General features: G+C 39.4%; 64 protein-coding genes, 1 pseudogene and 1 riboswitch (2 of these 66 cut by a window edge). Of the genes and pseudogenes, 60 read left to right on the top strand and 5 right to left on the bottom strand.

The features are described from left to right. The 12 genes from deoB to BMX30_RS10415 form a co-directional block, all read left to right on the top strand. Nucleotides 1-469, top strand: the 3' end of a protein-coding gene (deoB, locus tag BMX30_RS10470) for a phosphopentomutase (protein ID WP_090744751.1). 713 nt of this gene lie to the left of the window's left edge; only the last 469 of its 1182 coding nucleotides appear in the window; its start codon lies beyond the left edge, outside the window; the stop codon is at nt 467-469. A gap of 12 nt (nt 470-481) precedes the next feature. Beyond that, nucleotides 482-1306, top strand: a complete 825-nt coding sequence (locus tag BMX30_RS10465) for a purine-nucleoside phosphorylase (RefSeq protein WP_090744748.1) — start codon at nt 482-484, stop codon at nt 1304-1306. Nucleotides 1307-1340: 34 nt separating this feature from the next. Further along, nucleotides 1341-2645 (top strand): pyrimidine-nucleoside phosphorylase, encoded by a 1305-nt coding sequence (locus tag BMX30_RS10460; protein WP_090744746.1) that lies wholly within the window; start codon nt 1341-1343, stop codon nt 2643-2645. Nucleotides 2646-2990: 345 nt separating this feature from the next. Further along, nucleotides 2991-4163, top strand: a complete 1173-nt coding sequence (locus BMX30_RS10455; RefSeq protein ID WP_090744743.1) for a D-alanyl-D-alanine carboxypeptidase family protein — start codon at nt 2991-2993, stop codon at nt 4161-4163. Nucleotides 4164-4312: 149 nt separating this feature from the next. Continuing rightward, the gene (spoIIAA, locus tag BMX30_RS10450) at nt 4313-4663 is read left to right on the top strand and encodes an anti-sigma F factor antagonist (RefSeq protein ID WP_090744740.1); all 351 of its coding nucleotides are present in this window, start codon (nt 4313-4315) and stop codon (nt 4661-4663) included. 3 nt (nt 4664-4666) lie between these two features. After that, a complete protein-coding gene (gene spoIIAB, locus BMX30_RS10445) occupies nt 4667-5107 on the top strand; it encodes an anti-sigma F factor (RefSeq protein ID WP_090744737.1) in 441 nt (146 codons plus the stop codon). Nucleotides 5108-5119: 12 nt separating this feature from the next. Then, entirely contained in the window at nt 5120-5878 is a 759-nt protein-coding gene (gene sigF, locus BMX30_RS10440) for an RNA polymerase sporulation sigma factor SigF (RefSeq protein ID WP_090744734.1), read from the top strand. A gap of 572 nt (nt 5879-6450) precedes the next feature. Next, nucleotides 6451-7071 carry a stage V sporulation protein AA gene (locus BMX30_RS10435; RefSeq protein WP_090744965.1) on the top strand — a complete coding sequence of 207 codons (621 nt, stop codon included), beginning with the start codon at nt 6451-6453 and terminating at the stop codon, nt 7069-7071. After that, a complete protein-coding gene (locus tag BMX30_RS10430; RefSeq protein ID WP_090744731.1) occupies nt 7061-7480 on the top strand; it encodes a stage V sporulation protein AB in 420 nt (139 codons plus the stop codon). The genes BMX30_RS10435 and BMX30_RS10430 overlap by 11 nt, the downstream gene beginning before the upstream one ends. Before the next feature lie 121 nt (nt 7481-7601). Continuing rightward, nucleotides 7602-9023 (top strand): spore germination protein, encoded by a 1422-nt coding sequence (locus BMX30_RS10425; RefSeq protein WP_090744962.1) that lies wholly within the window; start codon nt 7602-7604, stop codon nt 9021-9023. Between the two features lie 119 nt (nt 9024-9142). Beyond that, nucleotides 9143-10462: a diaminopimelate decarboxylase gene (gene lysA / locus BMX30_RS10420; protein WP_090744729.1), complete on the top strand. Its 1320-nt coding sequence runs from the start codon at nt 9143-9145 to the stop codon at nt 10460-10462. Between the two features lie 399 nt (nt 10463-10861). Further along, on the top strand, nt 10862-11239 hold the full coding sequence (locus BMX30_RS10415) for a GNAT family N-acetyltransferase (protein WP_090744726.1): 378 nt from the start codon (nt 10862-10864) through the stop codon (nt 11237-11239). 160 nt (nt 11240-11399) lie between these two features. Here the strand turns inward: BMX30_RS10415 and BMX30_RS24080 are convergent, their stop codons facing one another. Both BMX30_RS24080 and BMX30_RS23920 read right to left on the bottom strand, forming a co-directional pair. Then, complete coding sequence (locus tag BMX30_RS24080; RefSeq protein ID WP_280139957.1) at nt 11400-11534, bottom strand: hypothetical protein; 135 nt, start codon at nt 11532-11534, stop codon at nt 11400-11402. A 56-nt stretch (nt 11535-11590) separates the two neighbouring features. Beyond that, nucleotides 11591-11773, bottom strand: a pseudogene (locus BMX30_RS23920) (DUF309 domain-containing protein); the annotation flags it as partial. A gap of 159 nt (nt 11774-11932) precedes the next feature. On the opposite strand from BMX30_RS23920, the gene BMX30_RS10405 reads away from it, so the two are divergent. The 17 genes from BMX30_RS10405 (at nt 11933) to BMX30_RS10325 (ending at nt 27845) form a co-directional block, all read left to right on the top strand. Then, nucleotides 11933-12697 carry a segregation/condensation protein A gene (locus BMX30_RS10405; RefSeq protein WP_090744720.1) on the top strand — a complete coding sequence of 255 codons (765 nt, stop codon included), beginning with the start codon at nt 11933-11935 and terminating at the stop codon, nt 12695-12697. Then, entirely contained in the window at nt 12684-13262 is a 579-nt protein-coding gene (gene scpB, locus BMX30_RS10400; RefSeq protein WP_090744717.1) for an SMC-Scp complex subunit ScpB, read from the top strand. The genes BMX30_RS10405 and scpB overlap by 14 nt, the downstream gene beginning before the upstream one ends. Nucleotides 13263-13421: 159 nt before the next feature. Further along, nucleotides 13422-13835 carry a hypothetical protein gene (locus tag BMX30_RS10395; protein WP_090744714.1) on the top strand — a complete coding sequence of 138 codons (414 nt, stop codon included), beginning with the start codon at nt 13422-13424 and terminating at the stop codon, nt 13833-13835. Nucleotides 13836-13871: 36 nt separating this feature from the next. Further along, nucleotides 13872-14360 carry a YpuI family protein gene (locus BMX30_RS10390; protein WP_090744711.1) on the top strand — a complete coding sequence of 163 codons (489 nt, stop codon included), beginning with the start codon at nt 13872-13874 and terminating at the stop codon, nt 14358-14360. A gap of 140 nt (nt 14361-14500) precedes the next feature. Then, nucleotides 14501-15640, top strand: a complete 1140-nt coding sequence (locus BMX30_RS10385) for a D-alanyl-D-alanine carboxypeptidase family protein (protein WP_090744708.1) — start codon at nt 14501-14503, stop codon at nt 15638-15640. Then, complete coding sequence (locus tag BMX30_RS10380; RefSeq protein ID WP_090744705.1) at nt 15633-16220, top strand: nucleoside recognition domain-containing protein; 588 nt, start codon at nt 15633-15635, stop codon at nt 16218-16220. The genes BMX30_RS10385 and BMX30_RS10380 overlap by 8 nt, the downstream gene beginning before the upstream one ends. 6 nt (nt 16221-16226) lie before the next feature. Next, a complete protein-coding gene (locus BMX30_RS10375) occupies nt 16227-16757 on the top strand; it encodes a spore maturation protein (RefSeq protein ID WP_090744702.1) in 531 nt (176 codons plus the stop codon). 171 nt (nt 16758-16928) lie between these two features. Further along, complete coding sequence (rluB, locus tag BMX30_RS10370) at nt 16929-17660, top strand: 23S rRNA pseudouridine(2605) synthase RluB (RefSeq protein ID WP_090744699.1); 732 nt, start codon at nt 16929-16931, stop codon at nt 17658-17660. Between the two features lie 60 nt (nt 17661-17720). Then, a complete protein-coding gene (gene resA / locus BMX30_RS10365; protein WP_090744696.1) occupies nt 17721-18242 on the top strand; it encodes a thiol-disulfide oxidoreductase ResA in 522 nt (173 codons plus the stop codon). Nucleotides 18243-18269: 27 nt separating this feature from the next. Then, nucleotides 18270-19895, top strand: coding sequence for a cytochrome c biogenesis protein ResB (gene resB / locus BMX30_RS10360; protein ID WP_090744693.1), 1626 nt, complete (start codon nt 18270-18272; stop codon nt 19893-19895). An 11-nt stretch (nt 19896-19906) separates the two neighbouring features. Next, the gene (gene ccsB / locus BMX30_RS10355; protein ID WP_090744690.1) at nt 19907-21094 is read left to right on the top strand and encodes a c-type cytochrome biogenesis protein CcsB; all 1188 of its coding nucleotides are present in this window, start codon (nt 19907-19909) and stop codon (nt 21092-21094) included. A gap of 208 nt (nt 21095-21302) precedes the next feature. Further along, nucleotides 21303-22019: a response regulator transcription factor gene (locus BMX30_RS10350; RefSeq protein WP_090744687.1), complete on the top strand. Its 717-nt coding sequence runs from the start codon at nt 21303-21305 to the stop codon at nt 22017-22019. Then, nucleotides 22016-23800 (top strand): ATP-binding protein, encoded by a 1785-nt coding sequence (locus BMX30_RS10345; RefSeq protein WP_090744685.1) that lies wholly within the window; start codon nt 22016-22018, stop codon nt 23798-23800. Before BMX30_RS10350 ends, BMX30_RS10345 begins: the two co-directional genes overlap by 4 nt. A 181-nt stretch (nt 23801-23981) precedes the next feature. Further along, complete coding sequence (gene sigX / locus BMX30_RS10340; RefSeq protein ID WP_090744682.1) at nt 23982-24527, top strand: RNA polymerase sigma factor SigX; 546 nt, start codon at nt 23982-23984, stop codon at nt 24525-24527. Further along, entirely contained in the window at nt 24505-25713 is a 1209-nt protein-coding gene (locus BMX30_RS10335) for a hypothetical protein (protein ID WP_090744678.1), read from the top strand. The genes sigX and BMX30_RS10335 overlap by 23 nt, the downstream gene beginning before the upstream one ends. Nucleotides 25714-25885: 172 nt before the next feature. Then, complete coding sequence (locus BMX30_RS10330; RefSeq protein ID WP_090744676.1) at nt 25886-26827, top strand: peptidoglycan DD-metalloendopeptidase family protein; 942 nt, start codon at nt 25886-25888, stop codon at nt 26825-26827. Nucleotides 26828-26964: 137 nt separating this feature from the next. Next, nucleotides 26965-27094, top strand: a riboswitch (FMN riboswitch). A gap of 166 nt (nt 27095-27260) precedes the next feature. After that, nucleotides 27261-27845 (top strand): ECF transporter S component, encoded by a 585-nt coding sequence (locus BMX30_RS10325; RefSeq protein ID WP_090744673.1) that lies wholly within the window; start codon nt 27261-27263, stop codon nt 27843-27845. A gap of 115 nt (nt 27846-27960) precedes the next feature. Here the strand turns inward: BMX30_RS10325 and BMX30_RS10320 are convergent, their stop codons facing one another. Further along, nucleotides 27961-28209 carry a ferredoxin gene (locus tag BMX30_RS10320; RefSeq protein ID WP_090744672.1) on the bottom strand — a complete coding sequence of 83 codons (249 nt, stop codon included), beginning with the start codon at nt 28207-28209 and terminating at the stop codon, nt 27961-27963. 261 nt (nt 28210-28470) lie between these two features. On the opposite strand from BMX30_RS10320, the gene BMX30_RS10315 reads away from it, so the two are divergent. From BMX30_RS10315 to BMX30_RS10275, 9 genes are all read left to right on the top strand, one after another. Further along, nucleotides 28471-29538, top strand: coding sequence for a YpbB family protein (locus tag BMX30_RS10315; protein WP_090744669.1), 1068 nt, complete (start codon nt 28471-28473; stop codon nt 29536-29538). Beyond that, nucleotides 29529-31037, top strand: coding sequence for a RecQ family ATP-dependent DNA helicase (locus BMX30_RS10310; protein ID WP_090744666.1), 1509 nt, complete (start codon nt 29529-29531; stop codon nt 31035-31037). The genes BMX30_RS10315 and BMX30_RS10310 overlap by 10 nt, the downstream gene beginning before the upstream one ends. Next, nucleotides 31024-31629: a CPBP family intramembrane glutamic endopeptidase gene (locus BMX30_RS10305; protein WP_090744663.1), complete on the top strand. Its 606-nt coding sequence runs from the start codon at nt 31024-31026 to the stop codon at nt 31627-31629. The genes BMX30_RS10310 and BMX30_RS10305 overlap by 14 nt, the downstream gene beginning before the upstream one ends. Further along, nucleotides 31626-32357 (top strand): LysM peptidoglycan-binding domain-containing protein, encoded by a 732-nt coding sequence (locus BMX30_RS10300; RefSeq protein ID WP_090744660.1) that lies wholly within the window; start codon nt 31626-31628, stop codon nt 32355-32357. Before BMX30_RS10305 ends, BMX30_RS10300 begins: the two co-directional genes overlap by 4 nt. Nucleotides 32358-32640: 283 nt before the next feature. Beyond that, nucleotides 32641-33099: a YpbF family protein gene (locus BMX30_RS10295; protein WP_090744658.1), complete on the top strand. Its 459-nt coding sequence runs from the start codon at nt 32641-32643 to the stop codon at nt 33097-33099. Nucleotides 33100-33301: 202 nt separating this feature from the next. After that, nucleotides 33302-34078: a metallophosphoesterase gene (locus tag BMX30_RS10290; RefSeq protein ID WP_244532553.1), complete on the top strand. Its 777-nt coding sequence runs from the start codon at nt 33302-33304 to the stop codon at nt 34076-34078. Between the two features lie 265 nt (nt 34079-34343). After that, the gene (locus tag BMX30_RS10285) at nt 34344-34922 is read left to right on the top strand and encodes a genetic competence negative regulator (RefSeq protein WP_090744657.1); all 579 of its coding nucleotides are present in this window, start codon (nt 34344-34346) and stop codon (nt 34920-34922) included. A 190-nt stretch (nt 34923-35112) separates the two neighbouring features. Then, complete coding sequence (locus BMX30_RS10280) at nt 35113-36390, top strand: Glu/Leu/Phe/Val family dehydrogenase (RefSeq protein WP_090744654.1); 1278 nt, start codon at nt 35113-35115, stop codon at nt 36388-36390. 99 nt (nt 36391-36489) lie between these two features. Continuing rightward, the gene (locus BMX30_RS10275; protein WP_090744651.1) at nt 36490-37464 is read left to right on the top strand and encodes a YpdA family putative bacillithiol disulfide reductase; all 975 of its coding nucleotides are present in this window, start codon (nt 36490-36492) and stop codon (nt 37462-37464) included. Nucleotides 37465-37784: 320 nt separating this feature from the next. Here BMX30_RS10275 and BMX30_RS10270 read toward each other — a convergent pair whose 3' ends face one another. Continuing rightward, the gene (locus tag BMX30_RS10270) at nt 37785-38756 is read right to left on the bottom strand and encodes an asparaginase (RefSeq protein ID WP_090744648.1); all 972 of its coding nucleotides are present in this window, start codon (nt 38754-38756) and stop codon (nt 37785-37787) included. Nucleotides 38757-38851: 95 nt separating this feature from the next. On the opposite strand from BMX30_RS10270, the gene prsW reads away from it, so the two are divergent. From prsW to fni, 8 genes are all read left to right on the top strand, one after another. Further along, on the top strand, nt 38852-39547 hold the full coding sequence (prsW, locus tag BMX30_RS10265) for a glutamic-type intramembrane protease PrsW (protein ID WP_090744645.1): 696 nt from the start codon (nt 38852-38854) through the stop codon (nt 39545-39547). A gap of 117 nt (nt 39548-39664) precedes the next feature. Beyond that, entirely contained in the window at nt 39665-40555 is an 891-nt protein-coding gene (sleB, locus tag BMX30_RS10260; protein WP_170843849.1) for a spore cortex-lytic enzyme, read from the top strand. A gap of 12 nt (nt 40556-40567) precedes the next feature. Then, on the top strand, nt 40568-41917 hold the full coding sequence (gene ypeB, locus BMX30_RS10255) for a germination protein YpeB (protein ID WP_090744639.1): 1350 nt from the start codon (nt 40568-40570) through the stop codon (nt 41915-41917). A gap of 97 nt (nt 41918-42014) precedes the next feature. Then, on the top strand, nt 42015-42209 hold the full coding sequence (locus BMX30_RS10250; protein ID WP_090744636.1) for a YpfB family protein: 195 nt from the start codon (nt 42015-42017) through the stop codon (nt 42207-42209). A gap of 89 nt (nt 42210-42298) precedes the next feature. Beyond that, nucleotides 42299-42973: a (d)CMP kinase gene (gene cmk / locus BMX30_RS10245; RefSeq protein WP_090744633.1), complete on the top strand. Its 675-nt coding sequence runs from the start codon at nt 42299-42301 to the stop codon at nt 42971-42973. A gap of 1 nt (nt 42974) precedes the next feature. After that, the gene (locus tag BMX30_RS10240) at nt 42975-43556 is read left to right on the top strand and encodes a lysophospholipid acyltransferase family protein (RefSeq protein WP_090744630.1); all 582 of its coding nucleotides are present in this window, start codon (nt 42975-42977) and stop codon (nt 43554-43556) included. A gap of 195 nt (nt 43557-43751) precedes the next feature. After that, nucleotides 43752-44891 (top strand): 30S ribosomal protein S1, encoded by a 1140-nt coding sequence (rpsA, locus tag BMX30_RS10235; RefSeq protein ID WP_090744627.1) that lies wholly within the window; start codon nt 43752-43754, stop codon nt 44889-44891. Between the two features lie 12 nt (nt 44892-44903). Then, on the top strand, nt 44904-45959 hold the full coding sequence (gene fni / locus BMX30_RS10230) for a type 2 isopentenyl-diphosphate Delta-isomerase (RefSeq protein WP_090744624.1): 1056 nt from the start codon (nt 44904-44906) through the stop codon (nt 45957-45959). Nucleotides 45960-45997: 38 nt separating this feature from the next. Here fni and BMX30_RS10225 read toward each other — a convergent pair whose 3' ends face one another. Beyond that, nucleotides 45998-46144 carry a YpzI family protein gene (locus BMX30_RS10225; RefSeq protein WP_090744621.1) on the bottom strand — a complete coding sequence of 49 codons (147 nt, stop codon included), beginning with the start codon at nt 46142-46144 and terminating at the stop codon, nt 45998-46000. 108 nt (nt 46145-46252) lie between these two features. On the opposite strand from BMX30_RS10225, the gene BMX30_RS10220 reads away from it, so the two are divergent. From BMX30_RS10220 to hepT, 14 genes are all read left to right on the top strand, one after another. After that, nucleotides 46253-46858 carry a YphA family membrane protein gene (locus tag BMX30_RS10220; protein ID WP_090744618.1) on the top strand — a complete coding sequence of 202 codons (606 nt, stop codon included), beginning with the start codon at nt 46253-46255 and terminating at the stop codon, nt 46856-46858. Further along, nucleotides 46855-47742, top strand: coding sequence for a YIEGIA family protein (locus tag BMX30_RS10215; RefSeq protein ID WP_090744616.1), 888 nt, complete (start codon nt 46855-46857; stop codon nt 47740-47742). Before BMX30_RS10220 ends, BMX30_RS10215 begins: the two co-directional genes overlap by 4 nt. Further along, nucleotides 47732-47917: a capping complex subunit for YIEGIA gene (locus BMX30_RS10210; protein ID WP_090744613.1), complete on the top strand. Its 186-nt coding sequence runs from the start codon at nt 47732-47734 to the stop codon at nt 47915-47917. Before BMX30_RS10215 ends, BMX30_RS10210 begins: the two co-directional genes overlap by 11 nt. Nucleotides 47918-48081: 164 nt before the next feature. Next, complete coding sequence (der, locus tag BMX30_RS10205; RefSeq protein ID WP_090744956.1) at nt 48082-49392, top strand: ribosome biogenesis GTPase Der; 1311 nt, start codon at nt 48082-48084, stop codon at nt 49390-49392. Nucleotides 49393-49422: 30 nt separating this feature from the next. After that, complete coding sequence (locus tag BMX30_RS10200) at nt 49423-50475, top strand: NAD(P)H-dependent glycerol-3-phosphate dehydrogenase (protein WP_090744610.1); 1053 nt, start codon at nt 49423-49425, stop codon at nt 50473-50475. 494 nt (nt 50476-50969) lie between these two features. Then, nucleotides 50970-51170 (top strand): DUF2768 domain-containing protein, encoded by a 201-nt coding sequence (locus BMX30_RS10195; RefSeq protein ID WP_090744608.1) that lies wholly within the window; start codon nt 50970-50972, stop codon nt 51168-51170. Nucleotides 51171-51203: 33 nt separating this feature from the next. Beyond that, nucleotides 51204-51914: a hypothetical protein gene (locus BMX30_RS10190; RefSeq protein ID WP_090744605.1), complete on the top strand. Its 711-nt coding sequence runs from the start codon at nt 51204-51206 to the stop codon at nt 51912-51914. Nucleotides 51915-52137: 223 nt separating this feature from the next. Beyond that, nucleotides 52138-53616, top strand: a complete 1479-nt coding sequence (gene spoIVA, locus BMX30_RS10185) for a stage IV sporulation protein A (protein ID WP_090744601.1) — start codon at nt 52138-52140, stop codon at nt 53614-53616. Nucleotides 53617-53981: 365 nt separating this feature from the next. Continuing rightward, nucleotides 53982-54254: an HU family DNA-binding protein gene (locus BMX30_RS10180; RefSeq protein ID WP_139195392.1), complete on the top strand. Its 273-nt coding sequence runs from the start codon at nt 53982-53984 to the stop codon at nt 54252-54254. Between the two features lie 190 nt (nt 54255-54444). Beyond that, nucleotides 54445-55011 carry a GTP cyclohydrolase I FolE gene (gene folE / locus BMX30_RS10175; RefSeq protein ID WP_090744595.1) on the top strand — a complete coding sequence of 189 codons (567 nt, stop codon included), beginning with the start codon at nt 54445-54447 and terminating at the stop codon, nt 55009-55011. A 12-nt stretch (nt 55012-55023) separates the two neighbouring features. Further along, nucleotides 55024-55260, top strand: a complete 237-nt coding sequence (gene mtrB, locus BMX30_RS10170) for a trp RNA-binding attenuation protein MtrB (RefSeq protein ID WP_090744591.1) — start codon at nt 55024-55026, stop codon at nt 55258-55260. Nucleotides 55261-55475: 215 nt separating this feature from the next. Further along, a complete protein-coding gene (locus tag BMX30_RS10165) occupies nt 55476-56309 on the top strand; it encodes a heptaprenyl diphosphate synthase component 1 (protein WP_244532559.1) in 834 nt (277 codons plus the stop codon). A gap of 2 nt (nt 56310-56311) precedes the next feature. Beyond that, a complete protein-coding gene (locus tag BMX30_RS10160) occupies nt 56312-57016 on the top strand; it encodes a demethylmenaquinone methyltransferase (protein WP_090744585.1) in 705 nt (234 codons plus the stop codon). A gap of 16 nt (nt 57017-57032) precedes the next feature. After that, nucleotides 57033-57671, top strand: the 5' portion of a protein-coding gene (gene hepT / locus BMX30_RS10155) for a heptaprenyl diphosphate synthase component II (protein ID WP_090744583.1). The gene runs 324 nt beyond the window's last position; only the first 639 of its 963 coding nucleotides appear in the window; its start codon is at nt 57033-57035; its stop codon lies off the right edge, out of view.

The raw sequence follows: 57671 nt of genomic DNA, 5'->3' as shown, positions 1-57671 counted from the left end.
AATCGGGAAAATTTCAGATATTTATGATGGAGAAGGCGTAACTCAATCCTTACGGACGGTTTCCAATATGGATGGTATGGACAAGTTGGTAGAAACTTTAAATATGGACTTTACCGGTCTCAGCTTTTTAAATCTTGTCGACTTTGATGCCTTGTTCGGACATCGCCGGGACCCAATTGGTTATGGAAAGGCTTTAGAGGAGTACGATGCTAGATTGACCGAGGTTTTAGAAAAATTAAAAGAAGACGACTTACTAATTATTACAGCTGATCACGGGAATGACCCTGTACATCCTGGAACAGACCATACTAGAGAATATGTACCATTACTCGTTTATTCAAAAGGAATGACAGAAGGAAAGGAATTGCCGCTGCGTAAGACGTTTGCTGATATTGGCGCTTCGGTGGCAGAGAATTTCCAAGTCGAAATGCCAAAATACGGTAAAAGCTTCATAAATGAATTAAAGTAAGAGGTGGAGACAATGGAGAAAAGTAAAATTCAAAATGCAGCAGAGTTTCTAAAAAATAAGTTTGGTCAACAGCCGAAAATCGGTTTAATTCTAGGGTCAGGGTTAGGGATTCTTGCTGACGAAATCGAAGATGCCGTTAAAATTCCTTACAGTGAGATCCCTGACTTTCCCGTTTCAACTGTTGAAGGTCACGCAGGCCAACTAGTAGTTGGAACATTAAGTGGGGTTACTGTTGCAGCAATGCAAGGACGGTTTCATTTTTATGAAGGGTACAGCATGGATAAAGTGACATTCCCAGTGCGGGTAATGAAAGAGCTTGGCATCGACCATTTGATTGTTACAAATGCAGCAGGTGGAGTGAATGAAAGCTTTTCACCAGGAGACTTGATGCTTATTTCAGATCATATTAACAATATGGGAACAAATCCGTTAGTAGGACCAAATGATTCAGAGTTAGGACCGCGTTTCCCAGATTTAAGCGAAGCGTATTCAAAGGAATTACGGAAAATGGCAAGAGGTACAGCTGAACGATTAGACATAAAGGTGCAAGAGGGAGTCTACGTAGGTAACTCAGGCCCGGTTTATGAAACACCTGCCGAGGTTCGCATGCTTCGTACCCTTGGAGGGGATGCAGTAGGGATGTCGACCGTCCCTGAAGTCATTGTAGCCAGACATTCAGGAATGAAAGTATTAGGGATTTCTTGTATATCGAATATGGCAGCAGGGATTCTTGATCAGCCACTATCACATGATGAAGTGATTGAGACAACGGAAAAGGTTAAGGCAACGTTCTTGCTTTATGTAAAAGACCTTGTAAATGAAATAGGTAAAGCCTAACTCAAGACAAAATACTTAGTAAGTGGTGATATGAATGAGAATGGTTGATTTAATAGAGAAAAAGCGCGATGGTCAAGAGCTTTCTACGGAAGAAATACAGTTTATCATTAACGGATATACCGATGGATCAATTCCCGATTATCAAGTAAGCGCGCTAACAATGGCAATTTTCTTTAAAGGGATGACCGAAAAAGAACGAGCTGATTTAACCATGGCAATGGTGAAATCGGGAGACCAAATTGATCTTTCCAAAATTGAAGGCATTAAAGTGGATAAGCATTCAACAGGTGGAGTGGGAGATACTACTACATTGGTTTTAGGACCGCTCGTTGCCGCTGTTGGAGTACCAGTTGCGAAAATGTCTGGTAGAGGTCTAGGACACACAGGTGGTACCATTGATAAGCTCGAAGCGGTTAGTGGTTTCCATGTAGAAATTGACAACGAGGAATTTATTCAACTAGTCAATAAAAATAAAATAGCTGTCATTGGCCAGAGTGGGAATCTAACGCCTGCAGATAAAAAGCTATATGCCTTACGTGATGTTACAGCAACTGTTGATAGCATCCCACTCATAGCGAGTTCAATTATGAGTAAAAAAATAGCTGCTGGTGCAGATGCAATTGTCCTTGATGTTAAGACAGGTGCTGGTGCTTTTATGAAAACACTCGATGACTCTAGAGAACTGGCAAAAGCAATGGTGCAGATTGGGAATAATGTCGGTCGAAACACAATGGCTGTTATCTCCGATATGAGCCAACCGCTTGGATTTGCGATTGGCAATGCTTTAGAGGTACAAGAGGCGATTGATACCCTTAAAGGGGAAGGTCCTGAAGATTTAACGGAGCTTTGTTTAACTTTAGGAAGTCATATGGTTTATTTAGCTAAAAAAGCAGAAACGCTAAAAGAAGCTCGTGCACTGCTTGAGGGCGCCATTAAGGACGGTTCCGCGCTTGAATCGTTCAAAGTGTTCTTAAGTTCACAAGGTGGCGATGCATCTGTTGTGGATGATGTAACTAAGCTGCCACAGGCTAAATTTAAAATAGAACTAGAGGCAAAAGAGGACGGCTATGTGTCCGAAATCGTTGCCGACGAAATTGGTACGGCTGCAATGTTATTAGGAGCAGGCCGGGCAACAAAGGAATCACAAATTGATTTAGCTGTGGGTCTTGTACTTCGAAAGAAGATCGGGGACAAAGTGCAAAAAGGTGACTCCCTATTAACCATCCATAGCAATTTTGAGGATGTGTCTGAAGTAAAAGATATACTATATAGTAATATCAGGCTCGCAAAGGATGCAATTGAAGCACCTGTACTTATTCATGAAGAGATAACAGAATAAAGAAGATTTAGCAGATTGTCGAGAAAGGGTATCTTTCTCGGCAATTTTTGTTTTGTCGGAATCTACTTAATCAAATAATGCGCCGCTAACTGGCCTGTTGATTTCCGCTCCGTGCCCCCCCGCGAACCGCTCGCGCCTGGAGCGGAAATCAACAGACAGGTTGAATAAACAAGCTATGTATCACCTATTTTATAACAAACTAACGTCGTTGATTGTTTAGTAAAACGACCTCGACAGCCTGAGAAGTGAAGCTTTTGTCTTCACTTCTTTTTTTTATTTGTTTATTTGTATAAAAATGGTTTTAGTGGAAAAAATAGTCCTTATAAAGATAGGAGGGTTATGGCCATGAGACGCAAAGGTATATTCAGTCTGATTATTGTTTCCGTTATGATTGCTTCAATGTTTTCAACGACAACATTTGCAAATGAAAATGGGGTGCAGCTTGCTGACGACTCCTTATCAGCAATTCTAATCGAACGGGACACAGGTAAAATACTGTATGAAAAAAACAGCAATGAACAACTCCCGCCGGCAAGCATGACTAAAATCATGACAATGCTCTTAATTATGGAAGCCGTAGACGAGGGTAGACTCAAGATGGATGAGAAAATCCGAACGAGCGAATATGCGGCTTCAATGGGTGGATCGCAAATCTTCCTTGAACCAGGGGAAGAAATGACAGTAGAAGAGATGCTAAGAGGAATAGCTATTGGTTCGGCCAATGATGCTTCCGTAGCGATGGCTGAGAGATTAGCGGGTTCTGAAGAAGAATTTGTTAAATTGATGAATAAAAAAGTAAAAGAGCTTGGCCTTAAAGATACTGCTTTCAAGAATGCCACGGGACTTCCCACAGAGGATCATTACAGTACGGCTAATGATATGTCAGTGATGGCTAAGGAACTTTTAAAATACGAAATGATTACTAAGTTTACAGGTAAATATGAAGACTACCTTCGAGAAGATACAGATAAGAAGTTTTGGCTTGTAAATACGAATCGCTTGGTTAAATTTTACCCAGGAGTAGATGGTCTAAAAACGGGATTTACAAATGATGCAAAATACTGTCTGACTGCAACCGCTGAAAAAGACGGAATGCGTGTCGTGGCAGTCGTGTTTGGAGCTTCAACATCTAAATCAAGAAATGCGCAAGTGACGAAAATGCTAGATTATGCGTTTAGTCAATATGAATCTCATCCAATGTATGAAAAAGGGCATGTAATTGGAAAGGCCAAAATCAGTAAAGGCAGTGAAAAATTAATAGATGCTGTTACATCTGAGCGAATTTCTCTTTTAACTAAAAAGGGAGAAAACATTGAAAAAATCGAGGAGAAAATCTCTTTAAAGGAAAACTTAAAAGCACCGATTCAAAAAGGGGATGAAGTCGGTACGTTGAAGCTTGTTCAAGACGGGAAGACATTGGTGAAAACAAAGCTTGTTGCCAATGAATCTGTTGAAAAAGCAAGCTGGTGGCAGCTTTATAAGCGGGCTTTTGGCATGTTCACTAGAACAGGAGAGTAGCAGCATAGAAATTCTCTGAAACATCCTGTCGAAAACACAGTCCTAACAACTAGTTTTAGCGAATAGACACTAGTTTTGTCCGTAGAGAAGGAATTAATGGTCATGTGGCGAATTTGACTCCTTATACCAATTAAGGAGGCAATCGATCCGTGAGTCTTAACATTGATATGGAAATTAAAAATGACGTCCTGTGCATTCGTCTGAGCGGAGAATTGGACCATCATGCAGCCGATGAATTACGTGATCGGGCAACGAAAGCTCTAGAAGCAAAAAATGTCCGTCATATTATCCTTAACCTCGAGCATTTAACCTTTATGGATAGCTCTGGTCTCGGGGTCATTTTAGGAAGATACAAACATATAAAACAACTGCATGGTGAAATGATTGTCTGCGCAGTTACCCCACCTATCAAACGGCTATTTGATATGTCCGGCCTTTTTAAGATTGTTAGGCTTGAGATATCGGAAGAATATGCTTTAGAAAGATTGGGGGTTGCGTGACAAATGAAAAATGAAATGAATCTTCAATTTAGCGCCTTAAGTCAAAATGAATCGTTCGCCAGAGTGACCGTTGCTGCCTTTATTGCTCAACTTGATCCAACAGTGGATGAATTAACCGAGATTAAAACGGTTGTTTCTGAGGCTGTAACAAACTCGATTATTCATGGTTATGAGAGTAATCCGGATGGAAAGGTATATATTTCTGTTCTATTAGAAGAGGGTACAGTCGAATTGGTCATAAGAGATAAGGGGATTGGAATTCAGGATATAGAGGAGGCTCGTCAGCCTTTATATACTTCCAAGCCAGAGTTGGAACGATCTGGGATGGGATTTACAATCATGGAGAATTTCATGGATGAAGTAGAAGTCCGTTCTGAGCCAGCCTTTGGGACAGAGATTCGCATGAAAAAACACTTACTAAAAAGTAAAGCACTGTGCAATTAAGGAGTCCTGCATATGGATGTTGAGGTAAAAAACGATAACAGTCAAGCCTATTTGAAGGACCATGAAGTCAAGGAACTGATTAAACGGAGCCATGAAGGAGATCAGGGCGCTAGGGATTTAATTGTCCAGAAGAATATGCGTCTCGTTTGGTCAGTGGTTCAGCGTTTCCTGAATCGCGGCTATGAGCCAGACGACCTGTTTCAGATAGGAAGTATCGGTCTCCTTAAATCAGTCGATAAGTTCGACCTTTCATATGATGTTAAATTTTCTACCTATGCCGTTCCTATGATTATCGGTGAAATCCAGCGCTTTATCAGAGATGACGGTACGGTCAAGGTAAGCCGATCATTGAAGGAGATGGCGAATAAAATACGAAAGGCCAAGGATGAACTTTCAAAAACTTATGGGAGAGTTCCCACAGTAAATGAATTGGCCGAGTATCTAGAACTAACCCCAGAAGATATCATCCTTGCCCAGGAGGCAAGTCGAATTCCGTCATCGATTCACGAGACGGTATACGAAAATGACGGAGACCCTATCACGTTGCTTGATCAAATCGATAATGGTGAAGAGGGCAGATGGTTCGATAAGATTGCCCTAAAGGAAGCGATAGGCGAACTCGATGAAAGAGAAAAATTAATTGTCTATCTGCGCTACTACAAAGATCAAACCCAGTCAGAAGTAGCTGGCAGATTAGGGATATCTCAGGTGCAGGTTTCCCGTTTAGAAAAGAAAATTCTACAGCAAATGAAGACCCGCATGGATCAATGATGCCATGTGGGTTTTTTGCGTCTAGCTTTTTCTAAAAGGCTGTTTTCGTAAAAGGAACTCCAAGGCCGAGGTAGTCTTGGGTGGGTAAGCTGCCCTGCCCTGCCCAGTTCATTTAAATAGAAGGCATGGCATTAATTGAGTAACCATTTATAGAAAAATAAGTGGAATTTTTCCCGTTAAATGCAGATTAGAGCTCGTTTTGGTGTAAATAGAGGGAGTTTTTCCTTCTATATTAAGTAAAATAACCATTTTCTCCGTATTTCGAGTCAAGTAAGTGGAGTTTCTCCCTCTATTTTAAGCTAATTTCAGTGTCAAGTATTAATTAAGGGAATTTTTTCCCTCTATTTATTGATCACAGTACCTAAACTGATTTCCTAACCAAATATGAGCAAACTCTCAGGGTCCCATATTTATTGTGACAGTTTACTGTATTTAAATAACGGAACCTAGACACTTAGTATTCAGCTTTAGAATTGTGTTTGTTTACGTTATCCATTTTTTGGACTTCATGAAAAAACACAACCAACCAATACTAGTTATACAAGGAAAACTATGTGTTGGAAGTGAACGGGATGGAAAATACAGTTTACATTCGTATGCGGAACCGTGTTCAGGTGAACGTAGATGATTCACTTTTCCTAAGGGATATCGCACAAATTATTTCCAGGGAAGGAATTCATCAAAAGCTCGAAAGGCTTCCAGTCTATAAGGTTTCAGCGGAAGATAACAACGTCATTATTCTGGATGTAATGAGGATAATTAGAATGATTACCAACTTGTATCCTGATACCGAGGTGCAGGCAGTTGGACCAACTCAAACCATTATAGAAGTAATGTATAAGAAAAAAAGGGTATCATTTCCTCTCTTTATTATGGTCTGGTTGCTACTATTTATTGGGTCCGCAATTACAATTATGAACTTTCATGAAGATGTTAGTATGCAGGCTGTTCAGCAACGAATTTATATGATGATTACAGGGAAATTCGAAAGTAAACCACTTCTTTTCCAAATACCCTATTCTTTCGGTTTAGGTCTTGGAATGATTCTCTTTTTTAACCATGTTTTTAAGAAAAGACTGAATGAGGAACCAAGTCCGCTAGAAGTTGAAATGTTCAATTATCAACAGTCCCTAGATCAATATGTAATTATTAACGAAAATAAGGAAAGCGTTAAGCGGTTAGATGACGATTGAAATTCTCTTTGTTTTTCTTGTTTCTCTTGCTGGTGGACTTGCGGTTGGAGCAGGTTTTGTTGCGTTTCTCGTCGTTCTCGGTGTGATTCCAAGGTTGACACAGCTTACAAAAACGATGAGGATGGTTTACTTGTACGAATGGGCTGTTGTCTTAGGTGCAATCGCTGGGACTTTTGGCAGTCTTCAGGACCTAACCTTTAATTTTACTGGGTTTCTTTCAATCCCTATCGGTCTTTTTGCTGGAACGTTTGTAGGAATGCTCGCTGCTGGATTAACAGAAGCATTAAATGTATTTCCAATCCTCGCAAAACGAATTCGTATCGAGGATAGAATCGTCATTCTAATCATGGCTATCGTCATTGGAAAGGTGTTAGGATCACTATTTCAATGGGTTTATTTCGTCGGTTAATTACAAATATGATGGCCCTTGTTGAAGAAAGATAGAGTCATCCTTGAAAGGAGTAGATTTTGTGAGCAAAACACAGAATAAGTTACCAATTCCAGAATCCTTATCTGAAGTCGAATCCTATATGAAAAACAGGATTGGACTAGAAGATAGCTTTGACTTAGGTGTAAGGAAGCTAAAGATCCTTAAAAAAAATGTCCACTTTTACTATGTGAATGGGTTATGTGATACTTCGCCAATTGTTCAAATAGTAAAAGAACTTGTAGGTATTAATAATTCAGAAAAACTTTCCTTACAATTACAGAGTATCGTGGAAAACCGTATTGTCCATCAGTCCGTCGAACAAGTTAAAACAATGGACGAAGTGGTAGATCAGGTATTGTCTGGCTTAATTGTTGTCCTTGTTGAAGGCGAAGGAATCGGTCTCGTTGTTGATGTTAGAAGCTATCCTGGGCGTCAACCACAGGAACCGGATACGGAAAAGGTTGTTCGTGGCTCAAGAGATGGTTTTGTCGAAAATATCATCGTGAACACCGCCCTAACTAGAAGAAGAATTCGAGATGAGCGTCTGCGTTTTGAAATCATGAAAGTCGGTGAAAGGTCAAAGACAGATATTGCCCTAGGTTATATAAAAGATGTGGCAAATCCTGATTTAATAAAAGTTATTAAAAAGGAATTAGAAGCGATTGAAATTGATGGCCTTGCTATGGCAGATAAAACGGTGGAAGAGTTTTTAGTAAAACAAGGTTACAACCCCTTTCCGTTAGTAAGATATACCGAAAGAGCGGATGTAGCGGCTACGCACCTTCTAGAGGGACATGTTCTAATTTATGTTGATACATCACCGTCTGTTATCATCACACCAACTACTTACTTCCACCATTTGCAGCATGCTGAGGAATACAGACAGTCACCAGGTGTTGGAACTTTAGTACGGTGGATTCGCTTTTTGGGTGTGGCAGCGTCATTAATCTTGTTGCCATTATGGTACTTATTTGTCCAAAATCCTGATTTGTTACCTGAGGCCCTATCTTTCATTGGACCAAATGATAAGTCAAATATTCCCGTATTATTACAAATATTCATGGCGGACATTGGAATTGAGTTCTTAAGACTAGCCGCTATCCACACGCCGACGCCACTATCGACAGCGATGGGTCTGATAGCAGCTGTACTGATTGGACAAATAGCGATTGATGTAGGCTTATTCGTACCAGAGGTTATTCTATATGTCGCCTTAGCAGCAATTGGTACGTATGCGACTCCAAGTTATGAATTAAGTATGGCGAATAAGATTGGTAGGCTATTTTTGTTAATTACCACTGCCGCTTTCCATGTTCCGGGATTTGTTATTGGCATGACTGCATGGATTTTGCTGCTAGCTGGGATACGGTCTTTAAACACTCCGTATCTTTGGCCGTTTTTACCATTTGCACCGAAAGCTTGTATGCAAATTCTAGTCCGCCGGGCTGTACCAGGTTCTACAATTCGTCCAAGTATTGTTCATGCACGGAATCGACAGAGACAACCTGCCAAAAACGGATAATACTCTAATTGCGTGTTCCCTTAAATTATGGTAAAGTAGTTTTAATTTTTAATCGTCAGTGTGGGAATAATCGAAAAATATATGTTCCCTTACGAGAGAATGAAATGAGGGGAAAGAACATGCAATTTCATGGAACGGGAAAGGTAAATGAACATGGACATCTCGAAATAGGCGGCATGGATACCGTGACTCTTGTGGAGCAATACGGAACCCCGTTGTACGTTTACGATGTAGCATTGATTAGGGAGAGAGCAAGAAGTTTTAAGAAAACATTTGAGAATCTTAATATAAAGGCACAAGTGGCCTATGCTAGCAAAGCCTTTTCAACTGTCGCTATGGTTCAGCTTGCTGAAGAGGAAGGACTATCACTCGATGTGGTATCAGGTGGAGAACTGTATACTGCAATTGCCGCAGGATTTCCGGCTGATAAAATCCATTTTCACGGGAACAACAAAAGTCTCGAAGAATTGGATATGGCGATAGAGAAGGAAATTGGCTGCTTTGTAGTTGACAACTTTTATGAGTTAGAAATCTTAGAGGAACTATGTGCTCCAAGGGAGAAAACAGTAAATATCTTGTTGCGTGTTACTCCTGGAATTGAAGCTCATACCCATGATTATATATTAACAGGACAAGATGATTCGAAATTTGGTTTTGGTCTGCAAAATGGACAAGCTGATGAGGCAGTTGATACGGCGTTAAAGTCAAAGCATCTGAATCTTCTTGGCGTTCATTGCCATATTGGTTCGCAAATCTTTGAAACAACAGGCTTTCTTGTTGCTGCCAGAAAAATATTTGAAAAGCTAAAAGATTGGAAAAACGAAAAAGCGTTCGAAGCCCAAGTGTTAAACCTAGGTGGTGGTTTCGGAATTCGCTATACAAAGGAAGATGACCCGATCCCTGCTTCACAATACGTTGAAGAAATCATCGGTGAAGTTAAAAACCAAGCAGAAAAGCTCGGTATGGAAACCCCAGAGATTTGGATTGAGCCTGGTCGCTCAATGGTTGGGGACGCAGGTACAACATTGTATCGAATAGGATCAAGAAAAGAAGTGCCTAATGTAAGACAGTATGTTGCGGTAGATGGTGGGATGAGCGATAACCTTCGACCAGCGCTTTATCAGGCAAAATATGAAGCCGTTTTAGCGAACAAGGCAAATGTAGAGCCTGATGAAACAGTTTCAATTGCTGGGAAATGCTGTGAATCTGGAGATATGTTAATTTGGGATTTGCCATTACCTAAGTCCGACCATACCGATCTATTGGCTGTATTCTGCACAGGTGCGTACGGGTATTCAATGGCTAATAACTATAACCGTATCCCGAGGCCTCCCGTTGTTTTCATTGAGAATGGCCAGGCTAAGCTGGTTGTGAAGCGCGAATCTTTTGAAGATATGGTCAGATTAGATTTACCTTTAAAAGAAAAAATAAAAAAATAAGCTGCCAATTGGTGGCTTATTTTTTACCCCGGATATCCCTTTAAGTAAGCAACATCTAAGAATATTAATTGGCTTTTTCATGCCGTTGCTGTAGAATATCCTATGGGAGGTTGGACTTATGAAAAGGAATAATTGGCTATTGTTTGCAATCCTACTGGTATTTGCAATGGCTTGGGGATTCTTTTATTGGCTTGTTATCGTTCCTAATCAATAACAACAATACCTAGAAATAAATTGCTGAAATTGAATGTATTATGTATGATTATAACAATTGTACTTTAGAGCGAACCTGCTTTCTTGTTCATGCATAAACTACATAAGGTTTAAATTCACTTTGCTATGGAAAAACTGAATTTGTTATTATTATTTATATGTTTAGTTCATTAATGAGGGATTAATATGTTGATTCGTTATAAGAAAGCATTCGAAAAAATTGCAATGGGTCTGCTATCATTCATGCCGAATGAAAAGGACATAAAAAAGCTACAGCAAACGATGAAGCAATATGAATCAGATAACAGCTGGCAGCTGTTTTTATGGAAAGACGAAGATATCACTGGATTACTCGGGATTCAGTTTATCAATGAGAATACCCTTCAAATCCAGCATATTTCCGTCAATCCTTCGCACCGCCATCAAGGGATTGGTAAAAGGATGGTTTGCTCCTTAGAAGAGCTGTATGCTGAAAAAGAGGTATTACCGAATGCCGATACAGCTGGTTTTATTGAGAAATGTGGAACGATTAGAACCAATGAGGCAGAAAAAGGCAGTGATTAATTAAAAATCACTGCCTTTTCTTTTTTTGCGTTTTTCAAGAGCAAGTTTCCTTTCGAGGATGACGTCAGATCTGTCCCTAGTAGAGTGTCTGTTTATTAGGCTTTGATCAAGAATATTACTCTCCCTTCCCCATATCAACCCTTGCTGTAGACAAAATTTTCTACACTGGTTGATTATCGATTTGTCCGAGAGGGGCAAATTCATACTCTTGTAGGGTGTTCTTGCTAGAATGGAGGTTCTTCGCTCCACCAATAACTCCAATAAAGCTTGATAATTGATTCCAAGTTCTTGGCATTTTCCTCCTTCATTAGAAAAAATCATAGCTGCCTTATCATGTGTCCTCAATGCTCCGGAATAATTTCCACGCCTGTAATGATATTGAGAGACAGCTAACTGAATAAAAGCGACCCATATAGATTCTTTATTTCCAGGATCTTTTTCCTTCCAATATTCTTCCAGAATTTCATGGCATTCAAAGTAATCCCGGTCTCCATGAAAATGGACAAGGTATTGAATAAAGGCCTTTGGAACCATTTTCATCCCCCTTTGCTAAATATATTTATAGCTTATCATAATTTTTCAGCTTGAACAGAATTGTGGTTTAGCTAGTCAAATATTTATGGATATGACCATGTCATTCCTCTATACTATATAAGAAAAATATAAAGACTATACGAATATTGGTGAAAAACAATGGAATATAACGTAAAAATTGAAGCGTTTGAGGGACCACTCGATTTACTCCTTCATTTAATAAATAGATTAGAAATAGATATTTATGACATTCCGGTCGCAAAAATCACGGAGCAGTACCTTCTCTATATTCATGCAATGAAGGAATTAAGGTTAGACATAGCAAGTGAGTATTTGGTGATGGCAGCAACGCTCTTAGCGATTAAAAGCAAAATGCTTCTGCCTAAACATGAGGACGAAATGGAAAGCTTTGAGTTTGAGGACGAAGAAGACCCGAGGGATGAATTGGTGGAAAGGCTCATTGAGTATAAAAGATACAAGGAAGCAGCTAATGAGTTTAAGTCACTAGAACTAGATCGTGGCTTGATGTATACAAAACCACCTAGTGATCTTTCAGAGTATGCTAAAGAAGTGCATTCCGAGTCGATAAAACCGGATGGTCATGTAAGTATCTACGATATGCTTGCTGCCTATCAAAAGCTGGTGAGAAGAAAGAAGCTACAAAAACCATTGTCAACTAGAATAACTCGTCAAGAAATCCCTATTGAAAAGCGGATGGAGGAGATTATTCAGTTTTTAAAACAGGGCGGAAGAAAAAGCTTTTATGATCTATTTCCTACTCCTGACCGAGGTCACATCGTTGTAACCTTTCTAGCTGTGTTAGAACTGATGAAGCGGCAGGAAATTCAGGTTGAACAGGAGCAGAATTTTGCTGAAATCTTTGTAACAGCGGATAAGGGGGGCGACAAGATTGGATATCATTAATTGGAAAGGAATACTTGAAAGTGTTTTGTTTGCTGCTGGTGACGAAGGTCTTTCTTTAAAGCAAATCGCAAGTGTACTTGAAGTGGATGAAATTAAAGCACAAGAAATCGTTGATGCAATGCAGCATGAGTATGAAAATGCTGAAAATAGGGGTATTATGCTTGTTCAAATTGCGGGTGTTTTTCAGTTGGTCACTAAAAAAGAGCATGCTGATTATTTAAAACGTCTTGTTGAATCACCAGGAACAGCAAATCTTTCACAGGCAGCGTTAGAAACCCTAGCGATTATTGCCTATAAACAGCCAATAACGAGGGTAGAAATTGAGGAGATTCGTGGAGTTAAAACGGAAAGACCATTACAAACTCTAGCATCAAGGGCCTTAATAAAGGAAGTAGGGCGTGCAGAAGGTGCAGGGAGGGCTTACTTGTACGGGACCACTAAAGAATTTTTAGATTATTTTGGCTTGAAAAATATAGCTGAGCTACCGCCGTTACCTGAGCAAATGGAGGATGAGGAAGTTCAGGATGAGGCTGATTTGTTTTTCGAGAAATTTAAAGAATTATAGCGTTCATGGCTTTGATTTAGGTAAGACAAAGTTCAGAGAATATGGTAAAATTAAAAATATTCTTAGTATATGATTCATGTGATTCAGCAAAGCTTTCAACGCATATTTATCATCGCAGAGATAGCTTGTGTACCTACAGATGAACCAGGGAGGATAGGTATGTTTATTAAACAATGCAGTGGTTATGAACTTGAAAAGGAAAAATCAAACACATCTGAGGACTTCTTTAACCGCAGTGAAGTCACTTTTTTAGACGATGGTGAAGAAAAGACGCTACATGTTTTATATTTACGCTATTTTGATGAATTGATAAATAAGTTTACACCTTATGAGCAAGATCCCATTTTTAAGGCGGGTTCCCGTGAAGTATCTTTTAAGGAAATTATTGCCATCACCTGTTTGTTGAAAAATCCGGAATTGAGACATCGTAAACGAGTATATATAAATTCAGAAAGAGAGTTTGATCTCCTGTTTCAAGGGCTTGATTTTAGTAAGTTTGCCGAACTTTTTCAACATATTGAAGAGAACAAAGGATACGAAATCCGTTCTTCCATGGAATTCATGTCCGCTTAACGGTGTCGCTTTTTAAAAATAATGGGGGTGTACTTTTTGGGGAATAAAATTGTTGAAACACAAATTAAGGAAGTTAAAGATTTTCTCGGACAAACTGTCTCGAGTTTAGAGGACTTTTTAAATACAACAACGTTAGAAAGCTTGGAAGCCGAAGAGTCTGGTAATGATGAATATTACAAACGAGTTCTATCTACCATTCGTAAACTAACGGTCTACTGTGAAGAGGGTCTAGACGCTTGCCAGGTCATTGACAAGGCACAACCTTTTTCAAAGGCTGCTGCGGAGAAGACTTTATATCGTATCTATAATCACTGCATTGAAGAATTCTTTTCTCCTAAAAGCGATGCATGGTACGAGGATAGTAGGTCAGCTTATACAGGTAAAAACTCAATTAAATTTAGAGAAGGCATACCAATGAGCCTTAGAAAACTAGTGGCTTCTCTTGAAGCTGATTTCCAGAAAATCAGGGAAGAACTCGAGTATTATGAGACGGATTACCGTACAAAAATGCTACATTCAAAATAAAAACTAGGAACGGCTAAGTTAAAAGCCGTTCTTTTTTTTTGCCCTCTACCCTAGTGTAAATCCCACTCTTTTTTGAGTCATAACTACCCTTGTCCTGCATAAACTTGTACAAACTGCCAAAGAGAGACGAGGTCTGTTCAATGAAGAGGAAATGGATAATCGTATTGCTACTAGGTGTATTACTATTACATCATTTTCCTGTATCTACAGGTGCTGTAGGTTCAGTTAGCGCGAGAAACGCTATTCTAATGGAGCAGCAGAGTGGACGCGTGCTCTATGAGAAGAAAGCCCATGAACCCGAGAGAATTGCGAGTATTACGAAAATAATGACAGCCATCTTAGCCATTGAATCTGGGAAGCTCGATGAAAAGGTGAAGGTTAGTTCAAATGCTGCCGGAACTGAGGGTTCATCGCTATACCTGGAACCAGGTGAAAAAATTCTGCTTGAAGATCTGGTCTATGGTTTGATGTTGAGATCCGGTAACGACTCTGCTGTCGCTATAGCAGAATCTGTCGGCGGGAGCATCGAGGGGTTTGCATTTTTAATGAATCAAAAGGCTGAAGAGATTGGCATGAAGAACACTCATTTTGCAAATCCTCACGGTTTAGATGATCATGAGGACCATTATTCAACTGCGTATGATATGGCTTTACTTACTAGATATGCAATGAATAATGAAACGTATCGGACAATTGCGGGTACTAAGATTCACCGTGCTCCAAATCCAAATGAATCTTGGGAAAGGGTCTGGAAAAATAAAAACAGACTTTTGACAGGGTTATATAAGCATTCAACAGGTGGGAAAACAGGCTACACGAAAAGGGCCAAAAGGACCCTTGTGTCGACTGCAGCTAAGGATGATTTTGAACTAATTGCGGTAACCCTGAACGGCCCGGATGATTGGAATGACCATATCTATATGTTTGAGAGTGGCTTTGACCAATATGATATTGCCGAAATCTTGTCTGAAGGATCTATTAAAGAAGTAAAAGAGTCCTTTTATAAAGGGAAGGTATATCTTGAGCATTCCTTTGAGTACCCATTAACTTCAGAGGAAGAGGATATGGTGAAGGTAGAGTATAAGTTACTTAATCCGCCAGAAAATGAAGAAGAACGAAATGTTCCTGATGTCGTTGGAAAAGCAGAGATCCATCTTGGCAGTGACCTTATTAAAGAAATGCCAATTTATTTTAAACATCAACCAGAGGAAAAGAAATCGTTCTTTGACTTTTTTCGGAATATGTTTACTTCTGTTTTGGGTATGAAGGTCGATGGTTAATTATATTTGGGTTGGTATGACCGTAATCGGCTTAGTGTTTGCGGCAATAAATGGGACGATGGCGGAGGTGAATGAGGCGGTATTTAAGGGTGCTTCAGAAGCGGTAACCTTATGTATTGGCTTAATAAGTATCCTTGTTTTCTGGCTCGGAATGATGCGCATTGCGGAAACGGCAGGTTTGCTCGATAAGCTTGCCAGTTTATTCCGTCCGCTTATTACTAGGTTATTTCCAGAAGTCCCCGCTGGACATCCCGCAATGGGGTATATTCTTTCCAATATGATGGCCAATCTCTTTGGCTTGGGGAATGCCGCAACCCCTTTAGGAATTAAGGCTATGGAAGAATTAAAGAAGATAAATGGGGGGAAGGATTCGGCTAGTCGTTCGATGATCACCTTTTTGGCCATTAATACCTCAAGCATCACGCTTATTCCGACGACCGTTATTGCCATTCGAATTACTTATGACTCTGCTGCCCCAACAGAAATTGTCGGTCCGACTTTAATTGCTACTGGTATATCAACGATTGCTGCGATTTTAATTGATAGATACTTTTATTATCGAAGAAGCCGAAAAGGATGACGCTGCATGCAAATAATTTCTGTAATCTCCCTATGGTTCATTCCAGTTTTAATTGGGTTTATTTTACTTTATGGAACATTTAAAAAGGTCCCAACTTATGAAACGTTTGTTGAGGGGGGCAAGGAGGGAATAAAAATGGCCGTATCCATTATTCCATTTTTAGTAGGAATGATGGTAGCGATTGCTATTTTTAGGGCTTCAGGTGCTCTAGATTATATGATTGATATAATAAGGCCGGGCCTTGAAAAGGTCGGAATCCCAGCCGATATCGTCCCACTGGCCATTATTAGACCAATTTCAGGGAATGCCGCATTAGGAATGACAAGTGATATGATTGCTGCCTATGGTCCTGATTCTTTTATAGGTAGGTTAGCCTCTACACTGCAGGGAAGTACCGATACCACCTTTTATGTGTTGACTGTTTACTTCGGAGCTGTTGGAATTAAGAAGATGGGGGATGCTCTGAAGGTAGGATTACTGGCCGATTTAGCTGGCTTTGCAGCAGCAATCATTGTGGTAACACTGATTTTTGGATAAGTAGCCCATAAAAGTAAATAACAGCTAAAAGATGCCTTTTAACAGGGCATCTTTTTTTAAATCGGTAGAGGTGGTACTTTGAAATCGGTAGGTTTTGTGTCATAATTCTTAAGGATAGCTTGATACTAAAATAATATTGAAGTTTGATACACAAAAATAGGGGTGACCAGCTTGGAAAGACTGCAAAAAGTGATTGCGCATGCCGGAATTGCGTCAAGAAGAAAAGCAGAAGAATTGATTCTTGATGGTAGGGTGAAGGTAAATGGTAGTGTGGTTAAGGAATTAGGAGTTAAGGTAGGGTCTTCAGATAAAATTGAAGTCAATGGTATTCCTCTAGAGGGCGAGGAGCCGGTGTATTTTCTCTTGTACAAACCGCGGGGAGTAATTTCAAGCGTAAGTGATGACAAGGGTAGAAAAGTAGTTACAGATTATTTTCCTCATATTGAACAAAGGATTTACCCGGTAGGGAGATTAGATTATGATACTTCAGGTGTTATGTTGCTAACCAACGACGGTGAGTTTGCCAATTTGTTAATGCACCCTAGTAGTGAAGTAGAAAAGGTCTATGTTGCAAAAGTAAAAGGTGTTCCATCTAAGGAGAAGTTGAGGACCTTGGAGCGAGGAGTTCTTCTTGAAGATGGTAAAACGGCTCCAGCCAAGGTAAAACTATTATCATTAGATAAAAAGAATGAGACATCAATCGTGGAATTGATTATCCACGAAGGGAGAAACCGGCAGGTAAGACGCATGTTTGACGCCATTGGTCATCCAGTTTTAAAACTAAAACGCGAGCGGTACGGCACATTAAACCTACACGGCCTGAACGCAGGAGAATCAAAAGAATTAACTCCTCACGAAGTAAAACAATTACGGGTCTTAGCAATGAAAAAAAGGAACAAGTAAATTTCCGTATTTTCACCGTCTATTTGGTATAATGAGTTGGGAATAGGGGAGGCGGAGCTATTGAAAAGAAGACGTTTAGTGATCAGAACTATGATACTAGTGGTTCTAGCAGCAGCGGTTGGCTATACTTTATATGCGAATTTCACAAAGGATAATGTTCAAAAAGTGGCAGTTGGGAAAACAGCCCCGGACTTTGCGCTAGTGGATATGAATGGGCAGAAGCACCGATTATCTGATTATCGCGGAGAAGGTGTCTTCCTTAATTTCTGGGCAACATGGTGTAAGCCTTGTGAGCGAGAAATGCCGTATATAGATAAGTCCTACCATGAATTTAAGGATAAGGGAGTAAAGGTTTTAACTGTAGACGTAGGAGAGTCAGAGTTAGCCGTTAATAATTTCATCGAACGTCATAACCTAAGTTTTCCAGTAATGATTGACAAGGGCGAGGTTCAGACTGCCTATGGCATCAATCCTCTACCAATCACTTTCTTGATTGATAAAGATGGAAAAGTGGTCCGTTCACATGTGGGAGAGTTAACTCAGGCCACTGTTAATCAATTTATGGAGGAAATTCAACCTTAATAGAGAGCAAAATGGGGAGATTTGGAGATGAACGAAGTTAAATGTGAATGTGGCCATGTAAATCCACATGGGACCGTTCTTTGTGAGTCATGCGGAAAAGTACTAGAGGAAAAAGAAATTAATAAACAGTTACTTGACATGCGTTATGAAGGAAGTGCTAGAAGGTCACAAACCTATAACAAGACAATCATTGATAAGATTTGGAATTTTTTCTCTTCCGTTAAGGTGGGCGTCTGGCTGATTGTCCTTACGTTACTAGCCTCGATATTTGGAACAATTCTACCGCAGGTTATGTATATTCCTCAAAATATTCCTGCGATAGAACATTATGAAAATGAGTACGGATGGTTTGGAAAGCTTTATTATGAACTAGGATTCCACAATTTATACAGCTCTTGGTGGTATTTATTGCTTATAGCATCCATTGGAGTATCACTAGTTATTTGTAGCCTCGATCGGGTGGTACCGCTCTATAGAGCATTGAAAAACCAGCGTGTAACTAGACATGAGGGGTTCTTAAGGAGACAGCGTCTTTTTGGGGTATCAGAAGCTCCGCAATCGGATGAGGTTTATAAAACCATTACTAGTAAGTTAGGTTCCAAACGTTATAATATTCGTGAGGAAAATGGCAATATTCTCGCTGAAAAAAACAGGTTCTCCCGGTGGGGGCCCTATATTAATCACATCGGTCTGATTATATTCCTTATTGGAGGAATGCTTCGCTTTGTTCCAGGAATGTATGTAGATAAAACCCTATGGATTAGAGAAGGAGAAACAAAAGCTATACCTGAAACTGATGGACAATATTATTTGACCAACAATCAATTCATTGTCGAGCTATACGATAAGGAAAAGGATGGCGAAGTATTCGAGCAGGCATTAGAAAGAGCCGGGGGCGTAGTGAAAACGTATCAGGCGAATGTGACTCTTTATGAGAAAGAAGGGGATACGATTCCGGGGGAACAGCCTGAACTTGTGAAAGTAAGAGACGATGAAATTAGAGTGAATGAGCCACTTAAAGTGGATGGACTAGCTCTGTACCAAGTTGATTATAAACTGAATGAACTTCATAAAATGTCTTTTTCTCTGCAGGACAAAGAGACAGGGGATTCGTTTGGTGACATTCAAATTGATTTATTTAATCCGGAGGAACAATACGATCTGGGGAATGGTTATTCTGTAGAAGTAAAAAGCTATTTCCCAGACTTTGAATTTGACGAAGATGGGGAGCCAGCAACAAAATCACGAGTACCAAATAACCCAGCCTTTGTGTTTGAAATGAAAGCTCCAGATAAGCCTGACGGGGAAGTAAGTTTTGTGGCAATTCAGGAGACGATTGAACCTCTAGGGGATAATAAATATAAAATGACTTTCAAGGGCGTTGAAACGAATAATGTTTCCGGATTGACAGTGAGAAAAGATTTAACATTGTGGATTCTTGGTCTTGGTGGAGTCATTTTTATGATTGGTGTCGCACAAGGTGCTTATTGGAATCACCGACGGATATGGATTAGAAGAATTGATAATAAAGTGTGGATAGCGGGACACACGAATAAGAACTGGCATGGACTAAGGCGGGAGCTTGAAGCTGTTTTCGATGGAACGGGCATTGAGGTTCCGGAAGACCAGTCTGAAGAAGGAAGGAAAGGTTAAGGGGGAGAATCATGGCTGAATTAAGCGGTAATTTACTTTACTTCGCTTTTATTAGTTACCTAATTGCAACTGCATTTTTTGGAGGAGCAATTAGGTCTAAAAAGGATGGGGAAAAACAAGAGGGTTCCAATAAATGGGCGACAATAGCAATCGTAATTACAATTATTGGTTTCGTTGCTCAAACAGGTTACTTTATTACAAGATGGATCGCGGCTGGACATGCCCCTGTCAGTAATTTATTTGAATTCACTACTTTCTTTGGTATGTGTTTAGTGGGTGCGTTTATCTTTATCTATTATATTTATAAAGCCCCATGGCTTGGAGTATTCACTCTTCCAGTGGCGATATTAATCATCGCTTATGCAAGTATGTTTCCGCGCGAGATTTCGCCGCTTATTCCTGCATTACAGAGTGACTGGCTTCATATTCATGTCACAACGGCTGCCTTAGGTCAAGCAATTCTAGCCATTTCCTTTGCTGCCGGGATTATTTACTTAGTAAAAGCGGTTGACCAGACGGTAAGCAGCAAACGTACTTTTTGGCTTGAAGTGATTATGTATTCAATTGTAAGTGTTATCGCATTTATTTTGGTGACAACCGCATTTACATCTGTTAATTATAAAGCGGAATTTAATTATATTGATAAAAAGGGTGTTGAAGCGGTATATGAATATCATATTCCTGCACTAATTGGGCCAAATAAAGGTGAATTGGTTACGGAAGGGAAATTCGAACCACTGATTGAAACACCAGCAATCATTGACTCAAAAAAATTAAACACGGTTGTATGGTCATTGGTTATAGGATTGGTGCTTTATTGGGTATTAAGGTTAATTACTAGAAAACGGATTGCCGCGTTATTACAACCTCTAGTAAAAAATATCAATTTAGATCTTGTAGATGAAATTAGCTACCGCTCAGTGTTAATCGGTTTCCCAGTTTTCACACTTGGTGCGTTAATTTTCGCGATGATATGGGCTCAAATCGCCTGGACTAGATTCTGGGGTTGGGACCCGAAGGAAGTATGGGCGTTAATTACTTGGCTTTTTTATGCAGCTTTCTTGCATCTTCGATTGTCAAAAGGTTGGCATGGAGAAAAATCTGCTTGGCTTGCAATCATTGGCTTTTTCATCATTATGTTTAATCTGATTGTCGTTAATCTTGTAATTGCTGGATTGCATTCTTATGCAGGCTCATAAGCCAGTGAGTTTCCAAAAGCCCTCACTATTAGGTATAGTGAGGGCTTTTTTAAGTTATTACTATTAAAATGTGGATGTTTCGAAACTCTCAGAGCTGAATTTATGTCTATTTTAAGGCGAAGAAGTAGGTTAACATTATGATAAACATAAAAAACAATAGCAACATGGTTAATCATTAAGTAAAATATTCACAGGAGGGATCAATCAGATGGAGAAGGATATCAAGGTTTTAGTTGTAGACGATGAAGAAAGAATTAGACGTTTATTAAAAATGTATTTAGAGCGTGAAAACTTTATCATTGATGAAGCAGAAGATGGAAATGAGGCGCTTGCAAAAGCACTTGCAAATGAATATGATGTCATCCTGCTTGATTTGATGATGCCTGGTAAAGATGGGATTGAGGTTTGTCGCGACTTAAGAGAAAAGAAGTCGACCCCTGTAATCATGCTGACCGCAAAGGGCGAAGAAGTGAACCGAGTTCAGGGATTTGAAGTGGGGACAGATGATTATATCGTGAAACCATTTAGCCCAAGAGAGGTAGTGTTAAGAGTAAAAGCGATGCTTCGCAGATCTTCAAGCACTAGCTACTTACAAACTGAAACGACGACAAAGGATGTAATTGTTTTCCCTCATTTAACGATTGACAATGATGCCCACCGTGTGATGGCAGATGGCAAAGAGGTAAGCTTAACTCCTAAAGAATATGAATTATTGTACTTTCTTGCTAAAGCACCAGATAAAGTTTTTGACCGTGAACAACTTTTGAAGGAAGTTTGGCATTATGAATTCTTTGGTGACTTGAGAACGGTCGATACCCATGTGAAGCGTTTGCGCGAGAAATTAAATAAAGTTTCTGAACAGGCAGCTAAGATGATTGTAACCGTTTGGGGGGTAGGCTATAAATTTGAGGTTGTCAATGAATGATGTTTTGGCGCAGTGTTGTAGGTAAATTATGGTTTACCATTCTTCTACTAGTTGCCTTTGTCTTATCTATCTTAACTGTATTGCTGTTGGAGTTTTTTGAAAACTATAATATTGATCAGGCAAGACAAGACTTGACCTATACAGCAGAAAAGATTTCATTAAATCTCGCCCAGCATGGTGGAGAAGAGTTAGATATAGGTCTTGAAATAACGTGGGGCCTACTTGATGAAGTAACAAATGCAGCGGTTATTAAGAATGAAGATACTTATTTTTACTCCCCAGGTTCTGACGAATCAGTAAGGGTTCCGATTTCTTATTTTATTGAAGATGAGGAATTCCAGAGTGTGTTCGATGAAGGTAATAGTATTGATAAGATTATTACCTATTCAACGGGTGATTTAAATGAAACACAGTTTTTAATTATCGGGGTCCCACTTCGTGAATTTGAGGGAGAAGATGGTGCTGTTTTTGTTTACCAATCCCTTGAAGTAATGGAAGAAACCATGCAGCAGACAACTCAGATTGTCTTGATTTCGGCAGGTGTTGGACTTATTCTAACGACGATTTTTGCCTTTTTCTTGTCTTCGAGAATCAATGCTCCGCTGCGTAAAATGAGGGAAGCAGCCTTTGAGGTAGCAAGAGGGAAGTTTGATACGAAGGTGCCGATACTCACCAACGATGAGATTGGTGAGCTGGCCACGGCCTTTAATCAAATGGGAAGACAGTTAAAGTTTAACATGAATGCCTTAAGTCAGGAGAAGGAGCAACTTTCTAGTATCTTAAGTAGTATGGCAGATGGAGTTATTACTTTGAATCGTGACGGCACGATTTTAATTACCAACCCACCGGCTGAACAGTTTTTAAGGTATTGGTATTATGAACAAGGAGCAACCGAGAATACGGATGCTGTCCCTTCTAAAGTGATGGAACTCTTCCAGTTAGCAGTCAATACTGTTAATGAACAAGTCGGTGAGATTACACTCCAAGGTCGTTCGTTTGTTATTATAATTAGCCCGCTATTTAATAAAAAGACCATTCGTGGGGCTGTTGCTGTTGTCCGTGATATGACGGAAGAACGGAAACTTGATAAGCTCCGTGATGACTTTATCGCCAATGTATCGCATGAACTGCGCACCCCTATATCCATGTTACAGGGGTATAGTGAGGCGATTGTTGATGGTATAGCGGAAACTAATGAAGAAAAGCAAGAGATGGCACAAATCATTTATGACGAATCTTTGAGGATGGGAAGGCTCGTAAATGAACTGTTAGATTTAGCAAGAATACAGGCAGGACACATTCAGCTAGAAGTGGATAAGGTTGAATTGAAGCCTTTTATTAATCGGGTGATTCGCAAATTCCAGACGCTTGCTAAAGAAAAAAGCCTTGAGTTACACACGAATATCGAGATAGATGAACAGGAGTTTTATTTTGACCCTGATCGCATTGAACAAGTGCTAACGAATCTCTTAGACAATGCAATCCGTCATATTCAAGAATCTGCGTCGATAACGGTTACGGTTAAATCGATAGGTCGTGAACTATTGTTTGAAGTGAGTGACGAAGGACCTGGTATACCTGAAGAAGACCTACCATTCCTGTTCGAACGCTTCTATAAGGGGGATAAATCCCGTACAAGGGGGCGTTCGGGTACAGGTCTAGGTCTTGCAATTGCAAAGAATATTATCGATGCACATAAGGGAAATATATCGGTGAGAAGCAAATTGGGACAAGGAACGACATTTTCCTTTTTTATTCCACGAAATACTGATTCATTCTAAAAAGATTGACGACTTATCTTGATTCACGAGAAACAATAGGCCACCCGATGATAATCGGGTGGTTTTTTAGTTTTAACTTGAAAAAACAACCTTCCAATTTTAATAGGAAAAGAATATAGTTAAAATGAAACTTTTTATACATATTAACGACTAATCTTATGAACACGGAGGGGAGAAGAGAATGGACTCCGTTTTTGATCATTTATATCAAAAATATCACCAAGATTTATTTCGGTTTTTATTTTATATGGTTAAGAATAAGGAATTAGCTGAGGACCTAGTCCAGGAGGTTTATATTCGCGTTCTAAAAGCTTATGACCGCTTCGAGGGGAACAGTAGTGAAAAAACATGGCTATTTTCGATTGCAAAAAATGTCGCGATTGATCACTTTCGTAAACAAAAGGGCTGGAAAAAATGGCTTCTGGAAAAGCTGGACTTCTCAGCAACACAGATTAGCGACCAATTGCCGCTTCCTGAAGAACTAGCACAGCAGAAGGAAGAAATTAAGCTTATCTATCACTGCCTTGACCGATGCACGGTAGATCAAAAGATGGTCATTATTCTTAGGTATATCCATGAATTGTCGATAGGTGAAACAGCAGAGGCGCTTGATTGGACAGAGAGCAAGGTGAAGACCACTCAGCATAGGGCAATTAAATCGTTGAGGAAGATGATGGAAGAAGTGGATAAGGAGGTGGTGCCTAGTGAGAAAACGGAAGTTAAATGATCGGGAACTTGAAGAATTGCTTAGGCAACTCCCCAAGGTATCTGATCCACGACATCCTAGCGAAATCTATCAAGGTTTGTCATTAAAAAAGAAGAAAAAAAGAATTCCAGTGTGGGTGATACCTGGTTTAGCTACTGGGGCAGTATTAGTGCTCTTATTTATCCTTTCACCGACACTTACAAGCTGGGATAACGTAGCGAATAATAGTGATCATGCTGAGTTGTCCGTTGAATCAACTGAATCTCCACAGGAGAGCAGTAGAGCAGCTGATAACGCAGACAGTAATGCAATGAGCCCGTTTAGTACTGAGGAGAGCTTAGACAACACCATAGAAGAGACGCTAACGGCTAATGAGTACGAGGAACCGACTGCGGTTTATCCAGATGACCTAGAAAATAATCAGATTTTTACATTTTCTATTCCGGACCCCAATGCTCAATTAATAGTACCAGTAACTGTGTTGGTTGATAAAATTGAACAAAAAACATGGTTTGATCTGTATGAGGAAACCATGGTGAAATTAGATGAGGAAGAATGGGGTTTATCAGAATATTTTCCACTTGAAGCTAGTATGAGTTATGATGAGGGAAATCAAAGTGTCAATGTCGATGTTGCAGCTAATCATACGTATGGCTATGGATCGACTGCTGAAACAATATTTACAAGCATCTTGAAGGAATCATTCCCTGTTGAAAAGGTTAAGAAAGTTACTTTTACAACTGACGGTCAAAGAGGGATTGAATTAGGGAATTATGGAACGATATCTGAGCTCCAAACGGAAGAAGGAGCAAACCAAGCCTACTTCTTCTTTTATTCTGGAAAAGAGGACCGCCCTTATCTAGTTCCATCGGCGGAACACTTCGGTACAATTTCGGAAGCCTTTGCTAAAATGCGTGTTGACCAAGAAGTGTTGGGGCTCAAAGCTTCACTACCAAAGGATTTGGTGCTCGAGAAATCTGATGGGGAAGGTAGCGGGAAAACACTTTATCTAAAAGTTTCAGAAGACTTTTCGATGGATGATGATTTTTTGGATAGCCTTGAGGCGATTTTCCTAACGGCTAGAAATTTCGGCTACGATTTCATTAGATTTGAAAATGGAAATACAGAGCATGTTGGACCATTTGATCTTTCGAAAGAGCTGCCACTTCCAGTTGCACCAAATAAGAAAATGATTGAGCTCAATTAAAGTCTCGCCTTAGTGGCAAGGCTTTTTTTATTTTTATTGAATAAATCGGCAGGTGACTACCAAATAATAACACCATGTTTTGTAATCTGTACCCGCCCTATGGATAGATGTTCTTATATAGGACAAGCTGTCATATATTTGAAGGTAGAGAACAAAAATTAGGAGGAACAAAATGAGAGACATAGTTAGGAGATTACTAATTGCCGGGTTGATTGCCCTTTGTGTTGGCATGCTCTTTCTCGGTGGTAAGCATCCTAGAGCGGAAGAAATAGGTGGTCAAACTGAGCATTGGATTTGGCCCGCGGATGGTGAAATTACGGATACCTATGGGACTCGAGGGGGGCTTCATAAGGGGCTTGATATTGCGGCTGATTTAAAAACCCCTGTATATGCGGTGGATGAAGGCGTAGTCAGTAAATCGTATTATTCCGATACATATGGTCATGTGATCTTTATTAAACATAAGAATAACTTTGAAACGGTTTATGCCCACTTACATAAAAGAAATGTAAAAGAAGGGGAAAACATAAGCCAAGGGGCGTTAATTGGTGAGATGGGGAACACAGGTGATTCATCTGGGGTTCATTTGCATTTTGAAGTTCATCATGAGGAGTGGACTTACAGTAAAGAGAATGCCCTGAATCCCGATAATGCCTTAGGTCTGACTGAAGTTGGACAAGTTGTAATGGCCCAGAGCAAGGCATATCCAGGTGAGACAATTGAAACTGCGGGGCATCCCCATCCAGAAGAAGAGTTGCAAAATTCACGCCTCGTATTGGATTCAAGCTCTGAATCACCCGAGAGTGGACATAGTGAAGAACAGTCTTTAACCCACTTAGTTCAACCAGGAGAAACTTTATGGTCGATTGCCCAGAAGTACCAGTCCAATGCTTCGAGAATAGCAGAATTGAACCATATTCAAGGAGATAAAATTCAAGTTGGTCAGAATTTGACGATTAAGGAAGTGGAAACAAAGCATTATATAGTTGGGCGAGGAGATACCCTCAGTTCAATAGCAAGAAAAACTGGTGTAAGTGTTAAGGAGCTCAAGAGCAATAATCAGCTCGATTCAAATGTAATCTATCCGCAACAAGTATTAATTATCACGCAATAGACTAAAACGAACGAGGTATGTTTACCTCGTTTCCTTTATCCAATGCTTGTGCGTTTTTTCACATGATATTCAGAGGTTTTAATTGTTAATATCCTTCTTCTTTTAGTATAATAGATTTGTATTTAAAATTTAATATGATCTATCTTCGGGGCGTGGTGAAATTCCCGACCGGCGGTGATGAGTAAATGCTCTAAGCCCGCGAGCCGTAAGGCAGGATTTGGTGCGATTCCAAAGCCGACAGTATAGTCTGGATGGGAGAAGGTGGAGGTTCTGCGGACGTTCAAAAATTATATCTTTTTGGATGTTTATTAAGTGCACCTTCATTTGAGATTACTCCCTCTAGCCAAAGGCTTGAGGGTTTTTCAATTGGGTGCATTTTGTTTGCTGAACCTTTCTTCTTTGAGGTGGATCTCAAAAAGGAGAGAGGAAGAAAATGAAAAAATTTAGTGTCAAAGCATTGGTTTCAATTGGGATGTTAAGTAGTATTTCTTATGTATTAATGCTATTGAATTTTCCGGTACCGCCATTTCCAAATTTTTTAATGGTTGATTTTAGCGACATACCTGCGTTAATTGCCGCGTTAATCTTTGGCCCAGCTGCGGGAGTGCTGGTTGAACTTTTCAAAAATATAATGGATTATTTTATGACAGGAAGTGCTACTGGCGTACCAGTAGGTCATATTGCTAATTTCGTAGCGGGAATTCTGTTTGTCTTACCTGCTTATTATATTTATACGAAATTAAAAACAAGTAAGGGAATGACTCTTGCTCTGGTAATTGCAACAGTGGTGATGAGCATTGTCATGAGCGTGCTCAATTACTATGTAATCATGCCAGCTTATACATTGTTCCTAAATATGCCAGCCATGGCTGCTCCTGAGTTAAAAACGATGATTGTTACAGGCATTTTGCCGTTTAATATTTTTAAAGGATTATTAATTTCATTGGTATTTATGTTATTGTTTTCGAGAATGTCTACTTGGATTAGTAGGCAACAGTATAAAAGTGAGAGTATATAAGTTTAAAGCAGTGGCTACATATAGCCGCTGCTTTTTTGAGTACATCTGGTTACAGGCTCAATGCCTAAATAAAAACCTCTGCTGAATTAGCAGAGGTCTTGTTTATAGCAAACTACTATTCGAATTTTAATGCGTCACCATCGAATGGCTCGTCAGCTATTTTGATCGAATCAGTTGGACAACCTTCAAAAGCATCCATCATATCATCTAGTAACACGTCTGGAATCTCAACAATGCCTTCGTTATCATCAAGTGTTACGAACGCAATGCCCTCATCATCATAGTCGTAGATGTCTGGAGCAGCCGCGCCACATGCACCACATGCGATGCAAGTTTCTTTGTCAACAATTGTATACTTTGCCATGAAAAAAACCTCCCGTATTTAAAACAGTTTGGTATCGTTTTCGTAAAAATATTATGTGAAAACGTCAGCCTCATGTTTATTGTAAAACTGTATCACTAACTTTTCAATAAAAAAAAGATTGAGAATACTTTTCAATGGTTAATTTTACATTGGTTAATAAGATGTTTCGTCATTAATTGTCGATTCATGCTAAAATAAAGCTAGGCACTTAGTATTTGATCAGTAGGTAAAAATTAGCCATAAAAATGAAAAGGTGAACGAATGACGATTTCATATTCAGATGCGGTACTTTTGCACTGCTTAAACCAAATTAATAATGAACGTTCCATTTATTCGCTTTATCATTTATTTCAAGGAAAAAAATCCTCCCAGACGATTCAAGATGCCCATTTATTTAACCTAACAGCCTTCTTTCGTGCTTTTCCCCTCCTAACAAGAATGGAGTTAGAGAAGGCGATTGAGGAACTGCAACATAGCGGATTACTGGAGCGTACATCCAACGAACACTATCGTTTGAACAAATTTGGAGAAAGCGCATTAAGAGAATTTCATACACGAAACGAATTGCCCCCGAAATTCCTAGAGGGTTGGAATTACCATCATCTTACTACTGTTTTTTGGGAAAGGTTATCCATTCTCGTTCAGGTTTGTTCCAATTTAGTCCATCAAAAAAAAGGGTTTATTCCGGTCCAAAATAAACAGGAAACACTTGAGTGGGTTAAAAGCTACATAAAAGCGCAAAACATCAATAGATATGATTTGGCTGAGCAACTATATAATGAGTTGATCTTTTGTTTAGAGTCTGAACAAACCATTCAACCATCAGTCCTAATCCTGAGAATGACAGGAAATAACAGGATAGGACTAACATCAAAGCAAGCGGCAGACATGCTAAATATGGAGAATACTCATTATCAATTAGAGTTCCTTAATGTCATTCACTTTATGATTGGGACTATCTCTGCTAATCAGGATCAATACAAGCAGTTAAGCGGTTTAGTTCGAGATGCTCAAAAAACTGTTCCATTTACACTTTCTACAGAAAAAACCTATCGATTAATCGAAAAGGGGTTTACTCCAATAGAAATCGCAAACATTCGTAAATTAAAGACTAGCACGATAGAAGATCATATTGTTGAAATAGCTCTTCATTTAGAAAGCTTTGATTTAAATAAGTATGTCAATGAAAATAAACAAGAGAGAATTATGAAAGTTGCAAATGAAACGTCTGCAAAGAAATTAAAGCAAATTCGTGACTACGTGAATGATGCTAGTTATTTTGAAATACGGCTTGTGTTGGCGAGGAATGGTGGTCGACAGTGGAATTAGAGAAAGCTCTTTATAAATACTTTGGATTTACTACCTTCCGAAAAGGTCAAAAAGAAATCGTCAATTCGGTCCTAAGGGGAAAGAACACGCTTGCAATGCTACCAACAGGTACAGGTAAATCGTTGTGTTATCAATTACCGGGTTACGTGCTTAATGGTCAAGTAGTAATTATTTCACCGTTGCTCTCTTTGATGCAAGATCAAGTAGAACAAATGAAGGCGATGGGGGAGAAGCGGGTCGTTGCCATCAACTCCTTTCTGACACCAGTTGAGAAGAGACAAATACTGCAAAGACTTCCGAGTTATAAATTCATTTTTGTATCCCCAGAAATGCTCGGAACCGATCTTATCGTGAATAAAATGAAACAATTAACTATTTCTCTTCTTGTTATCGACGAGGCCCACTGTATTTCGCAATGGGGGTATGATTTTAGACCTGATTATTTAAAAATAGGTGACATTAGGAAATCTTTGGGTTCTCCGCTTACGATTGCCTTAACAGCTACCGCTACTAAAGAGGTAAGGCAGGATATCATCCGTTATCTCCAATTAGAAACTTGCGAAGAGTTTGTTTTTACTGTTGATCGTCCTGAAATTGCCATGGGAATTGAAAAAGTAGGTTATCAAGAAAAGGAAGAGAGAGCGCTTGAATTGGTCAAACAGATCCAAGGGCCAGGTATTATTTATTTTTCTAGTAAAAAGTTGGCAGAGAAAATGGCGGTCAGGCTTCGTGATCAAGGAGAAAGAGCGATGGCTTACCACGGTGGGCTTGACCAAGAGGCGCGAATTTTAATTCAACAACAGTTTATCCATGACCAGCTTGATGTCGTATGTGCCACTAGTGCTTTTGGGATGGGGATTAATAAAGACAATGTCCGATTTATCATCCATTTTCATATGCCGCTCCAATTAGAATCCTATTTACAGGAAATTGGAAGAGCGGGAAGAGATGGGCTTGAGAGTCTCGCAATTTTGCTATATGCGCCTGGAGATGAGCAATTAAGTTTGCAGTTAGCAGAGGGAGAACTACCCGAAAAAGAACAAATAAATCGGTTATTTACTGTCATACAAAAGAACCAATTGAAGATAGAAGAGTTATATACTCATGAAGAATTACTTATTACTTCATGCGGTTTTAGTGAAACCCAATGGAGATTTGTAGCAAGTTTTATTACGAGCCATGGGAATGAAAATTCTCTTAATGTGAAGGAACGTTTAACCAATTATGTTTCAAACCGACTTCAAATAAAAAAGGATAAAATTTTTAAGGTATTAGACTATATCCAACAGAATGAGTGTAAGCGGTCCTTTATCCTTCGCTACTTTGGAGAAAGAAGCACCTCAAAACCGAAAAATTGCTGCAGCTATTGTGGATTGAACTTAGGAACATTCCGAAAAGTTTTCCCTACAAATGACAGGGGACTCTTACCTTTTAATTGGAAGGATGAACTAGCTTCCATGCTATTAAAACGAGTAGGCGAGACAAATGAAACTAAATGAATATAGAGACTTAATCAAAGGTTTAACAGATAAAGAATTACTGTTTCATCTTTATTTAACACAACTTATACTATTGATTATTTCCATAATTCTTGGCCTGATATTTATGGACAGTACGAGTGAGTTCCTCAGGCTATTCGATTGGGCTGACCCGTTAGTCTGGAAGGTTGGAATCTCTGTTGGTTGTCTCATCGTGTTGATAGATCTAATTCTGATGAGATTATTACCAACGTCTACTTATGATGATGGTGGACTGAATGAAAGGATGTTCCAGAATAGGAATATTGTCCATATAGCCGTTATTGCAGCTTTTGTTGCATTCAGTGAGGAAGTATTGTTTCGGGGGATTATTCAAACTGAATTTGGCATAATTGTCTCCAGTGTTATTTTTGCTCTTGTTCATTATCGTTACTTATTTAATTGGTTTTTATTTTGTAACATTATTTTATTGAGTTTTGTTATTGGGTTTATCTACATGAAAACAGGTAATTTAGCTGTAACCATCACTATGCATTTTGTCATTGATTTTCTCCTGGGTCTATCCATTCGTGTAAGAAAAAACCGACCATTAGGAAGAAGGGATGTTGAATGAATAAGGAAACCCCATATCGCAATCAAGTAGAGCAGACACGTAAGAAAATTGTTCGTGAAAAAAGTACAAGCCATGAGAAGGCAGAGTTGCCGCCAAGGAGCAGACTTCACGGACAAAGCCAGAAGAAAAGGAACAATAAGTGGAAATTGAAATATCCGGTTATTCGCCTGTTGGTTCTGTTTTTTATTCTTTTGCCGATTTCAATTTTTAGCGCATATAGCTACCTGAATAACGAAACCGGTGAAAAAGATAGTCGTGCCGTCCAATCAGGAGGCTATGAGAAAATTAATTTAGAAAAAAACAAACCTTTAGTTGAAGAAAGCACTCGTCCGGTCATGATTGAAGAGAAGAGTTTTAAGGAAGAGAAGGCAGATGCAGCTGTTTTGCCGACACCATTGGAAAGTAAATCAATGCTTTCTCAGGGGGATACTAAGAATTCCCCACCCCCTGAAATGGGATCTGTAAAGGAAAATAGAGAGTCCCCACCAGCGAGCGATGATGGTGATCCACAGGTACTCGAGCAACCGCACGAAAATCAAGAACAACCAGAGAATCCAGCGGAGGAAAATATTGTCTTCCATACTGTTGGTCAAGGAGAAAACCTCTTTAGGATTTCTTTAAAATACTATAACTCACAAAACGGCATGGAAATCATACGAAAAGCCAATAATCTCCAAGGGGATGAAATTAAACTGGGTCAAGTTTTAAAAATCCCCCTTGGGAATTGAGAGTAAGCCGATGATATCGGCTTATTTTTTTTGGTCCTTTTCTCAAACTCTGTCGCTTTCAGAACCTAAATGGGTTTTGTAGCTATGTTTTCACTTAAAAGAAGATTTAGTTTTATGAAAAGAACCTGGCAAGCTTAGTTTAATTGTAACGAATAGCTTTTGCTGCGTTAAAATCGGCTTTTGGTTTTTAACAACAACCTTTTCGGAAGCAAGCAGACTTTTTTATGTACAAGCTTCATAACTTAGTAAACACAGGCATATATTTTTCGTGAGGAGGGTGAATATGGAGCATTCAATCATACACCTTGATGACCGTACCGATCAGGCTACAAAGCAGATGCTAACTAATGTTGTGAAGCGGAAACAAAAGTATGATAATTTTAAAAATAGGCATCTTACTGTTATGACTTTGACGATGGGGATGGCTACAGTTTTTTTATTGTATATGTATTTGACAACGATAAAACCCTATTCTTATTCTTTTTATGAGGTTTTTTCGGCATTTTTTAGTCAACCAGCAAATTTATATCTATTTATAATTACAGGCGGACTTTTTGGGTTGATGAACCTTCTGAGGGAGAAGCGGGATAAGGCTGAGAAAGAATATCATGCTCTAAGGTGTGAAATTATAGATAAGAGTAAGGATTTGTGGAAAAAAGAGGATGCATGGAAAAATAGACATCTCGTCTATGAAATGATGAAAGAAAAATACGATATAAATTTATATCATGAAAATAAATAATTCCATTATCCAGTTTGGCATAAGTCCTCTTCTGGAATTCTTTAGGAATTCATGCTAGTCTTAAGTCATTCATCCTCTCGTACATTGTATGGGAGGTTTTTCACTTAGTTTATTTTTGTAAAGAAGTTATTTTTCAAGATTTGGCTCCGATAGGACAAAGTTTTAGGGAAAGAGCCGAACTTAAAGAAGAAAGGGTTAAAAAATGGGATACCTTTATCTTTTTATGGCTATTTTGGTATTAATAGTAATTGGTCTAACTTTATTTATGTATAAAGAAGCTCATACAGACAGGACTTTGGTTCAAAAATTACCATTTGAAAATTTACCCCCTGATTTTGGCGAATTAACCATATTTTTTATCTCAGATATCCATAAAAGATTGATTTCGCATACTATTATAGAACGTATCATAGGGAAAGCAGAAATCGTAATTATTGGCGGAGATTTAGCTGAGAAAGGGGTTGGGTTAGATCAAGTTAAAGAAAACCTGACCAGGCTAAAGCAAGTGGCTCCCCTCTATTTTGTCTGGGGAAATAATGATTATGAGTTAGATCCCATCAAACTTAAGGAATTAATGGTGAGCATGGACGTAACAATTCTAGATAATTCGTCTGTTCAATTGAAAACGAAAACAGGGTCAGTATTTGCTCTTATTGGGGTTGATGATTATTCAGTCGGTCAGAGTGATTTAGAGGTAGCTCTAGAAGGTACAAGTAGAACTCCATTGAAAATACTTGTAAGCCATAATCCCGAAATTATGAACTTTGTTACTCCCGAACACCATATACAATTGGTGCTTAGTGGTCATACGCATGGAGGACAGATTAGATTTCTAGGTTTGGGTTTATATGAATTGGGCGGTATCAAACGCATAGGTAAATCTTTATTATTCGTAAGCAACGGGTATGGAACTACAAGTCTCCCACTAAGGCTGGGAGCTAAAGCGGAAACGCATTTATTAACCATCGACCGTTCTTAATGATCGGCTGTGTTGAGGGACATAGGATTTAACAACTGCATATTGTTGCCGAGGAGATTCGAACTTTAAATGCTAACGCTGACGCAAGATATTCCATAAGGGAAAGTTGGACACGCTCCATGACTATCGAGGAGTGAAAATCAACAGGCATGTTTAACGAGGCCCATTGAGTAAAAATAGTGAGTATTCATAGAAAAAACTCACCATTGATGGATTATTTCATACACTGTAAACAAGAGCTTCGTTAACGGCAGGGGGCACAATAATGCGCTTAGAGAGGTTAACATATAATAAAATTAAAATATTTTTAACAATGGATGATCTTTCAGATCGAGGATTATCAAAAGAGGATATTTGGAAAGATTCGATGAAATGGAATCAACTGTTCCATGATATGCTCGAAGAAGCAAGTGACGAGTTTGGACTTGAAATTATTGGTACGGTTGCTGTGGAGGTTTTCTCACTTCAAGCTCAGGGGATGGTCATGATTGTTACCATGGAAGAGCAAGAGAATGATGACGAACCCTTTGATGATGGCTTTATTGAGATGCAGGTTTCAATGGAAGACAGTGAAATGATTCTTTTTGAATTTGAAAACATAGAAGACGTAATTCAACTGGCAAAACGATTAGCTGGTGCCGGTATCGTAGGTGGTAGCCTTTACTACTTTAACGAAATGTATTATCTGAGCATGGATGGCGTACAGCCTGATGCTAATAAAACGGTGTCACTGCTAGCTGAGTATGGTAATCCGTCTATTTTTAGCATACATCGAATAATAGAGTACGGGAATGAAATTATGAAAGAAAATGCAGTGGAATTGCTTGTTCATCACTTCTTTTAACAGCAGTCTGTCAAAGACTGCTGTTTATTTATAAGAACTAAACATTCGACTAACGATAATCTTCGTCTTATATATAAAAGTTTTATCAAAAACCAGTTTCTTTCTTCTTGCATTAAATATCCAAAGGTGTATACTATGTCATGAAAGCGTTCTATAACAACTGTAATTGTAATTTAGGAGGATTTCAAGAATGGCGGCCGCACAAAATGACGGGAATGTAAATACAGAAGATAAACTTGACGTCCTGCGTTCAACGCAAACTGTTATTCATAAGGCTTTAGAGAAGCTTGGCTACCCTGACGAGGTCTATGAACTTCTGAAGGAACCCCTAAGAATGATGACTGTCAAAATCCCTGTTCGGATGGACGATGGTTCAGTAAAAGTTTTTACTGGCTATAGGGCACAGCATAATGATGCTGTAGGGCCAACTAAAGGTGGAATAAGATTCCATCCAAATGTAACGGAAAAAGAAGTGAAAGCGCTGTCAATTTGGATGAGTTTGAAATGTGGGATTGTAGATCTGCCATATGGTGGTGGAAAGGGTGGCATTATCTGTGACCCTCGCGATATGAGTTTTCGGGAATTAGAGCGATTAAGCCGTGGATATGTTCGCGCAATTAGCCAAATCGTCGGACCTACAAAAGATATCCCCGCACCCGATGTGTTTACAAATTCACAAATTATGGCATGGATGATGGATGAATATAGTAGAATTGATGAATTTAATTCTCCAGGCTTCATAACAGGAAAACCTTTGGTCCTAGGTGGGTCCCATGGAAGGGAATCAGCAACAGCAAAAGGCGTAACCATATGTATTCGTGAAGCAGCCAAAAAGATGGGGATTGAATTAGAAGGGGCTAGAGTCGTTGTCCAAGGATTTGGAAATGCTGGTAGCTTCCTATCTAAATTTATGCATGACGCGGGTGCTAAGGTTGTTGGGATTTCCGATGCGTATGGAGCTCTTTATGATCAAGAAGGTTTAGATATTGATTATTTACTCGACCGACGTGATAGCTTTGGGACAGTAACAAAATTATTTAATAACACTATATCCAATAAAGAACTACTTGAACTTGATTGTGATATTCTCGTTCCTGCTGCAATTGAAAATCAAATTACCGAGGAAAATGCCCATAATATCAAGGCTAGCATTGTGGTCGAAGCAGCAAATGGACCAACGACTTTAGAGGCGACACAAATCCTTTCTGACCGTGGAATCCTACTTGTCCCTGACGTGTTAGCGTCGGCGGGAGGGGTTACTGTTTCTTATTTTGAATGGGTACAAAATAACCAGGGTTATTACTGGACAGAAGAAGAAGTAGAAGAAAAACTAGAGAAGGTAATGGTTAAATCCTTTGAAAGTATCTATAAGACGGCCAAGAGTAGACGGGTTGATATGCGTTTAGCAGCCTATATGATTGGCGTTCGAAAAATGGCTGAAGCTAGCAGATTTAGAGGGTGGATTTAAACAATAGTTGTTCTTTATTGAATGTGAAACGAAAATCTCCTATCATTTAATGTAGGAGATTTTTTTATTGGTGGATTTTTTAAGGAGTGACAACAAAAGATGTCAAGAGAAGATGTTATTATTATAGGTGGTGGCCCTTGTGGCCTTGCAGCGGGGATCGCAGTAAAGAAAATAGGGAAAAATCCGTTGATTATTGAAAAAGGGAACATCGTTAATGCAATATATCATTACCCAACACACCAGACCTTTTTTAGCAGTAGTGAGAAATTATCAATTGGCGATGTTCCGTTTATTACTGAGGAACATAAACCAAAACGAAATCAGGCTCTTGTTTATTATCGAGAGGTCGTAAAACGTGAAAAGCTGCGGATTCATCCGTTTGAGAAGGTACAGAATGTACAAAAACAAGACGATGGGTTCTTTAAGATTTGTTCTGATAAGGCTGAGTACACCGCTGAGCATGTCATTATTGCTACAGGCTATTATGACCACCCTAACTACATAGGAGTACCAGGAGAGGACTTGCCAAAGGTTTCACACTATTTTAAAGAGGCACATCCATACTTTGATATGGATGTTGCTGTTATCGGTGGAAAAAATTCTAGCGTCGATGCCGCTCTCGAACTTGTTAAAGCAGGAGCTAGGGTAACGGTATTGTACCGCGGGGGAGAATATTCAAGCAGCATTAAACCTTGGATTCTTCCTGAATTTGAGGCACTAGTTCGAACAGGTGTTATCGCTATGGAGTTTCATTCTGTTGTTCAGGAAATTAAGGAAAAAGAACTCATATTTGTCCAAAATGGGAAACAAAAAATTATAAAGAATGACTTTGTGTTTGCTATGACTGGATATCATCCTGATCATCAGTTTATTAAGAAAATGGATGTTGGAATTGATGAAAAGACTGGTCGTCCTATTTTTGATCCAGAGACAATGGAGACTAATGTTCCAGGGATTTTCATAGCAGGTGTTCTAGCTGCAGGAAATGAAGCGAATGAGATCTTTATTGAAAATGGACGCTTCCATGGCGGGCAAATTGCAACGGCAATCCAGAGAAAAGAACAAGCGCAATAACGAAAACGGCAGTCTGTTTTTACAGAACTGCCGTTTTAATATTTTCATCCGTTAATACAGAGTGTTGGTTCCACTCCTAAGTGCTCAACGAATAGTGGGTGTGCTAGGTTGACTTAACAGCGCTTGGTGAAGACGAAAAAGACGGAAAATGTAGCAGGAAACCATCTTCATAAGGCCGATGAAGATGAAAATAGCTAAAAACCAACATGAAACTATCCTTCATAAGACGTATTGCGGGTCACCCAACGTAGTAGTTAAGTGCTTTCTGCTCCAATGAACTTTTAATAGGATATATTTAGATTTGTAGCAAGTTGACGCCTTTAATTTCGAAACATTTCTTCGATTTCTTTCATGTCATTGGTAACTTCGAGGGCAATTAATAATTTTATCCGGGCCTTTTGACCATTTAGTCCATTTGAAAAGATGACTCCTGCTTCTTTTAGTTGTTTACCGCCACCTTCGTAAGCGTAAATATCCTGGACAATTCCATTAAAGGCGCGGGAAACAATAACCACAGGGATATTATTAGCAATTAATGCTTTTATACCTGGGACTGTCGCTGGGGGCATATTTCCTTGGCCTAGTGCTTCTATTACTACACCATGAACTTTTAGGTCCTGAACAGCTAAAAGTAAGGATGAATCCATTCCGGCGTGAGCTTTAACAATCACGACCTTTTTGGTTATATCAGAAATCGCGTAATTCTCGTGATAAGAAGGCATATGATGAAACAAAATACCTTGTTTTGTTACGATTCCAATCGGTCCGAATTGAGGGCTTTGGAATGTTGAGACGTTACTTGTATGCGTTTTTGTAACGTTCTCTGCGGTGTGAATTTCATCATTTAATACCACGAGTACGCCCTTGTTTCGTGCATCTTCACTAGACGCTACCCTTATTGCTGAGATTAAATTATATAAACCATCAGAACCAATCTCGTTGCTAGAACGCATAGCCCCAGTTACAACAATTGGAAAGTTAGCCTTTACAGTAAGATCTAGGAAATAGGCAGTCTCTTCTAACGTATCGGTTCCGTGCGTAATAACTGCCCCATCAATCCAGTTTTTCTCTGCATAATGGTCTAGCATTTGTTTTAATGTCATCATATCCCTCAGTGTAATATGAGGTGAAGGGAGGTGAAATGGTTCTTCAACAATCAGGTTTGCTAGGCCACTTAGAATTTGGCCTTCTTCAGTTAACGGGTTCTTTGCACCTGGTTTAACAGCACCACTATTATCCTCACTCATGGATATAGTACCACCAGTATGTATAAGTAGAATGTTTTTTTTCAAATTTTTTCTCCTTCCGCCTGAATCTAGAAGAATTCATTTTCTTTCTATTCATATCATGATACGATGATTAAAACAATTTGAAAAGAGGATAGCTCATGCTCGGAATTGTTACTGCTGGAATTGCTCCTGGTCTGGCGCTCCTAAGTTACTTTTATTTGAAAGATCAATACGGTTCAGAGCCGTTTTCTATTGTCTTTAAGACATTTATATCTGGTGCCTTGCTGGTTTTTCCTATCATGTTCATCCAATATGTACTTGATAAGGAAAATGTTATGCAGGGCTTATTTTATGAACCCTTTATAACCATGGGACTACTAGAGGAGTTCTTTAAGTGGTTTATTCTGTTCTACACTATATACCAACATGTTTCTTTTGATGAACCTTACGATGGCATTGTATATGGAGCTTCAGTATCACTAGGTTTTGCAACCGTTGAAAATATCTTTTATCTCTTTGCGAATGGCCTAGAATATGCGGTTGGTCGTGCTCTTCTTCCTGTTTCTAGTCATGCGTTATTTGGTGTTATTATGGGGTATTACCTCGGCAAGGGAAAGTTTTCATTAGAATCGAAGTGGAAATGGTTATGGCTCTCTCTCGTTGTCCCGGTAATGTTACATGGAAGTTATAACTATATATTAATTACTTTGGAGGATTGGCTGAATCTGATGATTCCATTCATGATCTTCCTTTGGTATGTTGGATTGAAAAAAGTGAAAAAAGCTCGCTTAATGAGTACCAAACATTTTGAGGATAATCTCCTTTTTGAGAAACCTTTCATTTCAGGGAAATGAGGGTTTTTTTTATTTTCTTGCATAATTCAACTGATGTTACAAAAAATAGGATTAATCTTAAATGTTACTAGTATACATCTTGGGGGGTTATTCGTGAAAATCAAATCATTAGTAAAAATGGTTACTGTGCTAGTACTACTAATCGCGATTGTTCCATGTAGTCACTTTGAACAGAGGGCAGAGGCTTTTTCCAATCAAGTCGTTCAGCAAGGTGCAGTTGGAGATGACGTTATTGAATTGCAATCAAGGCTCCAATATCTTGGGTTTTACAACGGGAAAATTGACGGAGTCTTCGGCTGGGGTACTTACTGGGCACTTAGAAATTTTCAATATGAATTCGGAATGAAAGTGGACGGGTTAGCAGGACAACAAACTAAGGCTAAACTCGTTAAGGCATCAAAATACCATAAGGAACATGTTAAGAAAAATATTAACGAAGGCAAAAAATTCACCCATTATGGTGGAACTGATATCAATAAACAAGGTGGAGGCACTGCGGCGCCAAAAAATAATCAATCAGGTGCCCAGGGAAATAAGCCTTCTGGGACGCAAGGGAATAATCAAGGAGCGAACCAACAAGGTGCTAATCAGCCTGCGCCAAAGCAACAAGCTGCTCCTTCTAAAGTTACTGCTGCAAATACACCTAATGGATTTTCGCAAAATGATATTCAATTAATGGCAAATGCCGTTTATGGTGAAGCGCGCGGAGAACCTTATGAAGGGCAAGTAGCGGTTGCAGCTGTCATTATTAATAGACTGGAGAGTGCAACATTTCCAAATACTGTATCGGGAGTAATATTTGAGCCGCTAGCTTTCACTGCAGTTGCAGATGGCCAGATATGGTTGACACCAAATGAAACGGCTAGAAAAGCAGTTCTCGATGCGATAAACGGTATGGATCCTACTGGTGAAGCAACTTACTACTTTAATCCAGATACCGCAACCAGCAGTTGGATTTGGGGTCGCCCACAGATTAAGAAAATCGGTAAACATATCTTTTGTAAATAGAGGTGAGGAATTTTGCTAAGAGGAATCTTGATTACAATTCTTACGATTGGGGTTGCTGGTGCAGCGTTTTGGGGCTATCAAGAGCATCAAGAAAAAAATGCAATTCTTCAAAATGCGGAAAATAATTATCAAAGAGCATTTCATGATCTATCCTTTCAGATGGACTTGTTAAACGATAAAATCGGTACTTCACTGGCAATGAACTCTAGGAGTTCCTTATCTCCAGCCCTAGCGGAAGTTTGGAAGATTACTTCTCAGGCACATAATGATGTAGGACAGCTCCCTTTGACACTGGTTCCATTTAATAAAACAGAGGAGTTCTTGGCGAATGTGGGGAATTTTGCATATAAAACCGCTATTCGTGATTTAGATGATGAACCTTTGACGGATGAAGAATATGCTACATTAGAAACCTTGTATAAAGAATCTGCTGATATTCAGAATGATTTAAGGGAAGTTCAACATATGGTCCTTGATAATCATTTAACATGGATGGATGTCGAATTAGCGCTAGCTACTGAAGGTGCGCCAGCAGACAATACAATTATTGATGGCTTTAAAACCGTCGAGAAAACCGTAGAAAGCTATTCGGAGACTGAGTTTGGAGTAGGAATGGTCGGCATAAAAAAAGAGGATGACAACTTTAAATATTTAAAGGGAAAGAAGATTAATAAGGAAGAAGCGGTTGAAACAGCAAAAAAATGGGTTACACCTGGTGAGAACTTTAAAACGAAGGTAACAGAGAATGGAAAAGGTGCTGATTATGGCTTTTTCAGTGTCTACATGGAAGGTGACCGCAATAAAAGTCATGCGACAATGGACATAACGAAAAAAGGTGGCTTTCCCATCTGGTTTTTGGTTTCACGAGAGGTGGAAGAGCAGAAAATCAGTTTAAATGACGCAACGAATAAAGCGATTGCTTTCTTAAAGGATCACAATTTTACGGATCTTGACCTTTTTGAAAGTGCACAATATGACAATATGGGAGTATTCACTTTTGTCGGTACAAACGGGGACACACGAATCTACCCTGATGCAATCACAATGAAGGTAGCTCTAGATAACGGTGATATCATCGGATTCTCAGCAGAGGATTACCTAAAGTCACATCATGAAAGAGAGATTGCTGAACCAAAAATCACAGCAGCTGAGGCAAAAAAACAAGTGAATCCTAAGGTTAAAATTATGGAAGAACGCCAGGCTGTTATTCTCAATGATTTAACCAAAGAAGTATTATGTCATGAGTTTACTGGAGTATTAGGAGATGATACTTACCGTATCTATATCAATGCTGAAAGTGGTATAGAAGAGAAAGTTGAAAAGTTGGATAATGCAGAACAAATTTATGAAGATGTAGTATGAGGAAAAGCTAAGGCTTTTCCTCTTTCCTAATAAAGAGTTCAAGGGGATAATAAACGGAAAACATTCCCATACTAGCAAAGAAAGGGTGGGACTGTTTGTGAAGACCTTTGAAAGAATCTTAGTAAAATTAGCTATCATTCAATTTGCTTTTTTATTGATCACCCAGCTTTTCTTCCATCAGTTAAACGTTTTCCCCGAGCTAAAGACCATTACCCAATATGAAGGGGTTGTGAAAGAAAAAAATGCTGAGTCGGTAGAAACGATATGGGAACTAAAGAAAGCAGGGAAATGACCTGCTTTCTTTTTTTCTTGCTTTTTCGAATCTCATCTTGTGTTAAAATGAAGAGAAGATTATTAACACCGTTTGTTTTAGGAGGCACTATGGAAAAGAGGATATCAATAGCAATAGACGGCCCAGCTGCCGCAGGAAAGAGTACCGTGGCTAAAATCGTAGCTGAGGGACTGCAATACATATATATCGACACAGGTGCGATGTACAGAGCACTAACGTACAAGTCGTTGGATAAACAAGTGGACCTTCATAATGAATCTGCCCTAATGGATATCTTAAATAAATCAGAAATTGAATTATTGCCTGGTGAGACGGGCCAAGTTGTGTTATTAGATGGCAAAGATGTAACAAAGGAAATTAGAACAGCTGCAGTGACAAACAATGTTTCCGTTGTGGCAGCTCATGAAGCGGTTAGAAAAGAAATGGTTATGCGCCAGAAACGATTTGCCGAAAAGGGCGGCGTTGTGATGGATGGGCGAGATATTGGAACTCATGTATTACCGAAAGCCGAAGTGAAGGTTTTTCTACTTGCAAGTGTTGAGGAAAGAGCTCAGCGAAGACATACTGAGAACCTTCAAAAAGGCTATCCTTCTAATCTTGAAATCCTAAAAGAGGAAATTGCTAAAAGGGACAAGTTTGATTCTGAACGGGAAGTAGCACCTTTGAAAAAGGCGGAGGATGCAGTTGAAATTGATACGACATCCCTAACCATTCAGCAGGTTGTTGATCAAATATTGAAGCTTGCTCTTGAAAGGATTGGATGACATGACCTTTTATGACTTTGCCAGATCCGTTGTATATGGTGTGTTCAAGCCTCTTTATCGTGTGGAAGTGATAGGCCGTGAGAATATCCCTCTAGAGGGGGGCGTCCTGCTCTGTTCTAACCATATTAATAATTTCGATCCAATCATTGTTGGAATGATGGCCTCTAGACCCGTCCACTTTATGGCTAAAGAGGAGCTGTTTACAGTTCCTATCCTTGGGAAACTGGTTCCCCACCTAAATGCGTTTCCTGTTAAACGGGGAATGAGCGATCGTGAAGCATTAAGGAAAGGACTGGCAATCCTAAAGGAAGGGAAAGTCCTAGGACTATTTCCAGAGGGAACTCGGAGCAAGACAGGGGAGCTTGGGAAAGGCTTAGCTGGGGCAGGCTTTTTTGCTTTAAGAACGGATGCCGAAATCGTTCCATGTGCCGTAGTCGGACCTTATAAACCTCTTCGTAAATTGAAAATCGTCTATGGCAAGCCAATTAGTATGGAGGCTGTTAGGAAAAGTAAGGGCTCTGCTGAGGAAGCTACTGAATTAATTATGGAAGAAATCCGTAAACTATTAGATGAACACAAATAAGGTACTTACGGCGAGGGGTCAGTATTTTCCCAAGTAAAAACAACTGAGTTAAGGGACGCTTTATCGCTTGACAAAAAGGCTGTTTTATAAGAAGTTAGTGAAAAGAGACTTTTTTTGAATATTCTCTAACTACTAACAGAAATAAGGAAATCTCGATATTTTACGAGTAGTTCATTGGATTAAGGAGGAGTACATATGTCAGAAGATATGAATCAAATTGAGGTACAAAATTTCAGTGCTGGTGATCGCGTAAAAGGGCAGGTCACTAAAGTCGAAGAAAAGCAAGTGATAATCAACATCGAAAATAGCAAGTTAGATGGAATTATTCCAATCAGTGAGCTTTCTAGTCTTCATATTGAGAAAGCTGAAGATGCAGTAAAAGAGGGAGACGAGCTCGACCTTGAGGTGTTAAAGGTAGAAGAGGATGCATTAATCCTATCGAAGCGCAAGGTAGATGCAGAAATGGCTTGGGATGAGTTGCAAGGGAAATTTGAAAGTGGCGAAATCTTCGAAGCCGAAGTGAAAGATGTTGTTAAAGGGGGGCTTGTCGTAGACCTTGGTGTTCGAGGATTTGTTCCCGCTTCTTTAGTTGAGGCCCACTTTGTAGAAGATTTTTCAGATTATAAAGGGAAAAACCTTACGTTTAAAATTGTTGAATTCGATAAAGAAAAAAATCGTCTAATCCTATCGCATCGTGCTGTTGTCGAGCAGGAGCAGACACAGAAAAAACAAGGACTACTCGAATCCCTAGAAGCCGGGCAAGTTCTAGATGGAACGGTTCAACGAATCACGGATTTCGGAGCGTTTGTTGATATTGGCGGGGTTGATGGACTTGTCCATATTTCACAGTTATCACATGAGCATATTGAAAAACCATCCGATGTAGTTGAAGAAGGTCAAAAAGTACAGGTTAAAGTACTAAGTGTAGATACTGATAATGAAAGAATTTCCCTTTCTATTAAAGAAACTTTGCCTGGACCATGGGCTGATATCGAAGAGAAGGCTCCTAAGGGCAGTACCATCGAAGGTGTTGTCAGACGCCTAGTTTCTTACGGTGCTTTTGTTGAGGTTTTCCCAGGTGTTGAAGGTCTTGTGCATATTTCACAAATCTCAAATCGCCATATCGGTACTCCTCACGAGGTCCTTCAAGAAGGACAAGAGGTAAAGGTAAAGGTTCTAGATGTTAATAAGACTGATCAACGTCTTTCTCTTAGTATGAAGGAATTTGAAGCGAAAGAGGAAGCAGCTGCATCTGATTATGAGCTCCCTGAAGAATCTAAAGGCTTTCAGTTAGGCGAAATGATTGGAGATAAGCTTAAGAATTTAAAACAATAATGGTGATGCTTTATGTCAAGAGTTGAAAGAAAATGGGATCATATTAAGCTTGCCCTGGATACTGGGCAGCTACGCAAAACAGGGTTTGACAATGTTACGTTTATTCACCAAAGCATTCCTGAGACTTCGCTTGACTCAATCAAATTAGAAACGAAAATTGGCGAACTTGTTTTAAGTTCGCCAATTTTTATCAATGCGATGACCGGTGGTGGTGGGGAACGTACGCTTGAAATTAACCGGAACCTTGCGAGGGTAGCTAAAGAAACAGGGATTGGACTTGCAGTAGGCTCGCAAATGTCAGCCTTGAAAAATGCTGAAGAACGAAAGACATTTGAAGTCGTGCGAGAAGAGCATCCAACGGGAATTATCTTTGGTAATCTTGGAAGTGAAGCTACTGTAGACCAAGCAAAATTAGCTGTTAAGATGATTGAAGCAGATGCCCTGCAAATTCATCTCAATGTTGTCCAGGAGCTAGCAATGCCTGAAGGGGATCGTGACTTTCAAGGGATGCTTTTAAGGATAGGAAGGATTATTGATGCAGTTGATGTACCAGTTATAGTAAAAGAAACTGGCTTTGGAATGGGCATTGAAACGTTAGAATCTCTCTTTTCTTTAGGGCTGTTGGCAGTTGATGTTGGTGGATTTGGTGGCACCAACTTTGCTGCAATTGAAAATCAACGAGGTTCTAATAAACTTCCATTTTTTGAGGACTGGGGAATACCTACTTCGGTGTCAATTGCTGAGGCAAGGCACTTGAGCAATAGTTATCCAATTATAGCTTCTGGTGGAATTCAAACTAGCCTTGATATTGCGAAAAGTATTGCTTTAGGTGCAAATGCGGCAGCATTGGCAGGACACTTTCTTAAGGTGTTAATTGAGCAGGGTCCTAATGTGCTAGTCGAGTTAATTAATCGTTTGAAACATGAGCTTATCATGATCATGACCGCTTTAGGCACAAATTCGGTTGAAGAATTACAAAAGGCCCCGTTGATTATATCGGGATCTACTTGGCATTGGCTTGATCAAAGAGGAATTGACACGAAAAGATATAGTCAAAGAAAAAAATAAGCTTCAGCCACAGTGCTGAAGCTTATTTTTTTTCTTTTTTACTCGCTTTGTTTCCCGTCATTAAGCCTATGTGCTTCCTCAGGGCTTTGCATTTTTGAAGCTCCAGGATAATGTAAGGCTTGATCTCGATCAGCCTCAACATGGCCGCTCTTTCTTTGTTTCGTTTCTTGTCTATCTTTTCCCATTTTTCCACCACCTCCTCTTCTTTAACATGGGACGCATGAAAAAGTTTATGCAAGAAAGATTAAAGTACATATGATGCAGACATAATGGAAATGATAGGAGGGGACGCGATGGAAGGTGCAATATTTTACTGGTTTTCATGGTTGGGGTGGATATGGGCAACATTTTTTATGTCTAAGGATAGCCGATACCGCCTTAGAGTCTCGGCTGGTTTGCTTATATTAATCATTTCTTCGCCTTATAAGACGGTCATAATGGGGATTGACGTGCATCTGCCTGCCTTTATTCTTATGATGTTCTTTATACTTGAAACCTTTAAATTGAAACATAGATTGTTTTTTAGTGTCTTCTTGTCGTCGTTTATTTTGATGTTAGGTTACGTTAGTTTTTTATTATTTGAACTATTTGACCCTGTTTGGGTCATATTTGATCGGAAGTGGATGATTGCATTTGGGGGGATGATAATAGGTTCGGTACTACAAGCGAGTAGACACCGCCGTTTGATGTCCATTACTGCGGGATTAATCCTGGGTGAGGTTCTTTTCTCTATTATTATGAAGGAGCTCTCTTTTCCATACCCTGTGGCTTCTCCTGAGTTTCTAGATGTTATTGCATCACTAACTATGCTAGTTGCAGTGTGGAGTGCCTTCAACTATGTTGCTGAGCTAGCAGGAAATTACTTTAATCAAGGAAGGGGGAGGCAGAAATCGACGTGACAGAATATACGCTTCCGATTGTATTTGGAATATTTATGGGAACATTATCGAGACTTTTTATGCTGCGAACTGATTATCGTCAATACCCTACATACCTACACGGAAAAATAATACATGTGGCTCTAGGGTTTATAGCGGCTGGTTTAGGCGCGGTTTTCGGACCTGCTATTTTAAAAGAGGAGTTTACAGCAATAACCTTTCTAACTGTTGCTGCTTCTCAGTTTCGTGAAGTAAGAAATATGGAAAGGAATACACTTACCGAGCTTGACCATTATGAACTAGTCACAAGAGGGAAAACCTATATCGAAGGAATTGCAATCGCTTTTGAGAGTCGTAACTATTTGGTCATTTTAACAGCCCTTATTAGTACTTTAGCTTATCTTATTTTCAATTTATGGATAGGAATCATAGCTGCGATTGCATCAATGATTCTCTCGCATTTCCTGATGTCAGGTGGAAAACTAAAAGAAATTGTTGATATTGAGTATGTTGAACCTCGCTTTGATGGTGCGGGATTATATGTAGATAATATTTATATTATGAATATCGGATTGCCAGAGAGACAAAAAGAGGTTTTGCGTTATGGCATGGGCTTTATTTTAAAACCGAAAACCTTTAATGCAAGAGCTACTATTGCAAACCTAGGACAGCGTCAGGCGATCCTCCATGATGTATCAACGGCCCTAGGAGTCTATCGAGATTCGGGTACTCCAGCATTAGTTCCCCTGGCAAAACGAGACCTTGACGACGGGCGTGTGGGTGTGTTTGTTCTTCCTCAAGAACGGGATGCTGAAAAAGCCATTAAAGTGATAGGGGACGTGCCGACTCTCGAAAATGCCATCAGAATGTCCACCGAGAAAGTTGGGATGAAGAATGGATCTTGAAAAATATATACTAGCTGTTATTACCACAAATAAAAATAAAGTACCGGCTGGGCATGGTGTCTTTTACTGTGATTCAAAGGAAGAAATGGAGACCATTACAGCAAATCTTGAGGCTATTCTTGATGGAATTGCTCATTCTCTAACTGAAGACCTTTATGTAATTGTCAAGCATTAATAAAGGTTTTCATTGCCTATATTGGAACATATTTGATAAACTTAGTAAGCTAGACCCTTCTATTTCAAGAAGGGTTTTCTTTTAGCGTATGTTTTTTTGGGGAAAACTATATGAAAAAAGTAAATAATGAACTATTAATTAGTGCATTTGAAAGGGTGAAATTCATGGCGAAACCAGTGGTAGCGATTGTCGGTCGACCTAATGTTGGGAAGTCGACAATCTTTAACCGAATTGTTGGTGAACGCATTTCTATAGTAGAGGACATTCCTGGAGTAACGAGAGATCGTATCTATAGTTCGGCTGAATGGCTGGCATACGACTTTAACATCATTGATACCGGGGGTATTGAGATTGGTGATGAGCCGTTTCTTGAGCAAATTCGACTACAAGCGGAAATAGCGATTGAGGAAGCAGATGTAATTATCTTCCTAGTGAATGGCAGAGAGGGAGTCACGGCAGCAGACGAAGAGGTAGCAAAAATTTTATATAAAACAAAAAAGCCTGTCGTCCTTGGTGTTAACAAAATAGACAATCCAGAAATGCGCAGTGAGATTTATGATTTTTATGCTTTAGGTTTCGGGGAGCCGGTTCCAATTTCGGGATCCCACGGGTTAGGAATTGGTGATTTACTCGATGAGGCTGCAAAACACTTTCCTAAAACGGGCGGAAAGGATTATGATGAAGACATCATTAAGTTCTCGCTAATTGGTCGTCCGAATGTAGGGAAATCCTCCTTAACAAATGCCATTCTCGGTGAAGACAGAGTTATTGTTAGTGATATTGCAGGAACAACGAGAGATGCGATTGACTCCAACTTTAAATATAATGGGCAAGAGTACGTCATTATTGACACTGCGGGGATGAGAAAAAAAGGGAAGGTCTATGAGAGTACTGAAAAGTACAGTGTCCTTCGTGCCCTAAGAGCGATTGAACGTTCTGATGTAGTTCTTGTCGTAATTGATGGTGAAGAAGGAATCATTGAGCAGGACAAGCATATAGCTGGTTATGCTCATGAAGCAGGACGTGCGGTTATCATCGTGGTGAACAAATGGGATGCAGTCGAGAAAGATGAAAAGACGATGAAAGAATTTGAGCAAAATATCCGAGAGCATTTTCTATTTCTTAGTTATGCGCCAATTGTCTTTTTATCAGCGAAAACAAAAAAACGAATTCACACCTTGGTGCCGATGATTGACTTGGCAAGTGAAAATCATTCAAGAAGGGTTCAGACGACGATTCTGAATGAAGTAATCATGGATGCAGTTGCTAGGAATCCAGCGCCTACAGATAAAGGAAAGCGATTAAAAGTTTACTACACAACTCAGGTTGCAGTTAAACCGCCTGTATTTGTTGTTTTTGTCAACGATCCTGAGCTTATGCATTTCTCTTATCAGAGATTTCTTGAAAATCGGATTCGAGAGGCGTTTGGGTTTGAGGGGACACCAATTAAGATTTTTGCTCGGGAACGTAATTAATACTACTTCTAAAAAAAGGTTGTGTTGAAGGTGGAGCGGAAACCAAAAGATGTGGCAGTGCTTGGTGCTGGGAGTTGGGGAACGGCTTTAGCAATGGTATTGGCAGACAATGGCCATCATACAAGACTTTGGGGTCATAATCCTGTCCAAATCGAAGAAATCAATCGCTCTCAAACAAATCAGAAATATCTACCTAATATTTCCTTGCCAAAATTAGTTATAGGTTATTCTGATTTATCCGAAGCGATAAATGAGGTTGAAACCATTATCCTTGCGGTACCGACAAAAGCCATTAGAGAGGTATTGAAAAAAATCGTTCAATTTCGGAAGGAACCACTAACAATTGTTCATGTTAGTAAGGGAATTGAACCGGATACCTTATTAAGGATTTCCGAAATGATTGAAGAGGAGATGCCTCTCGGTTTGTTGAAAGATATTGTCGTACTATCAGGTCCTAGCCATGCTGAAGAGGTCAGTCTCCGTCATCCAACGACTGTTACTGTGTCAGCCAAAAATATGGAGGCGGCGGAACAAATTCAAGATTTATTTATCAATCAGAATTTCCGTGTTTATACAAATCCAGATTTGGTTGGTGTAGAAATTGGTGGTGCTTTGAAAAATATTATTGCCCTTGCAGCAGGGATTTCGGATGGACTTGGGTACGGTGATAATGCGAAAGCAGCCTTAATTACTAGGGGGTTAGCAGAAATTGCCCGCCTAGGAGCGAAAATGGGGGCTCGGCCATTAACCTTTTCTGGTCTAACGGGAATCGGTGATCTAATTGTTACATGTACAAGTGTCCATTCACGAAATTGGCGCGCTGGTAATATGTTAGGGAAAGGCCATAACCTTGAGGAAGTGCTTGATAAAATGGGTATGGTCGTTGAAGGGGTAAGGACCACCAAGGCAGCGTACCAACTAGCTGAGAAGTATGATGTTAAAATGCCAATCACTACTGCTCTATATGGAATCCTCTTCTCTGGAATCGAACCTAAAGATGCGGTAGATGGGTTGATGAAAAGAAGAAAGACCCATGAAATGGAGGACTTAGCAGATATTCTTAGCTTAAATTCTGCCAATTAAATAATTATTTTTCTAAATATAGGCATTCGAGGATGCGAGTACTTTAGGCATTGCATACAATGCAACGAAGCAACTGGTGGTTTGAACTGGGTGTATGGGTAATTTAGTCACCATTGTACTGAGATAGAGGAATATGCCCCTTCCTTTATCTCAGTTTTTTTGTGAATTTTTGTGTTAAAGTTCAGTAGTTTGGAGCGAAAGACTGTAGAGTTATCTAATCTTTTGGCTCTGTTAAAGGTAGCTGTTGATTTACGCTCCAGGCACTTCGCTTTCCGCGGGCGTTGCGGGGAGCCTCCTCGGCGCTTTAGCGCCTGTGGGGTCTCCCCAGCCCCGTACTCCCGCAGGAGTCTTCGTGCCTTCCGCTCCAATCAACATTTAGTAAAAACAACAATGTCCTTTAACAAAGCTAATCTTTTAATTAAAAAAAGTTACCGATTGTCCAAGCTTATTGGTTTTATGTTATAATACATCTCGGAAAAGGGGAGTGGTTTACCTTGTCACCGGCTTTATTAAAAATGTATGTTTCTTTTGCTGGGATGGCTTTTATGTTTTTGTCGCTCGTTATCATTTATTTCAGTCGTTATAAATTAAAGGGGATCCTAAAATTTGTTGCAGCTTTTATTGCTTATTTCTTAATGGCTACTGCTGGCTTAATTATCTTTCTGGTCGTGTTTAGTGGACCGACTAGCGGTTAGGGTAAATTTGGTAATGGGAGTAGGAAATGACCTATGAATAAACTTAGAAGAATAGTACCAGGTTTTTTGCTGATTTTCATTTTAACTGGATGCATGTATCCTGACGAGAATCTTGCAAAAAACAAGATTCCCTATGAAACTCAAATTGATGCGGTACAAACGGCAGTAGATAAATATCAAGAGGCAAACAGTGGAATCCTTCCCATAAAAACAAAGGATGCAACAACACCAATCTATCAAAAGTATCTGATTGATTTTCAAAAAATAATCCCGGTATACATACCTGAAATTCCGGGTAATGCATTTGAAAGTGGAGGCATCTTTCAATATGTTTTAATCGATGTAGAAACAGATCCTACCGTTAAACTCTTGGATTTAAGAGTAGCTGAAACAATTAGAGATATAAAAATGCGAATAAATACAAATAAATATCCGCCGTTTAAGGAACAGCTTTCTAAAAATGTCTTTACGCTTGATTTTAGCAAGCTTGGATACTCCGAAGATCCTGTGGCTATTAGCCCTTATACAGGAGCTAATCTTCCATATATAATTACAGGTGATGGAGAAATTTATGTTGATTACAGAAATGACATGTACCAACTTATGAGAGAGAACGACCTTAATCTTACTCCTGGTGAGGATATCCGTCATATTCTAACAGTCAATACGATGTTTGTGCCTGGTTATTCGCTTCCTTATACAATTGATCCAGATCTTAATGAACCAATCTTTTTAGATAATTAGGCATAACCCTTCTTCTACAAAATATATTGTGGAAGAAGGGTTTTTTTTCCTTCAGGGAGTGGTTGTGGGAATTCCCCACATACAGCGTGGGATAGCATAAAAGCTAAAAAAATTTAAAAAAATGTCATAGAGGTATAGGACAACATCATAAATATATATTGTCCCATAATACCAAAAGGATGATATTTTTTTCCCACTAACTCTATGATCGGGAGGGGATCACTTGGAAAAGGTAGATATTTTTAAAGATATTGCCGAGAGAACAGGCGGCGATATATATTTGGGAGTTGTCGGTGCAGTACGAACGGGCAAGTCCACTTTCATCAAGAAATTCATGGAGCTTGTTGTTTTACCAAATATAGACAATGAAGCGGATAGGGCCCGCTGTCAAGATGAGCTGCCACAAAGCGCTGCTGGTAAAACAATTATGACTACTGAACCGAAATTTGTGCCAAATCAGGCCGCATCCATTCATGTAGATGAAGGGCTGGATGTGAACATTAGACTCGTAGATTGTGTAGGCTATACGGTACCTGGCGCCAAGGGATATGAGGATGAAAACGGACCAAGGATGATTAACACACCGTGGTACGAAGAACCAATTCCATTCAATGAGGCTGCAGAAATTGGAACGAGAAAAGTAATCCAGGAACATTCAACCATCGGAGTGGTTATTACTTCTGACGGAACAATTGGAGATATTCCTAGAATGGATTATTTGGAGGCGGAAGAAAGGGTCATTGAAGAGCTAAAAGAAGTAGGAAAACCGTTTATTATGGTGGTTAATAGCGCTCAGCCTCATCATCCAAATACAGAAACGCTGAGAGCTGAATTGGCTGAAAAGTATGATATTCCTGTCGTGTCAATGAGCGTTGAGAGCATGAGGGAGACAGATGTATTATCTGTACTTCGTGAAGCACTATACGAGTTTCCTGTGCTAGAGGTAAATGTAAACTTGCCAAGTTGGGTGATGGTTCTAAGGGAAGATCACTGGCTTCGTGAGAGCTATCAGGAAGCTGTCAAAGAGACAGTAAAGGATATTAAGAGATTAAGAGATGTCGATAGGGTCGTCCATCAATTTAGTGATTTTGAGTTTATTGACCGTGCTGGACTTGCCGGGATTGAGATGGGCCAAGGGGTAGCAGAAATCGATTTGTTCGCCCCGGATGATCTATATGATGATATCCTTAAAGAGATTGTAGGGGTAGAAATTCGAGGTAAGGATCACTTGCTTGAACTGATGCAGGACTTCGCTTATGCAAAGGCCGAATACGATCAGGTTGCAGACGCATTAAAAATGGTAAAGCAAACGGGTTATGGAATTGCCTCACCATCATTAACGGATATGAGTCTCGAGGAACCTGAGATTATTCGTCAGGGATCGAGGTTTGGTGTCAGACTTAAAGCAGTAGCGCCGTCCATCCACATGATTAAAGTGGATGTTGAATCAGAATTTTCACCGATTATTGGGACGGAAAAGCAAAGTGAAGAGCTTGTTCGCTACTTGATGCAGGATTTTGAAGACGATCCGCTTTCTATCTGGAACTCAGATATTTTCGGTCGCAGCTTAAGCTCGATTGTAAGAGAAGGAATTTCGGCAAAGCTATCACTGATGCCAGAAAATGCTCGTTATAAGCTGAAAGAGACATTAGAACGCATTATCAATGAGGGCTCAGGCGGTTTAATTGCTATTATATTGTAATTTTTTTATAGACTCCATTTTTGGAGTCTTTTGTTTTTTTTGAATAAAAAGCATTTCGAAGCCTGATTTCATGCTATTTTGCTTGATTGATGAAAAGATTACCATTATTTCTTGAATATATCTTGATAAGCCTATATGATTATGATAATCTTTTAACAGAATTAACGTTGTGGCCTGCAAACCCTTGTGACTACAAGGTTTAGCAAGTGATTAACACTTATTTCTAATAAGACTAGGCCAAAAGCACAAAGATTGTTAGAAATATGTCATTGCAACGTATAGAATTCCTTCGTTTTGTTTAGAAATGTAATAAAAGAGTTGTTTCTGAGCAATAATTCAGGATTTTTTGGGAGGAGGTGAATGGCATGAACAAGACAGAACTAATCAATGCAGTTGCAGAAGCTGGAGAACTTTCTAAGAAGGACGCAACAAAAGCAGTTGACGCTGTTTTTGATTCAATCTTAAATGCTTTAGCTAGTGGTGATAAGGTACAATTAATTGGTTTTGGTAACTTTGAAGTTCGTGAGCGTGCTGCTCGTAAAGGACGTAACCCACAAACAGGTGATGAAATCGAAATCTCTGCGAGCAAAGTGCCTGCTTTTAAACCAGGTAAAGCACTTAAAGATGCAGTAAAGTAATTACATAAATTAGCTAATGCATACTTGAGAAAAGGCCGCTACTAAGCGGTCTTTTTTTTCTTGCATGGAAGTTCCATACAAGTTACTGTTTCGTTCTATAATTTTGCCTGTATACAAAAAATTATGCTAATATGGAAATGTTATAAACATATTGGAAGACAATTATGTGGAGTTCTTAGGAGGAAAAAGAATGACCAAGGTAAACCACGCCCAGATTGAGGAAGCGGTGCGTTTAATATTAGAAGCAGTAGGTGAAGACCCTGATAGGGAAGGGCTTTTAGATACACCAAAGCGAGTGGCTAGGATGTATGAAGAGGTTTTTGCAGGATTGAATAAAGATCCAAAGGAATATTTTGAAACCATCTTTGGCGAAGAACATGAGGAGCTTGTTCTAGTAAAGGATATCCCTTTTTATTCAATTTGTGAACACCATCTTGTCCCTTTTTATGGGAAGGCACATGTTGCCTATATTCCACGAGGTGGGAAAGTGACTGGATTAAGTAAATTGGCTAGAGCAGTTGAAGCCGTTGCACAGAGGCCGCAGCTCCAGGAAAGAATCACCTCAACGATTGCTAATGCGATAATGGAGAAGCTTGAGCCACATGGAGTTATGGTCGTGGTTGAAGCTGAGCATATGTGCATGACAATGCGAGGGGTTAAGAAACCGGGTTCAAAAACGGTAACCTCCGCTGTTAGGGGGACTCTGGCGGAAGACGTTAGCGCACGTGCAGAGATTCTTGCACTAATTAAAGAGTAGAGGTGAAAAAGAATGGAAAAGAAGCCAGTCCAGAATACGGACTATGTAGTTATAAAAGCAATTGAGGACGGGGTAAATGTTATTGGTCTAACGAGAGGTACTGACACGAGATTCCATCATTCCGAAAAACTTGATCAGGGTGAAGTGATGATTGCTCAATTCACTGAACACACCTCGGCGATTAAAATCCGAGGGAAAGCTGAAATCTTGACCGCTTACGGTGAGGTTAGTAGTGAGAAAAAGCAGTGAAGACCACTAGCTAATTAAATCAATTTTGTTACAATTTTAGACTGAGATTATTTGGTAATGGCCTTTTATTTTTATTTCATGTCCATGGTCACTATAAATTATGATATAATGGTCACTGCTTTGAATAGTAAATTTATTTAATTAGGTGCCAAATAATAGATGCGCGATATTGGATGCGCGAGCATGATGCTAAACAATCCAACTTCAGGACAAGGGTGATTCATTTGCAAAATTTTCATATGAAATTAGAGAGCGTAAGGGATCAATTATCAGCAAGCTTATTTCATCCCTATTTACTTCAAAATATAGGGACACCAGTTATAGATGAGGACAGGCTCCTGTTACTTGTGTCCTTTTTTGACCAAATAGGTCTAACAAAGGATGAAATAGATAATTACAGTGTCACTACGATGCTTTTGCAAATAGCCCTTGATACTCATGAAAATGTCCAGAATTCAAAGCCAGGTGAAGAGCTTGGACTAAAACATCGGCAACTAACGGTTTTGGCGGGGACCTATTATAGTGGCTTATTTTATCAACAGCTTGCACATGTTAAAGATATTAGGATGATTACAACTCTTGCGGCAGGCGTGAAAGAGGTTAATGAACATAAAATCTCCGTATACCGTAAGGATGCAGATGCAATAGATAAATTGATGGAAAGTGTGAAAATGGTTGAATCATCTCTCTTCATCCGAATTACTGACCGATTTGAGTCTGCTGCATGGAAAGAGCTGGCTTCAAATCTTTTGTTTATTAAGCGGATGATTCAGGAAAAAGACCATTTTTTACGAACTGGCACTTCAGTTGTGTTTGATGGACTGAAAAAACTATCATTCCCAAAGAATACTCAGGAATTACCTAAAATTTCAACTGAACAACAAAAATACCTCCTTTCCATTTGTGAGCGATATATTGAATTTTCCATCACCATGATTGAATCATCCATAAAAAAGCTGCCAGCCATAAATAACCTCATGAAAGAACGTCTAGATGATATTCTTGGCCAACATCGGTCCATAACAAAATTTACGTTGGAAGAAGGGTAAAAATGGAGCAGTCAAAAGAGGAACGCGTTCACGGCGTCTTTGAGAGTATTTATAAAAATTACGATCAGATGAATTCCGTCATTAGCTTTAAACAGCATATCAGATGGCGAAAGGACACAATGAAGAAGATGGATGTCCAACCTGGCCAGAGTGCACTAGATCTATGCTGTGGAACAGCTGATTGGACGATCGCCCTTGCGGAAGCAGTAGGTTCTGAAGGAAAAGTCGTCGGCCTCGATTTCAGTCAAAATATGCTGAAAATTGGAGAAGAAAAAGTTAAAGAGCGAGATTTGAAGCAAATTACGCTTGTCCATGGAAATGCAATGGATTTACCGTTTGAGGATAATAGTTTTGATTATGTGACGATTGGTTTTGGGTTGCGAAATGTCCCTGATTATCTGCAGGTATTAAAAGAGATGAATCGTGTACTTAAGCCAGGTGGTATTGGAGTTTGCTTAGAAACGTCTCAACCGGAAATGTTTGGATTCAAACAGGTTTATTATTTTTATTTTCGTTTTATTATGCCGATCTTTGGAAAGCTTTTTGCTAAAAGTTATAAAGAATATTCCTGGCTACAGGAATCGGCACGTAGTTTCCCTGGCATGAAAGATCTTGCCAAAATGTTTGAAAAAGCCGGATTTGTCGATGTTCATTACAAGCCTTACACCGGTGGAGTAGCTGCTGTCCATATTGGACATAAAAAATAGTGCTGGGTGGATTTCGATGAAATTAAAGATGATGTATTCATATTTAAATTCAGATATAAATGCAATTGAGAAAGAGCTTGAATCGACGATTGAAGCTCAATCTCCGTTGCTTCGTCAAGCATCCTTGCATACATTACGGGCAGGCGGTAAGAGAATTCGTCCCGTGTTCGTGCTACTCGGAGGGAAGTTTGGGGCATATGACATTAATGTAATAAAGAATGTGGCTGTCCCCCTTGAGCTCATTCATATGGCTTCGCTTGTCCATGATGATGTGATTGATGATGCTGAATTACGTAGAGGTCAACCAACAATTAAAGCTAAGTGGGATAATCGAATTGCTATGTATACAGGTGATTATATCTTTGCTAGGGCCCTTGAATTAATCGGCGAGATTAAAGACCCTTTAGCACATCAAATCCTTGCAAATACGATTGTTGAACTTTCTGTAGGCGAGATTGAACAGATTAAAGATAAATATAATTTTGACCAAAACCTTAGGAATTACTTAAGGAGGATTAAGCGTAAAACTGCTCTACTTATTGCTGCTAGTTGTCAGCTTGGAGCTGTAGCATCAGGAGTAGAAGAGAATTTACATAAGAAGTTATTCCGTTTTGGCTATTATGTAGGGATGAGCTTCCAAATTACCGATGATGTT

Source organism: Mesobacillus persicus, from assembly GCF_900109925.1.
Taxonomy (GTDB): domain Bacteria; phylum Bacillota; class Bacilli; order Bacillales; family Cytobacillaceae; genus Mesobacillus_B; species Mesobacillus_B persicus.
Note: the sequence above shows the minus strand (reverse complement) of the source record. Positions and strands in the feature narration are given on the sequence as shown.

Bases quoted from the DNA above. Each gene is read 5' to 3' on its own strand.
- BMX30_RS10465 (WP_090744748.1), top strand. From the start codon at position 482: ATGGAGAAAAGTAAAATTCAAAATGCAGCAGAGTTTCTAAAAAATAAG.
- BMX30_RS10460 (WP_090744746.1), top strand. From the start codon at position 1,341: ATGAGAATGGTTGATTTAATAGAGAAAAAGCGCGATGGTCAAGAGCTT.
- BMX30_RS10455 (WP_090744743.1), top strand. From the start codon at position 2,991: ATGAGACGCAAAGGTATATTCAGTCTGATTATTGTTTCCGTTATGATT.
- spoIIAB (WP_090744737.1), top strand. From the start codon at position 4,667: ATGAAAAATGAAATGAATCTTCAATTTAGCGCCTTAAGTCAAAATGAA.
- sigF (WP_090744734.1), top strand. From the start codon at position 5,120: ATGGATGTTGAGGTAAAAAACGATAACAGTCAAGCCTATTTGAAGGAC.
- BMX30_RS10435 (WP_090744965.1), top strand. From the start codon at position 6,451: ATGGAAAATACAGTTTACATTCGTATGCGGAACCGTGTTCAGGTGAAC.
- BMX30_RS10430 (WP_090744731.1), top strand. From the start codon at position 7,061: ATGACGATTGAAATTCTCTTTGTTTTTCTTGTTTCTCTTGCTGGTGGA.
- BMX30_RS10425 (WP_090744962.1), top strand. From the start codon at position 7,602: ATGAAAAACAGGATTGGACTAGAAGATAGCTTTGACTTAGGTGTAAGG.
- lysA (WP_090744729.1), top strand. From the start codon at position 9,143: ATGCAATTTCATGGAACGGGAAAGGTAAATGAACATGGACATCTCGAA.
- BMX30_RS10415 (WP_090744726.1), top strand. From the start codon at position 10,862: ATGTTGATTCGTTATAAGAAAGCATTCGAAAAAATTGCAATGGGTCTG.
- BMX30_RS24080 (WP_280139957.1), bottom strand. From the start codon at position 11,534: ATGCCAAGAACTTGGAATCAATTATCAAGCTTTATTGGAGTTATTGGT.
- BMX30_RS10405 (WP_090744720.1), top strand. From the start codon at position 11,933: ATGGAATATAACGTAAAAATTGAAGCGTTTGAGGGACCACTCGATTTA.
- BMX30_RS10395 (WP_090744714.1), top strand. From the start codon at position 13,422: ATGTTTATTAAACAATGCAGTGGTTATGAACTTGAAAAGGAAAAATCA.
- BMX30_RS10385 (WP_090744708.1), top strand. From the start codon at position 14,501: ATGAAGAGGAAATGGATAATCGTATTGCTACTAGGTGTATTACTATTA.
- BMX30_RS10380 (WP_090744705.1), top strand. From the start codon at position 15,633: ATGGTTAATTATATTTGGGTTGGTATGACCGTAATCGGCTTAGTGTTT.
- BMX30_RS10375 (WP_090744702.1), top strand. From the start codon at position 16,227: ATGCAAATAATTTCTGTAATCTCCCTATGGTTCATTCCAGTTTTAATT.
- resB (WP_090744693.1), top strand. From the start codon at position 18,270: ATGAACGAAGTTAAATGTGAATGTGGCCATGTAAATCCACATGGGACC.
- ccsB (WP_090744690.1), top strand. From the start codon at position 19,907: ATGGCTGAATTAAGCGGTAATTTACTTTACTTCGCTTTTATTAGTTAC.
- BMX30_RS10350 (WP_090744687.1), top strand. From the start codon at position 21,303: ATGGAGAAGGATATCAAGGTTTTAGTTGTAGACGATGAAGAAAGAATT.
- BMX30_RS10345 (WP_090744685.1), top strand. From the start codon at position 22,016: ATGATGTTTTGGCGCAGTGTTGTAGGTAAATTATGGTTTACCATTCTT.
- sigX (WP_090744682.1), top strand. From the start codon at position 23,982: ATGGACTCCGTTTTTGATCATTTATATCAAAAATATCACCAAGATTTA.
- BMX30_RS10330 (WP_090744676.1), top strand. From the start codon at position 25,886: ATGAGAGACATAGTTAGGAGATTACTAATTGCCGGGTTGATTGCCCTT.
- BMX30_RS10325 (WP_090744673.1), top strand. From the start codon at position 27,261: ATGAAAAAATTTAGTGTCAAAGCATTGGTTTCAATTGGGATGTTAAGT.
- BMX30_RS10320 (WP_090744672.1), bottom strand. From the start codon at position 28,209: ATGGCAAAGTATACAATTGTTGACAAAGAAACTTGCATCGCATGTGGT.
- BMX30_RS10315 (WP_090744669.1), top strand. From the start codon at position 28,471: ATGACGATTTCATATTCAGATGCGGTACTTTTGCACTGCTTAAACCAA.
- BMX30_RS10305 (WP_090744663.1), top strand. From the start codon at position 31,024: ATGAAACTAAATGAATATAGAGACTTAATCAAAGGTTTAACAGATAAA.
- BMX30_RS10300 (WP_090744660.1), top strand. From the start codon at position 31,626: ATGAATAAGGAAACCCCATATCGCAATCAAGTAGAGCAGACACGTAAG.
- BMX30_RS10295 (WP_090744658.1), top strand. From the start codon at position 32,641: ATGGAGCATTCAATCATACACCTTGATGACCGTACCGATCAGGCTACA.
- BMX30_RS10290 (WP_244532553.1), top strand. From the start codon at position 33,302: ATGGGATACCTTTATCTTTTTATGGCTATTTTGGTATTAATAGTAATT.
- BMX30_RS10285 (WP_090744657.1), top strand. From the start codon at position 34,344: ATGCGCTTAGAGAGGTTAACATATAATAAAATTAAAATATTTTTAACA.
- BMX30_RS10280 (WP_090744654.1), top strand. From the start codon at position 35,113: ATGGCGGCCGCACAAAATGACGGGAATGTAAATACAGAAGATAAACTT.
- BMX30_RS10275 (WP_090744651.1), top strand. From the start codon at position 36,490: ATGTCAAGAGAAGATGTTATTATTATAGGTGGTGGCCCTTGTGGCCTT.
- prsW (WP_090744645.1), top strand. From the start codon at position 38,852: ATGCTCGGAATTGTTACTGCTGGAATTGCTCCTGGTCTGGCGCTCCTA.
- sleB (WP_170843849.1), top strand. From the start codon at position 39,665: ATGGTTACTGTGCTAGTACTACTAATCGCGATTGTTCCATGTAGTCAC.
- cmk (WP_090744633.1), top strand. From the start codon at position 42,299: ATGGAAAAGAGGATATCAATAGCAATAGACGGCCCAGCTGCCGCAGGA.
- BMX30_RS10240 (WP_090744630.1), top strand. From the start codon at position 42,975: ATGACCTTTTATGACTTTGCCAGATCCGTTGTATATGGTGTGTTCAAG.
- rpsA (WP_090744627.1), top strand. From the start codon at position 43,752: ATGTCAGAAGATATGAATCAAATTGAGGTACAAAATTTCAGTGCTGGT.
- fni (WP_090744624.1), top strand. From the start codon at position 44,904: ATGTCAAGAGTTGAAAGAAAATGGGATCATATTAAGCTTGCCCTGGAT.
- BMX30_RS10225 (WP_090744621.1), bottom strand. From the start codon at position 46,144: ATGGGAAAAGATAGACAAGAAACGAAACAAAGAAAGAGCGGCCATGTT.
- BMX30_RS10220 (WP_090744618.1), top strand. From the start codon at position 46,253: ATGGAAGGTGCAATATTTTACTGGTTTTCATGGTTGGGGTGGATATGG.
- BMX30_RS10210 (WP_090744613.1), top strand. From the start codon at position 47,732: ATGGATCTTGAAAAATATATACTAGCTGTTATTACCACAAATAAAAAT.
- der (WP_090744956.1), top strand. From the start codon at position 48,082: ATGGCGAAACCAGTGGTAGCGATTGTCGGTCGACCTAATGTTGGGAAG.
- BMX30_RS10190 (WP_090744605.1), top strand. From the start codon at position 51,204: ATGAATAAACTTAGAAGAATAGTACCAGGTTTTTTGCTGATTTTCATT.
- BMX30_RS10180 (WP_139195392.1), top strand. From the start codon at position 53,982: ATGAACAAGACAGAACTAATCAATGCAGTTGCAGAAGCTGGAGAACTT.
- folE (WP_090744595.1), top strand. From the start codon at position 54,445: ATGACCAAGGTAAACCACGCCCAGATTGAGGAAGCGGTGCGTTTAATA.
- mtrB (WP_090744591.1), top strand. From the start codon at position 55,024: ATGGAAAAGAAGCCAGTCCAGAATACGGACTATGTAGTTATAAAAGCA.
- BMX30_RS10160 (WP_090744585.1), top strand. From the start codon at position 56,312: ATGGAGCAGTCAAAAGAGGAACGCGTTCACGGCGTCTTTGAGAGTATT.